The 57147-nt window shown below is 57.3% G+C and carries 54 protein-coding genes and 2 riboswitches (1 of these 56 cut by a window edge); of the genes, 21 read left to right on the plus strand and 33 right to left on the minus strand.

All coding sequences use genetic code 11. The features are described 5' to 3' along the window. Positions 1 to 273 precede the first annotated feature (273 nt). On the plus strand, positions 274 to 975 hold the full coding sequence (locus tag ASF69_RS20655; RefSeq protein WP_062590216.1) for a DUF1013 domain-containing protein: 702 nt from the start codon (positions 274 to 276) through the stop codon (positions 973 to 975). A 79-nt stretch (positions 976 to 1054) separates the two neighbouring features. Here ASF69_RS20655 and ASF69_RS20660 read toward each other — a convergent pair whose 3' ends face one another. After that, the gene (locus ASF69_RS20660; RefSeq protein WP_062590217.1) at positions 1055 to 2830 is read right to left on the minus strand and encodes a glucan ABC transporter ATP-binding protein/ permease; all 1776 of its coding nucleotides are present in this window, start codon (positions 2828 to 2830) and stop codon (positions 1055 to 1057) included. 352 nt (positions 2831 to 3182) lie between these two features. On the opposite strand from ASF69_RS20660, the gene ASF69_RS20665 reads away from it, so the two are divergent. Then, positions 3183 to 3920: a LuxR family transcriptional regulator gene (locus ASF69_RS20665; RefSeq protein ID WP_082469815.1), complete on the plus strand. Its 738-nt coding sequence runs from the start codon at positions 3183 to 3185 to the stop codon at positions 3918 to 3920. A 119-nt stretch (positions 3921 to 4039) separates the two neighbouring features. After that, positions 4040 to 7501 (plus strand): pyruvate carboxylase, encoded by a 3462-nt coding sequence (gene pyc / locus ASF69_RS20670; RefSeq protein WP_062590440.1) that lies wholly within the window; start codon positions 4040 to 4042, stop codon positions 7499 to 7501. 87 nt (positions 7502 to 7588) lie between these two features. Here the strand turns inward: pyc and ASF69_RS20675 are convergent, their stop codons facing one another. The 3 genes from ASF69_RS20675 to ASF69_RS20685 all read right to left on the minus strand — a co-directional run bounded on the left by ASF69_RS20675 (position 7589) and on the right by ASF69_RS20685 (position 9284). After that, positions 7589 to 8254: an OmpA family protein gene (locus tag ASF69_RS20675; protein ID WP_062590221.1), complete on the minus strand. Its 666-nt coding sequence runs from the start codon at positions 8252 to 8254 to the stop codon at positions 7589 to 7591. 102 nt (positions 8255 to 8356) lie between these two features. Continuing rightward, positions 8357 to 8779, minus strand: a complete 423-nt coding sequence (locus tag ASF69_RS20680) for a DoxX family protein (RefSeq protein ID WP_062590223.1) — start codon at positions 8777 to 8779, stop codon at positions 8357 to 8359. 13 nt (positions 8780 to 8792) lie between these two features. Further along, positions 8793 to 9284 (minus strand): cupin domain-containing protein, encoded by a 492-nt coding sequence (locus ASF69_RS20685; RefSeq protein ID WP_062590224.1) that lies wholly within the window; start codon positions 9282 to 9284, stop codon positions 8793 to 8795. Between the two features lie 69 nt (positions 9285 to 9353). Here ASF69_RS20685 and ASF69_RS20690 point away from each other — a divergent pair, with 69 nt between their 5' ends. Beyond that, the gene (locus tag ASF69_RS20690) at positions 9354 to 9968 is read left to right on the plus strand and encodes a TetR/AcrR family transcriptional regulator (protein WP_062590226.1); all 615 of its coding nucleotides are present in this window, start codon (positions 9354 to 9356) and stop codon (positions 9966 to 9968) included. Positions 9969 to 10017: 49 nt separating this feature from the next. On the opposite strand, the gene ispG is transcribed toward ASF69_RS20690, so the two are convergent. The 4 genes from ispG to ASF69_RS20710 form a co-directional block, all read right to left on the minus strand. Continuing rightward, the gene (gene ispG, locus ASF69_RS20695) at positions 10018 to 11268 is read right to left on the minus strand and encodes a flavodoxin-dependent (E)-4-hydroxy-3-methylbut-2-enyl-diphosphate synthase (RefSeq protein WP_062590227.1); all 1251 of its coding nucleotides are present in this window, start codon (positions 11266 to 11268) and stop codon (positions 10018 to 10020) included. Positions 11269 to 11429: 161 nt separating this feature from the next. Further along, positions 11430 to 12614 (minus strand): MFS transporter, encoded by a 1185-nt coding sequence (locus tag ASF69_RS20700; RefSeq protein ID WP_062590229.1) that lies wholly within the window; start codon positions 12612 to 12614, stop codon positions 11430 to 11432. 22 nt (positions 12615 to 12636) lie between these two features. Beyond that, positions 12637 to 13431, minus strand: coding sequence for a DeoR/GlpR family DNA-binding transcription regulator (locus ASF69_RS20705; RefSeq protein WP_244475541.1), 795 nt, complete (start codon positions 13429 to 13431; stop codon positions 12637 to 12639). A 147-nt stretch (positions 13432 to 13578) separates the two neighbouring features. After that, entirely contained in the window at positions 13579 to 14475 is an 897-nt protein-coding gene (locus ASF69_RS20710) for a polyprenyl synthetase family protein (protein ID WP_062590231.1), read from the minus strand. Positions 14476 to 14644: 169 nt separating this feature from the next. On the opposite strand from ASF69_RS20710, the gene mtgA reads away from it, so the two are divergent. Continuing rightward, on the plus strand, positions 14645 to 15391 hold the full coding sequence (gene mtgA, locus ASF69_RS20715; RefSeq protein WP_062590232.1) for a monofunctional biosynthetic peptidoglycan transglycosylase: 747 nt from the start codon (positions 14645 to 14647) through the stop codon (positions 15389 to 15391). Between the two features lie 29 nt (positions 15392 to 15420). Here mtgA and ASF69_RS20720 read toward each other — a convergent pair whose 3' ends face one another. Together ASF69_RS20720 and metA are read right to left on the minus strand one after the other, a co-directional pair. Then, a complete protein-coding gene (locus tag ASF69_RS20720) occupies positions 15421 to 16443 on the minus strand; it encodes an aldose epimerase family protein (RefSeq protein WP_062590234.1) in 1023 nt (340 codons plus the stop codon). 71 nt (positions 16444 to 16514) lie between these two features. Continuing rightward, entirely contained in the window at positions 16515 to 17441 is a 927-nt protein-coding gene (gene metA / locus ASF69_RS20725; protein ID WP_062590236.1) for a homoserine O-succinyltransferase, read from the minus strand. Positions 17442 to 17518: 77 nt separating this feature from the next. Continuing rightward, positions 17519 to 17595, minus strand: a riboswitch (SAM riboswitch). A 91-nt stretch (positions 17596 to 17686) separates the two neighbouring features. Between metA and ASF69_RS20730 the strand changes: the two genes are divergently transcribed. The 7 genes from ASF69_RS20730 (at position 17687) to ASF69_RS20760 (ending at position 26005) form a co-directional block, all read left to right on the plus strand. Next, positions 17687 to 18337, plus strand: coding sequence for a thiamine diphosphokinase (locus tag ASF69_RS20730; RefSeq protein WP_062590238.1), 651 nt, complete (start codon positions 17687 to 17689; stop codon positions 18335 to 18337). A gap of 3 nt (positions 18338 to 18340) precedes the next feature. Next, on the plus strand, positions 18341 to 20167 hold the full coding sequence (locus tag ASF69_RS20735; RefSeq protein ID WP_062590240.1) for an ABC-F family ATP-binding cassette domain-containing protein: 1827 nt from the start codon (positions 18341 to 18343) through the stop codon (positions 20165 to 20167). 86 nt (positions 20168 to 20253) lie between these two features. After that, a complete protein-coding gene (locus tag ASF69_RS20740; protein ID WP_062590242.1) occupies positions 20254 to 20646 on the plus strand; it encodes a VOC family protein in 393 nt (130 codons plus the stop codon). Positions 20647 to 20690: 44 nt separating this feature from the next. Next, a riboswitch (TPP riboswitch) is annotated at positions 20691 to 20800 on the plus strand. Positions 20801 to 20840: 40 nt separating this feature from the next. Next, positions 20841 to 21854 carry a thiamine ABC transporter substrate binding subunit gene (gene thiB / locus ASF69_RS20745; protein WP_062590244.1) on the plus strand — a complete coding sequence of 338 codons (1014 nt, stop codon included), beginning with the start codon at positions 20841 to 20843 and terminating at the stop codon, positions 21852 to 21854. A 14-nt stretch (positions 21855 to 21868) separates the two neighbouring features. Then, entirely contained in the window at positions 21869 to 23488 is a 1620-nt protein-coding gene (gene thiP, locus ASF69_RS20750; RefSeq protein ID WP_062590444.1) for a thiamine/thiamine pyrophosphate ABC transporter permease ThiP, read from the plus strand. Then, positions 23485 to 24204 (plus strand): ATP-binding cassette domain-containing protein, encoded by a 720-nt coding sequence (locus ASF69_RS20755; RefSeq protein WP_062590245.1) that lies wholly within the window; start codon positions 23485 to 23487, stop codon positions 24202 to 24204. The genes thiP and ASF69_RS20755 overlap by 4 nt, the downstream gene beginning before the upstream one ends. Positions 24205 to 24478: 274 nt before the next feature. Then, positions 24479 to 26005, plus strand: a complete 1527-nt coding sequence (locus tag ASF69_RS20760) for a M48 family metalloprotease (protein WP_244475542.1) — start codon at positions 24479 to 24481, stop codon at positions 26003 to 26005. 84 nt (positions 26006 to 26089) lie between these two features. Here the strand turns inward: ASF69_RS20760 and ASF69_RS20765 are convergent, their stop codons facing one another. Further along, positions 26090 to 26662, minus strand: a complete 573-nt coding sequence (locus ASF69_RS20765; protein ID WP_062590247.1) for a CarD family transcriptional regulator — start codon at positions 26660 to 26662, stop codon at positions 26090 to 26092. A gap of 542 nt (positions 26663 to 27204) precedes the next feature. Between ASF69_RS20765 and ASF69_RS20770 the strand changes: the two genes are divergently transcribed. Further along, positions 27205 to 31968 (plus strand): NAD-glutamate dehydrogenase, encoded by a 4764-nt coding sequence (locus tag ASF69_RS20770; protein WP_062590249.1) that lies wholly within the window; start codon positions 27205 to 27207, stop codon positions 31966 to 31968. A 70-nt stretch (positions 31969 to 32038) separates the two neighbouring features. Further along, complete coding sequence (locus tag ASF69_RS20775; RefSeq protein WP_062590251.1) at positions 32039 to 33424, plus strand: MFS transporter; 1386 nt, start codon at positions 32039 to 32041, stop codon at positions 33422 to 33424. On the opposite strand, the gene phaR is transcribed toward ASF69_RS20775, so the two are convergent. Continuing rightward, the gene (gene phaR, locus ASF69_RS20780) at positions 33415 to 33990 is read right to left on the minus strand and encodes a polyhydroxyalkanoate synthesis repressor PhaR (protein WP_062590252.1); all 576 of its coding nucleotides are present in this window, start codon (positions 33988 to 33990) and stop codon (positions 33415 to 33417) included. The two genes, ASF69_RS20775 and phaR, sit on opposite strands and share 10 nt — an antisense overlap. A 239-nt stretch (positions 33991 to 34229) precedes the next feature. Between phaR and ASF69_RS20785 the strand changes: the two genes are divergently transcribed. The 4 genes from ASF69_RS20785 (at position 34230) to bfr (ending at position 37172) form a co-directional block, all read left to right on the plus strand. Next, positions 34230 to 35411, plus strand: coding sequence for an acetyl-CoA C-acetyltransferase (locus tag ASF69_RS20785; RefSeq protein ID WP_062590254.1), 1182 nt, complete (start codon positions 34230 to 34232; stop codon positions 35409 to 35411). A 32-nt stretch (positions 35412 to 35443) separates the two neighbouring features. After that, positions 35444 to 36169 (plus strand): acetoacetyl-CoA reductase, encoded by a 726-nt coding sequence (phbB, locus tag ASF69_RS20790; RefSeq protein WP_062590256.1) that lies wholly within the window; start codon positions 35444 to 35446, stop codon positions 36167 to 36169. Positions 36170 to 36403: 234 nt separating this feature from the next. After that, positions 36404 to 36715: a (2Fe-2S)-binding protein gene (locus tag ASF69_RS22910; protein ID WP_082469816.1), complete on the plus strand. Its 312-nt coding sequence runs from the start codon at positions 36404 to 36406 to the stop codon at positions 36713 to 36715. Next, entirely contained in the window at positions 36681 to 37172 is a 492-nt protein-coding gene (bfr, locus tag ASF69_RS20800; protein WP_062590259.1) for a bacterioferritin, read from the plus strand. Before ASF69_RS22910 ends, bfr begins: the two co-directional genes overlap by 35 nt. 47 nt (positions 37173 to 37219) lie before the next feature. Here the strand turns inward: bfr and ASF69_RS20805 are convergent, their stop codons facing one another. The 14 genes from ASF69_RS20805 to rplU form a co-directional block, all read right to left on the minus strand. Next, entirely contained in the window at positions 37220 to 37732 is a 513-nt protein-coding gene (locus tag ASF69_RS20805; RefSeq protein ID WP_062590261.1) for an RNA pyrophosphohydrolase, read from the minus strand. A 35-nt stretch (positions 37733 to 37767) separates the two neighbouring features. Next, a complete protein-coding gene (locus ASF69_RS20810) occupies positions 37768 to 38967 on the minus strand; it encodes a divergent polysaccharide deacetylase family protein (protein ID WP_062590263.1) in 1200 nt (399 codons plus the stop codon). 63 nt (positions 38968 to 39030) lie between these two features. After that, a complete protein-coding gene (locus ASF69_RS20815; RefSeq protein WP_062590265.1) occupies positions 39031 to 40359 on the minus strand; it encodes a S41 family peptidase in 1329 nt (442 codons plus the stop codon). Continuing rightward, positions 40349 to 41773, minus strand: coding sequence for a murein hydrolase activator EnvC (locus ASF69_RS20820; RefSeq protein ID WP_062590267.1), 1425 nt, complete (start codon positions 41771 to 41773; stop codon positions 40349 to 40351). Before ASF69_RS20820 ends, ASF69_RS20815 begins: the two co-directional genes overlap by 11 nt. Before the next feature lie 126 nt (positions 41774 to 41899). Beyond that, entirely contained in the window at positions 41900 to 42382 is a 483-nt protein-coding gene (gene rlmH, locus ASF69_RS20825) for a 23S rRNA (pseudouridine(1915)-N(3))-methyltransferase RlmH (RefSeq protein ID WP_062590269.1), read from the minus strand. Positions 42383 to 42485: 103 nt separating this feature from the next. Then, positions 42486 to 42971 carry a ribosome silencing factor gene (gene rsfS, locus ASF69_RS20830; RefSeq protein WP_156462138.1) on the minus strand — a complete coding sequence of 162 codons (486 nt, stop codon included), beginning with the start codon at positions 42969 to 42971 and terminating at the stop codon, positions 42486 to 42488. Positions 42972 to 43020: 49 nt separating this feature from the next. After that, entirely contained in the window at positions 43021 to 43671 is a 651-nt protein-coding gene (locus ASF69_RS20835; protein ID WP_062590271.1) for a nicotinate-nucleotide adenylyltransferase, read from the minus strand. Continuing rightward, positions 43646 to 44932, minus strand: a complete 1287-nt coding sequence (locus ASF69_RS20840) for a glutamate-5-semialdehyde dehydrogenase (protein WP_062590273.1) — start codon at positions 44930 to 44932, stop codon at positions 43646 to 43648. Before ASF69_RS20840 ends, ASF69_RS20835 begins: the two co-directional genes overlap by 26 nt. Then, positions 44925 to 46094, minus strand: a complete 1170-nt coding sequence (proB, locus tag ASF69_RS20845) for a glutamate 5-kinase (RefSeq protein ID WP_062590275.1) — start codon at positions 46092 to 46094, stop codon at positions 44925 to 44927. The genes ASF69_RS20840 and proB overlap by 8 nt, the downstream gene beginning before the upstream one ends. Further along, a complete protein-coding gene (obgE, locus tag ASF69_RS20850) occupies positions 46091 to 47158 on the minus strand; it encodes a GTPase ObgE (protein ID WP_062590277.1) in 1068 nt (355 codons plus the stop codon). The genes proB and obgE overlap by 4 nt, the downstream gene beginning before the upstream one ends. A gap of 180 nt (positions 47159 to 47338) precedes the next feature. Continuing rightward, positions 47339 to 47932: a GNAT family N-acetyltransferase gene (locus ASF69_RS20855; RefSeq protein WP_062590279.1), complete on the minus strand. Its 594-nt coding sequence runs from the start codon at positions 47930 to 47932 to the stop codon at positions 47339 to 47341. Further along, the gene (locus ASF69_RS20860) at positions 47929 to 48561 is read right to left on the minus strand and encodes a GNAT family protein (protein WP_062590281.1); all 633 of its coding nucleotides are present in this window, start codon (positions 48559 to 48561) and stop codon (positions 47929 to 47931) included. Before ASF69_RS20860 ends, ASF69_RS20855 begins: the two co-directional genes overlap by 4 nt. Positions 48562 to 48690: 129 nt before the next feature. Then, entirely contained in the window at positions 48691 to 48960 is a 270-nt protein-coding gene (gene rpmA, locus ASF69_RS20865) for a 50S ribosomal protein L27 (RefSeq protein WP_062452938.1), read from the minus strand. A gap of 40 nt (positions 48961 to 49000) precedes the next feature. Beyond that, entirely contained in the window at positions 49001 to 49315 is a 315-nt protein-coding gene (rplU, locus tag ASF69_RS20870; RefSeq protein ID WP_045230876.1) for a 50S ribosomal protein L21, read from the minus strand. A gap of 326 nt (positions 49316 to 49641) precedes the next feature. Between rplU and ASF69_RS20875 the strand changes: the two genes are divergently transcribed. Beyond that, positions 49642 to 50082 (plus strand): metallopeptidase family protein, encoded by a 441-nt coding sequence (locus ASF69_RS20875; RefSeq protein WP_062452937.1) that lies wholly within the window; start codon positions 49642 to 49644, stop codon positions 50080 to 50082. 184 nt (positions 50083 to 50266) lie between these two features. Here the strand turns inward: ASF69_RS20875 and ASF69_RS20880 are convergent, their stop codons facing one another. Together ASF69_RS20880 and ASF69_RS20885 are read right to left on the minus strand one after the other, a co-directional pair. Then, positions 50267 to 50473 (minus strand): DUF1737 domain-containing protein, encoded by a 207-nt coding sequence (locus ASF69_RS20880; protein ID WP_062452936.1) that lies wholly within the window; start codon positions 50471 to 50473, stop codon positions 50267 to 50269. After that, positions 50470 to 51381, minus strand: a complete 912-nt coding sequence (locus ASF69_RS20885) for a CoA ester lyase (RefSeq protein WP_062590283.1) — start codon at positions 51379 to 51381, stop codon at positions 50470 to 50472. The genes ASF69_RS20880 and ASF69_RS20885 overlap by 4 nt, the downstream gene beginning before the upstream one ends. Before the next feature lie 111 nt (positions 51382 to 51492). On the opposite strand from ASF69_RS20885, the gene ASF69_RS20890 reads away from it, so the two are divergent. Together ASF69_RS20890 and ppa are read left to right on the plus strand one after the other, a co-directional pair. Next, positions 51493 to 51729, plus strand: coding sequence for a hypothetical protein (locus tag ASF69_RS20890; RefSeq protein WP_062590284.1), 237 nt, complete (start codon positions 51493 to 51495; stop codon positions 51727 to 51729). Between the two features lie 223 nt (positions 51730 to 51952). Next, complete coding sequence (ppa, locus tag ASF69_RS20895) at positions 51953 to 52486, plus strand: inorganic diphosphatase (RefSeq protein ID WP_062590286.1); 534 nt, start codon at positions 51953 to 51955, stop codon at positions 52484 to 52486. Positions 52487 to 52567: 81 nt separating this feature from the next. On the opposite strand, the gene ASF69_RS20900 is transcribed toward ppa, so the two are convergent. The 5 genes from ASF69_RS20900 to ASF69_RS20920 all read right to left on the minus strand — a co-directional run. Continuing rightward, positions 52568 to 52858, minus strand: a complete 291-nt coding sequence (locus ASF69_RS20900) for a YggT family protein (protein WP_062590288.1) — start codon at positions 52856 to 52858, stop codon at positions 52568 to 52570. 166 nt (positions 52859 to 53024) lie between these two features. Beyond that, the gene (locus ASF69_RS20905; protein WP_062590289.1) at positions 53025 to 53516 is read right to left on the minus strand and encodes a TerB family tellurite resistance protein; all 492 of its coding nucleotides are present in this window, start codon (positions 53514 to 53516) and stop codon (positions 53025 to 53027) included. A 14-nt stretch (positions 53517 to 53530) separates the two neighbouring features. After that, complete coding sequence (locus ASF69_RS20910; protein WP_062590291.1) at positions 53531 to 55147, minus strand: heme biosynthesis protein HemY; 1617 nt, start codon at positions 55145 to 55147, stop codon at positions 53531 to 53533. Between the two features lie 3 nt (positions 55148 to 55150). Then, positions 55151 to 56527 carry a mitofilin family membrane protein gene (locus ASF69_RS20915; protein ID WP_062590293.1) on the minus strand — a complete coding sequence of 459 codons (1377 nt, stop codon included), beginning with the start codon at positions 56525 to 56527 and terminating at the stop codon, positions 55151 to 55153. A 72-nt stretch (positions 56528 to 56599) separates the two neighbouring features. Beyond that, a protein-coding gene (locus ASF69_RS20920) for a uroporphyrinogen-III synthase (protein ID WP_062590294.1) crosses the window boundary here: on the minus strand, positions 56600 to 57147 show its 3' portion. It continues 193 nt past the right edge of the window; only the last 548 of its 741 coding nucleotides appear in the window; the start codon falls outside the window, past its right edge; its stop codon occupies positions 56600 to 56602.

Below are 57147 nucleotides of genomic sequence, written 5' to 3' on the forward strand. Positions count from 1 at the left end.
ATCTTGGCAGATTTCAAAACCGGGTAGATCTTGGCAGACATGATTTCCTCCTCAGGCCGCTTTATTTCACCTTACCGGGAGACTCCTTTTCCCCCAGTCATGTGTCAGATTCATAGCAGTTCGGCGACATCCGGCAATTAGACAATGGTCATTTGTCTTGCAAAGAATTGCAATTATGATGCAATCCGGTTATAGACCGCTCATATCCCGGAAATCAGTGGTTAACATCCACGGCCCGCGCCCCCGGAGCGGACGGACAGAAGGACTGTATCTATGGCTCAAACACTGCTTATGCCGAAAGCGACGGCCGTCTGGCTGGTGGACAACACCGCGCTGTCGTTCGATCAGATTGCTACGTTCTGCAAACTGCACCCGCTTGAAGTCAAGGCAATCGCCGATGGCGAAGCCGCCCAGGGCATCAAGGGCCTCGACCCCATTGCCACAGGTCAGCTCTCGCGTGATGAAATCGCGCGTGCGGAAGCCAATCCTGCTCACAAGATCAAGCTCTCCGAACCGAAGGTTCGCGTGCCTGAATCCAAGCGTCGCGGTCCGCGTTACACGCCGGTTTCCAAGCGTCAGGATCGCCCGAACGCCATTCTCTGGCTGGTGCGCAATCACGCTGAACTCAAGGACGCGCAGATTTCCCGACTCGTCGGCACGACCAAGTCCACGATCGAACAGATCCGCGACCGCACGCACTGGAACTCGGCCAATCTGACGCCGATGGATCCGGTCACGCTCGGCCTGTGCAGCCAGATCGATCTCGACCTTGAAGTAGAGCGCGCATCGCGCGGTCGTCCGCTTCCAACGCAGGAAGAACTGGACGCGACCTTGCAGCCTGCTGCTGCTACCGAAAGCCTCGGCTACAACTATGAGCGTGAGGAAGAAAAAGAAATCGACGCCAACGCCGTATTTGCAAAGCTCAGCTCGCTCAAGTCTTCCCGCAAGGATGAAGACGAAGACGATAATTACTGATCTTTCCCTTCTTTATGCACTGACGAAAAAAGCCCCGTTATGCGGGGCTTTTCTTTGCGTGGGATTTATAGAACGGTGATCAGGCTGTTTTCGCAGGCAGGGAAAGCACCGGCGCACCGGTCTTTTCATCGTCGTTCAACAGACCACTTGCCCTCAGCAGCGACGAGAAGCGACCGCCGCGCATGCTCAGCTCATCAAAGGTGCCCTTCTCGACAATCCGGCCATTGTCCATGAAGAGGACAAGATCGGCGTCACGCACCGTAGACAGCCGGTGGGCGATGATGAATGTCGTACGGTCCTTGCGCAGGGCATCGACAGCGTCCTTGACGCGGGCTTCCGTCTCGACGTCGAGCGCGCTGGTTGCCTCGTCAAGAACAAGGATAGGTGCGTTCTTCAGAACGGCGCGAGCAATGGCGATTCGCTGGCGTTCGCCGCCCGACAGGCGGTTGCCGCGTTCGCCGACTTGCGTCATGTAGCCGTTCAGTCTGCTGTCGATAAAGTCCGTCGCTGCCGCAGCGGCTGCCGCCTGCGCGATTTCGTCGTCCGTGGCGCTGTCACGCCCCAGCCGGATATTGTCGCGGATGGAGCGGTTCAACAGGCCCGCATCCTGGAAGACGGTGGCAATAGAATTGCGCAGCGACTGCCGGGTGACCGTCGAAATATCCGTGCCGTCGACCAGAATCTGGCCGCCATTCGGATCGTAGACGCGCTGAAGCAGGTTGATGAGCGTTGTCTTGCCGGCACCCGTGGGACCAACGATGGCAACGGTTTCGCCTGCATTTGCAGTGAAGGAAACGTCGTGAACACCCTGTTTCGTATTGGCGAAACCGAAGTCGACATTCCGGAACTCGACCTTGCCGGAGACCTGGCCGAGTTCAACGGCGCCACTTGGTTCTTCACGCTCCTGGACGGAATCCTCAAGCTTGAAGAAGTCGATGAGTTTCGCACGTGCCTCGAAAATCTGCGTCGCGAAAGCACGCATCTGGTCGAGACGGCCGATCAGAAGATTGGCAAAACCGATGAAGGCAATGACGTCACCGACCTTCAGCTCGCCGTTCTTGACGAGGATCGTACCAATAATCAGGATCACCATCATGGAGAGTGTGGAAGCCGTGCGGTTGAGCGCGCTGGCAAACGCCCACCAGTCGAGAACAGGATATTGCGCGCTCAGCAACCTTTCGGTGAAAGATTTCAGCGCCTTTGTCTCTGCTTCGATGCGATTGTAGCTATGCAGGACGGACACATTGCTGATCGAGTCGCTCACATGCGCAAACACGGAGTGATAGTGCTCCTCGACAGAGGCCTGGCCTTCCTTGGTGCGCTCCATCACCCATTTGCCGATGAACCAGTAGACGGTGCCCAGCGCCATGAGTACGCAGCTGAGGCGGAAGTCCATCGAGATGGCGGTCGGGATAAGCAGGATCAACGCCACGAATGTGGCCAGATGCGTGCGCATGAACTCCAGCCATAGACCGAACAGGGTCTCGCTGGCTCGCAGCAGCGTATGCAGCGCATTGGAGGTACCGCGCTGGTGATGCCACGAGAGCGGCATCGAGATGATGCGACCAAAGGCTTCCGTCAACAGGGATGCACGGCGCCCGTGGGCAAGGCGGTCGGCCTCTCGCGCTACGGCGACATAGGCAACCGTGTTGAACACACCGAAGGCGGCCCAGAGAATAAGGATGTTTGTCGCGTCCGAACCCGACGATATTGCGTCGATGATACGACCGAACAGAACGGGCTCAGCGATGGTGATTGCTGCCAGAATGATGTTTGCGACAACGACGATGGTGACACGCCACTTGTTGTTGGCGAGATAACGCAGGGCGCGTGTATAAACCTGAAACAGTGTCAATTCCCAAATCCCGTCTTCATGTCCGCAGCGCCGGATCTCCAGCGCCTTTTAACTGCAGTGCTTTCAATGGCGATGCAGATTAAGCAAGTCTTTGTTTTATCGCTTTTTCCACATGAATGCGGGCTTAACGGAGCGGCTGCACGGATCAACTTCTCTAAAAAATATTCATTTCGGGATTGCAGGAGCCGCGCTTGAATGCCATTCAAGATTTCGCGGTATGGTTTTAATCATCGATTACCTTTTAAGGTATAACCTCTAACGGGCGCGTCATAAACGTTGCTCGGCGTCGGGAGAAAATATCATTTTAGAGCGCGTCGACGAATGTCTAGTTTCTTCCAAGGTTTTCGGCTCCATGCACGATGTGTTTCAGTTTTTGACCCTGTGCAAAGAGGCGAGAACGAAGGAAAAATTTCTTTCATCTTTCCATGATGTTACCCGTCGAATGGGGTTCAATTTCTATCGGATCGTTCGACGCGATGAAGAGGATCTGACCTTCACGGGAACAGTCCTTGCGGAATATCTGCCAAATGGTTGGAAAGAGTTTTATCACGCCAAGAAATATTACGAAATAGATCCGGTAAAGCGTACACTCGGCCTGTTGCATCAGCCGTTTCGTTGCCGTGACGTTGTGGGTCTTCTGCCGCACGCAACGCAACGCAAGCGCGCGTCCAAGCTGTTTCAGGATGCTGCCCGCTTTGGCCTGCGCGATGGCTTTGGTTTTCCGATTCATGGTCGAAGCGGTTTGCTCGGAGGCGTTTTCGTGCTCGGTGAGGGGCGCCATTTTTCGAAGCAGGAACTGACTGTTGCTGACATGGCAATGCGTGCGGCTTTCTGGAAAGTGCTGGAATTCTCCGGTCAATCGGAAGAGCTTCTGTCATTTCCCGACCTGACGGTCACACAGCTGACACGGCGCGAACTGGATGTGCTGACGCTTCTGGCCCAGGGCAAGACATCGCCGGAAATCGGTAAAACTCTGTCCATATCCAGCCACACTGTCGATTGGTATATAAACGGCATCCAGCGCAAGTTTGACGCTCGAAACAGGCAGCATGTCGTTGCACTTGCTCTTCGTCACGGCATCATTTCCTGAGCGATCAAAAGCGGCCAGTCGTACGCAGACTGGCAAAAACGCCCTTTCCAAGCGCGAAGTTTACTGCTTAATTTCGCGCTGCAGCATATATGTGTGCTTGTCTGGTTTGGGAGGCCGTCTTGAAAATATCGAAAATCCTTGTCGCCAATCGTTCAGAAATCGCGATCCGCGTGTTTCGTGCTGCCAATGAACTTGGCATAAAAACGGTTGCCATCTGGGCGGAGGAAGACAAGCTTTCGTTACATCGTTTCAAGGCGGATGAGAGCTATCAGGTCGGCCGCGGCCCGCATCTGACCAAGGACATGGGGCCGATCGAAAGCTACCTGTCGGTCGAGGAGATCATCCGGGTTGCCAAGCTTTCGGGCGCCGATGCCATCCATCCCGGCTATGGTCTGTTGTCGGAAAGCCCGGAGTTTGTAGAGGCGTGCAACGCGGCCGGGATCATCTTCATCGGCCCCACGGCAGATACGATGCGCCGTCTTGGTAACAAGGTTGCTGCGCGAAACCTCGCCATCTCCGTCGGCGTGCCCGTTGTTCCCGCCACCGAGCCGCTACCGGACGATATGGCCGAAGTCGAGCGGATGGCCGAAGAGATCGGCTATCCGGTCATGCTCAAAGCGTCATGGGGCGGCGGTGGTCGTGGCATGCGCGCCATCCGCAAGAAGGAGGACCTGGCGCGCGAGGTGACCGAAGCCAAGCGCGAGGCAAAGGCTGCCTTCGGCAAGGACGAGGTCTATCTCGAAAAGCTGGTGGAACGTGCTCGCCACGTGGAAAGCCAGATTCTCGGCGACACCCACGGCAATGTCGTGCATCTGTTCGAACGCGATTGTTCTATCCAGCGCCGGAACCAGAAGGTGGTCGAGCGCGCTCCGGCACCCTACCTGTCCGAAGAGCGTCGGCAGGAACTGGCGAATTACTCGCTCAAAATCGCCGGGGCCACCAATTATGTCGGTGCGGGTACAGTCGAATACCTGATGGATGCCGACACCGGCAAGTTCTACTTCATCGAGGTCAATCCGCGTATTCAGGTCGAGCACACGGTGACCGAGGTTGTGACCGGCATCGACATCGTCAAGGCGCAGATTCACATTCTTGAAGGTGAAACGATCGGGACGCCGCAGTCGGGCGTGCCAGCGCAGAAGGACATCCGCCTCAACGGGCATGCGCTTCAGTGCCGTATCACCACCGAAGACCCTGAACATAACTTCATTCCCGATTATGGCCGCATTACCGCGTATCGCTCGGCATCCGGCTTCGGTATTCGTCTGGATGGCGGCACGTCCTATTCGGGCGCGATCATCACCCGCTACTACGATCCTCTGCTGGTGAAGGTCACGGCCTGGGCGCCGCAGCCGGATGAGGCTATCGCGCGAATGGACCGCGCGCTGCGTGAGTTCCGTATTCGTGGCGTTGCAACGAACCTGACCTTCCTCGAGGCCATCATCGGCCATTCGAGTTTCCGCGACAACACCTACACGACGCGCTTCATCGATTCGACGCCGGAACTGTTTGCGCAGGTCAAGCGCCAGGACCGCGCCACGAAGCTGCTGACCTATCTTGCCGATGTGACCGTCAATGGTCATCCGGAAACGAAGGGTCGCGTGAAGCCTGCAGCCAATGCGCCCGCACCAATCGTGCCCTATATCGACCAGCCGACGCCTGACGGAAGCAAGCAGCTTCTCGACAAGCTCGGACCAAAGGGTTTTGCCGAGTGGATGCGCAATGAAAAGCGCGTGCTGGTCACCGATACGACGATGCGCGACGGCCACCAGTCCCTGCTGGCAACCCGCGTCCGCACCCATGACATAGCCCGCATCTCCAGCGTTTACGCCAAGGCCCTGCCGCAGCTGTTGTCGCTGGAATGCTGGGGTGGTGCCACCTTTGACGTGTCCATGCGCTTTCTGACCGAAGACCCGTGGGAGCGTCTGGCGTTGGTGCGCGAGGGCGCGCCGAACCTGCTGCTGCAAATGCTGCTGCGCGGTGCCAACGGCGTCGGCTACAAGAACTATCCTGATAATGTCGTCAAATATTTCGTCCGTCAGGCGGCGAAGGGCGGGATCGATCTTTTCCGCGTTTTCGACTGCCTGAACTGGGTGGAGAATATGCGGGTGTCGATGGATGCGATTGCAGAAGAGAACAAGCTCTGCGAAGCGACCATCTGCTATACGGGCGATCTGTTGAATTCGGCCCGTCCGAAATACGATCTGAAATACTACACCAACCTCGCCGTCGAGCTCGAGAATGCGGGCGCCCATATCATCGCCGTCAAGGATATGGCGGGATTGCTGAAGCCAGCTGCCGCACGGGTTCTGTTCAAGGCGTTGCGTGAAGCGACCAGCCTGCCGATCCATTTCCACACGCATGATACGTCCGGCATCTCGGCCGCAACCGTGCTTGCGGCGGTGGAAGCCGGTGTGGATGCCGTGGATGCGGCGATGGATGCGCTTTCGGGCAATACATCGCAGCCATGCCTTGGCTCCATCGTTGAGGCGCTGAAAGGCACCGAGCGCGATACGGGTCTCGATACGGAATGGATCCGTCGCATTTCCTTCTACTGGGAAGCGGTGCGTGGCCAGTATGCCGCCTTCGAAAGCGATCTCAAGGGACCGGCATCGGAAGTCTATCTGCATGAAATGCCGGGCGGCCAGTTCACCAATCTCAAGGAACAGGCCCGTTCGCTTGGGCTGGAAAGCCGCTGGCACGAAGTGGCGCAGACCTATGCAGACGTCAATCAGATGTTTGGAGATATCGTCAAGGTGACACCATCGTCCAAGGTGGTGGGCGACATGGCGTTGATGATGGTTTCCCAGGATCTGACGGTAGCCGATGTGGAAAACCCGGATAAGGAAGTCTCCTTCCCGGACTCGGTTGTCTCCATGCTGAAGGGTGATCTCGGCCAGTCGCCGGGCGGTTGGCCTGAGGCCTTACAGAAAAAAGCGCTGAAGGGTGACAAGCCCTATACTGTGCGTCCGGGCTCGCTTCTGGCCGATGCCGACCTCGAAGCAGAGCGCAAAGAGATCGAAACCAAGCTTGAGCGCGCCGTCGATGACTTCGAATTTGCATCCTATCTGATGTATCCGAAGGTATTCACCGACTTTGCACTGGCTTCCGAAACCTATGGTCCGGTCTCGGTGCTGCCGACCCATGCTTACTTCTACGGTATGGAAGATGGCGAGGAACTGTTTGCAGATATTGAGCGCGGCAAGACGCTTGTCGTCGTCAACCAGGCATCATCAGGCACCGATGACAAGGGCATGGTCACCGTCTTCTTCGAGATCAACGGCCAGCCGCGCCGCATCAAGGTGCCGGATCGTGCCCATGGTGCCTCCGGCTCTGCCGTGCGCCGCAAGGCAGAGCCCGGCAATGCCGCCCATGTGGGCGCGCCGATGCCGGGTGTCATCTCCCGAGTCTTCGTCAATCAGGGGCAGGATGTAAAGGCAGGCGATGTGCTGGTTTCCATCGAAGCGATGAAAATGGAAACGGCGCTTCATGCAGAGCGTGATGGCAAGGTGGCCGAAGTGCTGGTCAAGCCCGGCGATCAGATCGATGCCAAGGATTTGCTGGTCAGCTTTGCCGACTGATCCGGACTGCGCAAATGCAAAAGCCCACCGAGAGGTGGGCTTTTTCATGGGCTGCCGATTTGCGGATCGAAGCGGGACGCTTACCGATTAGCCGTTTTGCGTGAGCGGCGAGATCAGCACTTCGACGCGGCGGTTCTGGGCGCGGCCATCGGCAGTCGCGTTGGAGGCAACGGGCTGCGATGGGCCAAAGCCCATGGTCGAGATGCGGCGTTGGTCCACACCGCCACGTTCACCGAGATAGTTGGCAACGGACGCTGCGCGGCGCTCGGACAGGCCCTGATTGTGCGCCAGGCTGCCGGTGGAATCCGTGTGGCCGTTGATGTCGATATAGGTCTTGTTGAACTTGTTCAACACGATCGCAACCGAGTTCAGCGTCGGGTAGAATGGCGGGATGACCTGATCCTGATCCGTGGCGAAGGTCACGTTGGATGGCATGTTGAGAACGATGCTGTCGCCACGGCGTGTCACGGAAACGCCGGTTCCCTGAAGCTGCTGGCGAAGCTCTGCCTCCTGATTGTCCATGTAACCGCCGATGGCGCCACCGGCCAGAGCGCCGATACCCGCGCCGATCAGGGCATTGCGGCCCTTGTTGCCGCCACCAATGGCAAGGCCGCCAACAGCGCCCGCGAGTGCGCCAAGACCAGCGCCTCCAGCCATGTTGGACACCTTCTGCTCACCCGTATATGGGTCAGTGGTGGTGCAGGCGGAAAGATAGGTCGCGCAGATGGCGACAATCGCGATTTTCTTCAGCATGGAATCAGTATCCCCGTCATTTCGCTCGCCGTTCCTTTAGCAAGAAATACGGCAATAACAAGGTGGAGGGCACGGTCCAAGGGTGCCCTCTCAAACAGCTGATCAACCGAGCGATGGCTGGTGTGACGGCACGCTTTTGACAGCTGTGGCTACCGTCGCGACAACCATCAGCCCACCGACGACGGTGATGTGTTCGAACGCAAACATCATTTCCATAAACGCCTTTTCACCGGTCATTTGCCAGAATGCGTGTGCGATCGGGATCGTCATGATGGTAAAGGCAGCAAGGGCTCCGGCACCAAGCCAGACGTGCCTTCCAGAGATAACCAGGGCCGAGCCAGTCAGCTGCACAAAAATGACAGCCATCGCCATCGGTGCCGCAGGCAGGACGCCAAAATGCTCCATTTCAGCGACGGCAGCCTGAAAATCAAAGAGTTTTGCAAGCCCGCTCGACCAGAAAATGAAGGTGAGCAGAATGCGGGAAACCAGTGCGAACACCGGCGAAAGTCGGATCTTCTCTATCATATGGAAGGCTCCTTCACGCGTTTTCAGGAACAGGGATATGGATACCGAATTGCGCGGCAGTCTGAACGATTGCTGCAATGTCGGGTGCCTTCATCTCGGGAAACTGCGTTGTGCCAGATGGAAGCGGGTCTCCAATGGTTTCAAAGAAAGCTTCGTGCAGATCGCCGGGGAAATTGATCAGCAACATGCGTGACGGCGTATCGGCAATATTGCGGAAGCTATGCATGGACCCCGGGGCAACGTGAATGAAGGCGCCGGGGCCACAGTGTCTGACATCGCCGTCCACTGTGATCTCGTAAAGTCCATCGAGAACAAGGAATGCCTCCTGATCCGTCTGGGTGTGCGGAGGCGGCCCCGCGTTTGGTGCCGTCAGCACCTCAATCACCGTAAAGTTCTTCCTCGTGTCGTTGTAGCGCGCGCGGAAAGTGAGAATGTTACCAAGGAAATGAACAGTCAGGGGTGAAGCATTCGCTGCATGAGATAAGCCTGCGGAAACTACGGACATCTCTTGTACCTCTAGATGTTTATGATACAATAACTCGTAATGAGATATATGTCTCATAATGAGGTTTGAATGAGCAGTCAAGATAGAAGTTTCGAGCGGGTCAATCAGAAGCGAAGAACCCGAGCTGAGTTGTTGCGTTCAGCACGTGCGATCATAGAGGGGGGATGCAACCCGTCCGTGCCCGATGCGGCAGATGCGGCAGGCATATCAAGGGCTACAGCGTACCGTTATTTTTCCACAGCGGACGACATGATCAGGGAGGCCGTGCTCGACGGTGTTGCAACTGGCATAGGGGTGGAACGCCCGGCAAACGACGCGGATGACGCGACGGTTGGCCTGTTACTCGACAAGCTTGTGTCAGATGTTTTCGGGATGATCCTTGATAACGAAGCGGTTTTCAGGGCCATGCTCGGCACCTCTGTAAATGGCCAGAACAAAAACCGCCGGGGAGGGCGCCGTATTTCATGGCTGAGGGATACGCTGAGCCCGCTTGAGGATCGCCTGTCCCAAGCCCAGTTTCAGCGGCTCGTCCATTCGCTTTCTCTCGTTCTGGGTATCGAGTCTGTCATCGTTATGCGTGACATTTGTGAACTTGAGCCGAAGGACGCCGAGCAGGTGCTCCGCTTTACGGCGAGGGCCGTCCTCGCTAGCGCCCTGGCTGACCCGGATCGTGAGGTATCATGACCGGCACCATGTGCCGCGTCAGATATTGTCCCCGGTTATGCCCGGGGACTTATTCGGCGGCTGTCTTTCGGCCAAAGCGCTTTTCGATGTATTCCGCAACCAGATTCTCGAAGTCCTTGGCGATCTCCGGGCCCCGCAATGTCATGGCTTTCTCGCCATCGATATAGACGGGTGCTGCCGGATTTTCTCCGGTTCCGGGCAGCGAAATGCCGATGTCTGCATGTTTGCTCTCGCCAGGTCCGTTGACGATGCAGCCCATGACCGCGACGTTGAGAGCCTCGACGCCCGGATACTTGTCGCGCCAGATCGGCATGTTCTTGCGCAGGTCGTTCTGGATGTTCTGCGCCAGTTCCTGAAAGACGGTCGATGTGGTGCGCCCGCAGCCCGGACAGGCGGCAACGACAGGAACGAACTGCCGGAAGCCCATAACCTGAAGCAATTCCTGCGCAACCTGCACTTCTCGCGTCCGATCGCCATTCGGCTCAGGCGTCAAGGAAACGCGGATTGTATCGCCGATGCCATGCTGCAGCACGTAGCCCATGGCGGCGGAAGATGCGACGATGCCCTTTGAGCCCATGCCTGCCTCGGTCAATCCGAGGTGAAGCGCATGGTCGGAGCGGGCGGCCAGCATCGAATAGACGGCGATGAGGTCCTGGACCTGGCTGACCTTGGCAGACAGAATGATACGGTTGCGCGGCAGGCCGATATCTTCAGCCATTTCAGCCGAAATCAGCGCGGACTGGACAATCGCTTCGCGCGTCACCTGACGGGCGGAAAGGGGGAACCCCTCCTCCTTGTTCTTGTCCATCAGGGTCGTCAGCAATTCCTGATCGAGCGAACCCCAGTTCACCCCGATTCTGACCGGCTTGTCATAGCGGATGGCCATTTCGACGATATCGCCGAATTGCTTGTCCTTCTTGTCCTTGAAGCCCACATTGCCAGGATTGATGCGGTATTTCGCCAAGGCTTCCGCGCAGGCCGGATGATCGGCCAGCAATTTGTGGCCGATATAATGGAAGTCGCCCACCAGGGGCACGTCCATGCCCAGCCGCAGAAGACGGTCGCGAATTTTTGGAACCGCAGCTGCGCTTTCGTCTCGGTCGACGGTGATACGCACGATTTCTGAGCCGGCGCGGAAAAGGGCAGCAACCTGCTGCACTGTCGCATCGATATCGGCGGTATCGGTATTGGTCATGGACTGCACGACAACCGGCGCGCCGCCACCGACAATAACGCCGCCGACATCGACAGCAACGGAAGCGCGGCGCGGCGTGGGATCGAAGTCGGCGTGTGACGTCATTTTTTTCTCGGGCGATTGCGGTAAGTCTAGTCTCAGGTGGTACAAGGCAGGCTGCTTGTCAACATCCAAGCGATCAACTCCTACTTTAACCCAATCATGGCAAAATTCGAAATCCTGCCTTTCCTGTCATGATGCACGCCAAAATTTGCTGTCTTTCCGTCTCAGTGACCGCTGGCTCCATCGGCGTGGCGGGCTAGTCTGGAGAGCATGAGAACCACGACATGGAGAAGAGGCAGGCCGATAAAGACGCTGGCAAGGCCGGTATGTTCGGCTATGAAGCCAATGGCCGAGGGGGCGACGAGAATGCCGGAATAGCCCATGGAGGTGACCACCGAAAGTCCGATGCCGGGCGCCAGACCGGGCATGTTGCCAGCAGCGGAAAAGGCAATCGGTACCATGTTCGAGATGCCGATACCGGCAATGGCAAAGCCAATAATCGCAATGAGAGAATTGGGTGCAAAACCTGCGACCAGAAGGCCGAGGATGGAAATGACGCTGCAGAATTGCAAAGTCCGCACCGCCCCGAAACGATCCCGCACGAGATCGCCGGCAAACCGCATGATGGCCATTGTCAGTGAGAAGGCCGCAAAGCCAAAGCCGGAAAGGGTGACCGATGCGCCAAGTTCATTGCGCAGATAGAGAGCGCCCCAATCCAGTATCGCGCCCTCTGGAATCATCGAGAACAGCGCCATCAGGCCGATGATCCATGGCAGGGGCGTGAGAGGCAGTCCACCTTTCGGACGTTCCGCTTCCGGATGTGGACGATCTGCCAGCACGCGTGGCCAGGCGATGGCGAGAAGGGCCGCTGCGATGATGGTCAGCGCGACCGAGTGGCCGTAAATGCCGATCTTGTTGATGAGCACACCGCCGACGCCCGCGCCAATGAGGCCGCCCAGGCTCCAGAAGGCGTGGCAGGAAGACATGATCGCGCGGCGCATATTGCGCTCGACTTCAACGGCGTTGGCATTCATCGCCACGTCCATCGCCCCCGTCAGTCCTCCAAACAGGAAGACGGTGATGATCCCTGCCCAGAGCGTGTTCGAAAGCGTGATCAGCAGCAGGGTTGGCACGAAGACGGCGGCCACGGCCAGCGTTACTGTTCTTGAGCCAAAGCGGGCAATCTGGGAGCCTGCGACCGGCATACAGGCGAGAGAGCCAAGGCCGAACACGAGAATGACAAGACCCAGGGCGCTTTCACTCAGCGAAAGCCGCCTTGCAAATTCCGGGATCATCGGTGCCCATGAGCCCATCATGAAGCCGTTCATGAGAAACAGCAGTGCGACGCCGAGGCGCGCGCGGGTCATATAGGGCAGGCGGGCGGTCGTCTGCGTGGCAGTGCCGTTCATCGGACTGGTCCTTCGATCATGGCTAAGTTTTTCGTGTGGGAGATGGGGGAGGCGCCCGGTGGACGATGGCGCCGCTGTCTTTCAAGGTCTCGACGATCCCATCATCGGCATCGCCTTCGAGAACAAGCGTGAGCGTCGAGGAAAGGGTGCGAACGTGAAATGGCGCGCCTGCACCAAGCTTCTCGGTTGTAATGGCCGCCATCGTCCTTGCGCTCGTATTGCAGGCCAATTGCTTGAAGACGGAGTCTTCGTAGATATCGGCACACAGACCGCGCTCCATGGCCAAGCCACAAACGCCGATGATGCAGAGATCAGGTCTGATCTGCTCCAACTGGCGAATAGCTGTGGTGTCGAACGAAGCTCCAACCGCAGGGTCGATCCGCCCGCCAATCATGATGAGCTCGATACCTTCATGCCCGGTCAGTTCTGCGGCGATTGCCGGCGTGTTGGTGACCACGGTCAGTTTATGGGGCAGCAAATGTCTGGCTATGGCCAAATTGGTGGAGCCCGCATCAAGAAAAACCGTCATGCCGTTTTCCACCAGCGAGGCTGCTGTCTGGCCAAGAGTGGCTTTACGATCCGGCATTTCGGCAAGGCGCGTCTTGAATGGTACGGTGGTGCCGGGCGTCAGCAAGGCGCCACCATAGACGCGCTGGCACTCGCCACGCGCTGCCATTTCGCGCAAATCCCGCCGGATCGTATCTTCCGAGACGCCAAAATCGTGGGCGAGTTCCTGCGCAAGCACGCGACCATTCTGGCGGAGTTGGGCTAGAATTGCGGATTGTCTTTCGCTGACAAAATGATCGATTTTGGTCACCCGGCATCATCAGGAGTAATCGTGCAGAAACATGCATAACCCGGCACTCATATTTTCTCAAGCGAAAATATCGGGTCACTGCCAGGCGCGGGACCCAACCCATGTCTGCATCATCAGGATAGTGCAAAGCCGCTGGACAGGAAGGTCCTAGCTTTTGCGATCTGCAACGAATCTAGCAGTATCGATCAGTATCTCGGCGCGGGTGCCATAGGGGGCCAGCAAATCAGCCGCATCCTGCACCAGTTGCTGCAGGCGGGCATTCGCCCATGCCTCGCCATGAAGGGCGACCAGCGTTCCCTTGCCGCGGGTGGCGTCCTTGCCTGTGGCCTTGCCCATGGTGGCCGCATCAGACGTCAGGTCGAGGAGGTCATCTGCAAGCTGGAAGGCGAGGCCGATCTTTTCGCCGAAACTGCGCAGTCTTTGACGCTCGCTGGCATCGCTGCCAGCGATGATGGCGCCCGCCTCGCAGGCGAAGCGGATCAGCGCACCGGTTTTCATAGCCTGCAATGTAATGATACCCGCTTCATCCGGCGGGTTTTTTTCGGCGGCGAGATCAAGCGCCTGCCCGCCCGCCATGCCGCCGATGCCGGCCGCTCTTGCCAGCGCCAGCACCAGTGCGGCCTTGCGGTCGTCGGCTAGGTCGGTCTTCGAGGCAATGATGTCGAAGGCGAGTGTCAGCAGGCTATCGCCTGCAAGAATGGCCGTGGCCTCGTCATATTTCTTGTGAACGGTGGGCTGACCGCGTCGCAGGTCGTCATTGTCCATCGCGGGAAGATCGTCATGCACCAGCGAATAGCAATGCAGGCATTCGAGTGCCGCGCCGACATGCAATGCCGCTGTCGGGTCGCCGCCAAGCAGGTCTGCCGTCTCGATGACCAGAAACGGGCGAAGACGCTTACCGCCGTTCAGGACGCCGTGGCGCATGGCCTCCAGCAGGTTTTCCGGTCGGGTAATCTCGTCGGAGCGCGCATCGCCGGAAAGGAGTTCGCCCAGCAAGGCTTCGGTTCTTGCCGCATTGTCGCGCAGCCGCGTCTCGAATGTCATCTTGCCAGTTTCCTTACCATGTCAGGTGACGGTGGCTCTTTCGCATGGGGAAAAATGGCTGGCAATCGTTTTTGTGAGGTCGCTGTGGAACTTCGTTATCGCAAGTAGCCTTGATGCGTGATGCGGAATATGAAAGGCTTTATTCCATAGCCAAGTGGGGGCAGGTTTTTTGAGCAGTACGCCGGACAGCGAGACGGATTATGAAACGCTCGCCGAAAGCGGGAGAAAACCGAAGGTGGATGTTCGAAGCCTCATCAGACGCGCCTTGCTCGTCGTCATCGCACTGCTTGTGTTGCCCTATCTGCTAATCCCGGTCTATGCACTGCCTTTCATGCGTCCCGTTTCCACATTGATGCTGGCGGATCTCGTTACATTTCAGGGTTATGATCGCCGCTGGGTGCCGCTTGAGAACATATCGCCCCGCCTCGTCCAGTCGGTCATGATGTCCGAAGACGGTCAGTTCTGTGCCCATGGCGGCGTGGACTGGAACCAGATGCAGACAGTGGTCAACAGCGCGCTGGAAGGCGAAGCCACCCGTGGTGCCAGCACCATTCCAATGCAGACGGCAAAGAACCTGTTTTTATGGAATGGCCGGTCCTTTTTGCGCAAAGGGCTGGAATTGCCGTTGGCCGTGGTTTCCGACTTCGTCTGGTCTAAGAAGCGGATGATGGAAATCTATCTCAACGTCGCCGAATGGGGCCCGGGTATCTATGGTATCGAGGCGGCGGCGCAATATCACTTCAAGATACCCGCATCCAAGCTCAGCTCCCGACAGGCCGCATTGCTAGCGGTTGCGCTTCCCAACCCGATTGACCGCGTTGCCAGCAAGCCGGGACGGGGAATGCAGCGGTTGGCCGGGCTCATCGAAAGACGAGCCCGTGGTTCCGGCGCTTATGTCAGCTGTGTGCTCGACTAAGCTTCTATGTGTCAAGGCAACGCCCTAGTCTAGCGCTTGGTAAAGACGTAGTCCGTTTCCTGCCGAAGCGTTTCGCCGGGGCGCAGGACCGCATCCGGGAAGCCTTCGTGATTGACCGAATCCGGCCAGATCTGGGTTTCCAGGCAAAAGCCTGCCGATGGCCCATAGTGGCGGCCCTCAAGGCCGGGAACGGCGACGTTGAGCTTGAAGGCAGAGTAGAATTGCACACCCGGTTCGGTTGTCAGCACATCCATCGTCACATTTGACGCAGGTGCATAAAGCCGTGCCACCTTGCGCTTTGCGACGCGCTGGGCTGAAAGGCAGAAATTGTGGTCGTAACCGACCTGTGCACCATCGATCTCGCGGCGCATCGGTGTCGAGCTTCGCAGGTCGAAGACAGTACCGTCAACGGCGCGGATTTCACCGGTCGGAATCTGTCGCTCGTCCGTTGGAAGGTAATGATCGGCGGCGATTTCGATTTCATGGCCGAGCGCCGATTCCGCGCCGTCCAGATTGAAATAGGAATGCTGGCAAACATTGGCGAGCGTCGGCTGATCGGTCGTCGTTTCGTAAACGACCGACAAAACGCCTCCCTCGCGAATTGTGTAGGTGGCCGTTACAGCACAATTACCCGGATAGCCGGCGCGGCCATCGGGATCGATGATCTGCAGCACGACATGACTGGGGCCATGTTCCATGATCATCCAGTTGCGCTTGCCGATATTGTCGCTGCCGCCGTGAAGGTGGGTAACGCCTTTTTCGTTCAGCTCCAGCTGATAGGCCTTGCCATCGATGGAAAACTTGCCGCCACCGATGCGATTGGCGTTTCTGCCGGGCGTGGCGCCGAAATAGGAGGAATATTTCGGATAGTCATCGAAATTTTCGAAGCCGAGAAGAAGTGGCGGCTGATGGCCTTCAAGCCGCAGATCCTGGATGACGGCGCCCCATGTCATGACATTGGCACTCAATCCGCCAGCAGCAATGCCCACGCGCTCGACCTTTTCTCCCGTCGGCGTAAATCCGAAGTTTTCACGTGTCCCGGCTTCCAGCATAGCGATACTCTCCCAATCGATCGTTTCGGGCCGGACGTTGCGTTATTTTCCGACCCTTCGCAATCACTGAATTACTTTCTGCCCGTGCCGATCGCTTCCAGTTCGTACGGCGTGGTCTGATAGATCTCGTTGATCCAGTTGCCAAAAAACAGGTGGGCATGGCTGCGCCAACGGTTGAGTGGCTTCAAGGTCGGATCGTTGTGCGGAAAGTAGTCATGCGGAAGCTTGATCGGTACGCCCGCGTTCACATCGCGAAAATACTCGTCTGACAGCGACGTCGAGTCATATTCGACGTGATTGAACATATAGAGGCGCTTGCCCTTGGCCTCATGGGCCAGACACACGCCCATTTCCTCGGATTCCATCAGGATTTCCAGTTCCGGATGTTGCTCGATGTCGGCGCGGCGAACCTCTGTCCAGCGCGATACCGGAACCTGAAAATCGTCGGAGAAACCGCTGAGATAAATTGAGGATGGGCAAAGATTGCGGTGTCTGTAGACGCCGAATGCCTTTTCCTTCAACTCGTGCTTCGGCACGCCGTGGAAGTGATAGATTGCCGCCATTGCACCCCAGCAGACATTGAGCGTCGAGTGGACGTTGGTCTGTGTCCAGTCGAAGATTTTCTGCATTTCGTCCCAATAGGTGACTTCCTCGTAGTTCAGCGTTTCCACCGGTGCGCCGGTGATGATGAAGCCGTCAAACTTGCGGTTCTTCACTTCTTCCCATGTCTCGTAGAAGGAAAGCAGATGTTCTTCCGAGGTGTTCTTGGCGCGGTGTCCGCCGATGCGGACCAGCGAGAGTTCAACCTGCAGCGGTGATGCGCCCACCAGTCGCGCCATCTGGATTTCGGTCTTGATCTTGTTTGGCATGAGGTTGAGCAGCCCGATCTGCAGCGGGCGGATATCCTGACGGATGGCTGCCGTTTCTGTCATGACCCGCACGCCCTCATTCACGAGGGTCTGGAAAGCGGGGAGCGTATCGGGAATCTTGATTGGCATGTCAAACTCACTTCCATGGCGGCGTAGGCCGTGAAAACAAAAAAACCGGTGGCGAAATCGCAACCGGTCCTCGGAAATTGACTTTTTCCTCGACCCTTTAGCGACTTCTTTAAAGTGGCTGCAAGCCGGTCGGCAAATCACCACTGACGGGTGTCATAATCCCGCGCAGCCAGAAAATCAATATCGCAGGCCAATCCGGCGTTTGTGTCTTTCCATCCGTGACCGATCCGGGCTATGGCAGGGGAATGACGCCTACCCATTTCACCATACTTCTCGGCGGCACAATCACCGTCACGGATCGTCTGCGAAAAGCAGTGGCGGACACGCGCGTGATTGCGGCTGACAGCGGAATGCGTCACGCCGAGCCTCTCGGTCTGACGCCGGAATTATGGGTGGGTGACTTCGATTCCTCCGACAGGGACCTCCTGGCACGGTGGCCTGATGTGCCACAAAGGCCGTTTCCCGCGTCCAAAGGTGTGACCGACGGCGAAATTGCCGTGTCTGAGAGCATCGAGCGCGGTGCCACCCGTTTGACCCTGGTGGGTGCACTCTCCGGCGAACGGTCGGACCATGCGCTGTTTCATCTGCTCTATGCCGTTTCACTGGCTGAAAGCAGCATCGATGTCACTCTCACATCCGGGGAGGAGGAGGCCTATCCCTTGCTGGCAGGGGAACGCACGCTCGATCTGCCGGCAGGATCGTTGTTTTCTGTCGCCGGTTTTACGGCGCTGTCGGGTCTCGAAATCAGGAATGCGCGCTATCCCCTGACAGATTTTGCGCTTGCTTTTGGCTCGTCCCGTACTATTTCCAACGTGGCGGAGGGGCCATTGCACCTTCGTCTTGAAAGCGGCAAGGCCATCGTGCTCGCCCGTCCCTATGATTTGACCGGAGCCTGAACCTTGGCACCCCCTATTCTGAAACTCGACGATATCAAGCTGACCTTCGGCGTTACTCCACTGCTCGACGGTGCCAATCTGCAGGTGGAGCCGGGGGATCGTATCTGCCTTGTCGGCCGCAATGGTTCGGGCAAATCGACGCTGATGAAGATCGCGGCGGGTCTCGTAGAGGCGCAGTCCGGTGAGATATTCCGTCACCCTTCGGCTACGATCCGTTATCTAGAGCAAGCACCTGATTTCGCCGACTTCGAGACGGTTCAGGCCTATGCGGAAGCCGGTCTTGGCCCTGGCGACGATGCCTATCGCGTCACCTATCTGCTGGAACATCTCGGTCTGACCGGGCAGGAGCATCCGTCTAGCCTTTCTGGCGGCGAAGCTCGCCGCGCTGCTCTCGTGCGCGTCATGGCACCAGAGCCCGACATTCTGATGCTGGACGAGCCGACCAACCATCTGGATCTGCCGACAATCGAATGGCTGGAAAGCGAATTGCAGCAGACGCGAAGTGCCCTGGTCCTGATCTCGCATGACAGGCGCTTCCTTGAAAAGGTCTCCACAGCGACAGTCTGGCTGGATCGTGGGCAGGCGCGGCGTCTCAGCCGCGGGTTCGCGCATTTCGAGGAATGGCGCGACAAGGTGCTCGAAGAGGAAGAGCTGGAGCAGCACAAGCTCGGCAAGGCCATTGAGCGCGAAGAACACTGGATGCGCTATGGCGTGACTGCGCGGCGCAAGCGCAATATGCGGCGTGTGGGCGAATTGCAGGCCATGCGGGCTGAATATCGCGGGCACAAGGGGCCGCAGGGCTCGGTTCAGGCCACCGTCACGGAAGGGCGCGAGTCCGGAAAGCTGGTGATCGAAGCGGATGCGATCACCAAGTCCTATGGTGATCGGCCTATCGTCACGCCATTCTCGTTGCGTGTTCACCGGGGCGATTGCATCGGCTTCGTCGGTCCCAACGGTGCGGGAAAGACAACGCTTCTCAAGATGCTGACCGGTCAGCTGGAACCGGACAGCGGCTGGGTCAAGCTTGGCACCAATCTGGAGATTGCGACGCTCGACCAGAAGCGTGAGGATCTCAACCCCAACGATACGCTGGCGCATTATCTGACCGATGGCCGTGGTGAAAACCTGCTGGTCAATGGCGAGTTGAAGCATGTGACCGGCTACATGAAGGATTTTCTGTTCCAGCCGGAACAGGCCAGAACTCCGATCCGTAATCTTTCGGGCGGCGAGCGCGCACGTCTCATGTTGGCGCGCATTCTGGCACGGCCGACCAATCTTCTGATCCTCGACGAACCCACCAACGATCTCGATATCGAGACGCTTGATCTCCTGCAGGAGATTGTTGCCGGTTTTGCAGGCACTGTCATCCTCGTCAGCCACGACCGCGACTTCCTCGACCGCACGGTGACTTCCACCATCGCTCCTGCCAATCCGGATGCGCCTGACGGTCGCTGGATTGAATATGCAGGTGGCTATTCGGACATGATGGCGCAGCGCAAGGGCGCCTCGGACGAGAAGCGAAAGGCCGAAAAGCAGGAAAAGGCCAAGGCTTCCGCTTCGTCCAACTCCGCTGCCGAGCCTTTGAAAGCCAAGGGAAAGCTGTCCTTCAAGCAGAAATTCGCGCTGGAAAATCTTCCCAAGGAGATGGAGAAGGCGCAGGAAGAAATCGCCAGGCGCGAGGAACGCATGGCTGATCCCAACCTCTTCACCAAAGATCCGGCGGTCTTCAACACGCTTGCCGATGAGATGTCGAAGCTTCGCCAGAAGCTCGAAACGATGGAGGAAGAGTGGCTGGAACTCGAGATGCTGCGTGAGGAACTCGAAAGCTAGACGGGCCTCATTGCGGCGACGGCGTCACGGCACCATCTATGACAGTAACGCAGATCGCGTTTTCTGTTGCAGCGGAGGAGCCAGACATGCGCATGATTTTCGTCAACCTGCCGGTCAAGGATGTCGCAAGATCCAAGGCGTTTTTCACCGCGCTTGGCTTCAACTTCAATCCCGAATACTCGGATGATCGCACGCTATGTATGATCATAGAGAAGAATATTTTCGTCATGCTGCTGCAGGAGGAGCGGTTCCGCGATTTCATCAATGGCGATATTGCCGATGCGATGCGCACCAAGGAAGTGCTCACCTGTGTTTCTGCCTCCAGCCGTGAAGAGATCGACCAGATGATCGCCACCGCGCTGGCCAATGGCGGGGCGGAGTGGAAGCCCGTGCAGGATCATGGCTTCATGTATGCGGGTAGCTTTCAGGATCCCGATGGCCATGTCTGGGAACTGGTCCATATGAGCGCCCCGGCCTAGACGTTGCCGTCTTGCTAATTCTCTCCTGAGGCACTACATCTTCGGCAGATCTAACGGGGTGCTTTGTTCTGACACGAACGAGGCTGAGAGGCTCTGCCAACCCGAAGAACCTGATCCGGTTAACACCGGCGGAGGGATTAGACGGCTTCCATCAAGACGCCCTTTTCCCCTTGTCGCTTGAGGAGGTGCTTTTGATGTTCCGTCGTATTTTCCTTCATGGCCTTATGCTGGCATCGGTGATGGTTCCTGGTCTTGCCGCCGCGCAGGATAAGAAGACGCTCACCGTCTACACTTATGAAAGCTTTGTTTCAGAATGGGGCCCCGGTCCTAAGGTCAAGGCCGCATTCGAGAAAGCGTGTGACTGCACCCTCAACTTCGTTGGCGTAGCCGATGGTGTGGCGCTTCTCAACAGGCTGAAGCTGGAAGGTCCATCGTCAAAAGCGGATGTCGTTCTAGGTCTCGACACAAACCTGATTGCGGAAGCCAAGCAAACCGGGCTCTTCGAAAAATCCGGGGTCGATGCGTCTGCGGCAAAGGTGCCGGGTGGCTTTCAGGACGATGTCTTCGTTCCCTATGATTACGGCCATTTCGCCGTTGTCTATGATACGCAGGTGATGAAAACGCCGCCCAGAAGCATGAAGGAACTGGTCGAGGGCGATCCGGCCCAGAAAATCGTCATTCAGGATCCGCGCACCTCAACACCGGGTCTCGGCCTGCTGCTATGGGTCAAGTCGGTCTATGGCGATCAGGCGCCGCAGGCCTGGTCGAAGCTCAAGGACCGCATCTTGACGGTTACACCCGGATGGTCGGAATCCTATGGCCTCTTTACCAAAGGCGAAGCGCCGATGGTATTGTCCTATACGACGTCGCCTGCCTATCACATGGTGGCGGAAAATAGCGAAAGATATCAGGCTGCCGCCTTTGATGAGGGGCACTACATCCAGATCGAAGTTGCCGGGGTCTTGAAGAATGCCCCGCAACATGCGCTGGCGCAGCAGTTTCTGGCATTCGTTCTCACCTCCGGCTTCCAGGACACCATTCCTGAAAACAACTGGATGATGCCGGTGGCACCGACCTCCGCGCCCCTGCCTGCTGCGTTCTCCAAGCTGGTGCAGCCATCAAAGACCTTTCTGATGTCGCCGGAGGATGTGGCGCGCAACCGCAAGGCCTGGATCGATGAGTGGCTCGCGGCGATGAGCGTCAAGTAGGATCGAAGCAGGTCATGGTAGGACGCCGGGAAGGGCGATGGTTCATCTTTGGCGGAGCCGCGACGGTTACCGCTGTCGTCCTTTTCATCGGGCTTGCAATTTATGCGCTTCTGTCCTTCGACGTCAGCGCCGCGTCTGTTGGCCTGATCGATGCCTATACATGGCGGATACTGCGCTTCACGCTCTGGCAGGCGACGCTCTCGACAGTGCTGTCCGTCGCGCTTGGATTGCTGGTGGCCTTGGCACTTGCCCGGCAGCGTAACTTCCCCGGTCGCATATGGATCATCCGCCTGATGGCGGTTCCCATGGGCTTGCCGGTCATTGTCGGCGCGCTTGGACTGATATCGATCTGGGGCAGGCAGGGTGTCCTCAATATGCTTCTGCAGACTGCGGGTCTGGACGCGCCCGTTAGTATTTACGGTCTGTCCGGCATTCTTGTTGCCCATGTTTTCTTCAATCTTCCGCTGGCAACCCGCTTCTTTCTGGCCGGACTTGAGGTGGTGCCGGGAGAATATTGGCGCATGGGCTCGGCGCTGGGCTTTGGACCTTTTGCTACATTTCGCTTCGTGGAATGGCCTGCCGTCGCACGACTTTTGCCAGGGGTCGCAGGACTTATCTTCATGCTCTGCGCAACAAGCTTCACCCTCGTCTTGCTGTTGGGCGGGGGACCTGCGGCCACGACAATCGAGGTGGCGATCTATCAGGCGCTGCGGTTTGATTTCGATCCACCGCGCGCAATCGCGCTTTCGGTGATGCAGATCGCCATGACAGGGGCGTTGCTGGCCTTGCTCGCGCTGCTACCCTCGGCCGAGCCCGACAGACAAAGCCAGGGTCGGCCCGTGCTGCGCATGGATGGCAGAAAAGCGGGGCCTCGCTTGTGGGACAGCGCTGTCATTCTTTCCGTACTGTTTCTGGTCGGGGCTCCCTTGTGCGCGGTCGCATCTGCTGGCGTTTCAGCGGATCTGTGGCGGTTACTTTCTGCCCCCACTTTCCGGCAGGCAGCGGCGACAAGCTTTCAGATCGCGCTTTTTTCCGGGCTGCTGGCCGTCTTCGCTTCATATGCGCTTGTGCGCGCGCGCCATGCCATTGCTTTGCGCAGAGAGGCCGGTTTCAGCCTGAAGGCGTTTCTTGTTCTGATGGGCGCAGGCTCATCTCTCGTCCTGCTTGTACCGCCCGTCGTTTTGGGAAGTGGCTGGTTTCTGCTGTTGCGGCCCTTCGGCGATGTGGCGGCGTTTGCACCTGTTATCGTCGCCATCATCAATATGTTGATGTCGTTGCCCTTTACCATGCGCGTTATCGAGCCGGCATTCCTGAGCCATGATGCGCGCACCGGCAGGCTTTCTGCCGCGCTGGGTCTTCGTGGACTATCGCGATTCCGGTTTGTTGATTGGCCGGTCCTGTGGCGTCCCACTGCGACGGCGTTCTTCTTTGCGATGGCGCTTTCGCTCGGCGACCTGGGTGCTGTTGCGCTTTTCGGATCAGAGAACTTTGTCACCCTGCCTTGGCTGGTCTACAGCAATATGGGAAGTTACAGAACACAGGATGCTGCCGGTTACGCCTTCATTCTCGGTGTCATCTGCCTTGTCCTTGCCGCAGGCGGCGTTTCCCGTCGTTCAATGAAAGCAATTGCATGAAGAATCCTGCGGATTGGGGAGCCTGCCTCGACAATGTCTCACTGAAGCTTGGACAACAGCAATTTTTGCTGGATTGCGGGTTTGAGCGCGGAAAAATCACAGCCGTGGTAGGGCCGTCGGGATCTGGAAAGTCGACACTGCTCAATCTCGTTGCCGGTTTTGAGAACCCCGACGAAGGGCGCGTTCTTATCGAGGGGCGCGAGATGGCGGGGCTCGATCCGGCAGAGCGGCCCGTCTCCATCATATTTCAGGACAATAATCTGTTTTCTCACCTCGATATCGTGACCAATGTCGGCCTCGGCGTCAGCCCGTCGCTGTCTTTGTCGAACGCGGATAAAGCCGCAATCAAAGGTGCGCTTGAGAAGGTTGGACTTTCAGGCTTTGAAAAGCGCTTGCCCTCGACATTGTCGGGCGGAGAGCGACAAAGGGCCGCTCTTGCCCGAGCTCTGGTAAGGCAGCGTCCGTTGATGTTGCTGGATGAGCCCTTTGCGGCTCTCGATCCGGGTTTGCGGTCGGGCATGGCCAATTTGCTGAAGGCCCTTCATCACGACATGGACAACAGCATTCTGCTAGTAACACATCATCCCGATGACATACGTCGCCTGGCAGACGCCGTTGTTTTCCTCTCCAATGGACGCGTTGTCTTTCAAGGCAGCGCCCAGAATTTTTTCGATGCGACCGATATCGACGAGATCAGCATGTTTCTCCATGTCTGATTGTTGCCTTAACGCTCGCATCTCTTCGACGCCGCGTCACAATTTCGACGCGACGCACTGTCAAGCCTTGAAAAACAGAGAGGCGATGCACCATTTTTGCACTTGCGAATTTTGAATAACTGCTTGAAGTATTATGCGAACAATCTTCCCCTCGAAACGTCTTTGCATGATGGATCATTTTCGTTGTTCGCGCATTCAAGTGCCCTTGGGGGCGTTATGGTATTCTGGTCTGCAATTAACGGATGATCAGGAACGTTAGGAGCAGACGAGCAGAATGATGACGTGTGTGAAGGCTCAGCAGAGCCACACCTCCGGTCACAATGTATGGCGCAGGGGCAAGGCATTAAGAAGAGGGCTGGCGCTGGTGACAGCGAGCTTCGTCCTGTCGTCTTGCCAATCTCTGCTTAGCCCGTCCTATCAATCGACGCTGAAGCCCTCGGACAATCCGCAGACCGTGGAGCAGGTTCAGAAGAACGATCCGCGCGCGCAGATGGGCGCCCGTGAGCATCCGCGTATCGTTGCCAGCTATGGTGGTGAATATCACGACGACAAGACGGAACGCCTTGTCGCGCGTATCGCCGGTGCGCTGACCGCCGTTTCTGAGAATCCACAACAGTCCTATCGCATCACCATTCTCAACTCTCCTGCCATCAACGCCTTTGCATTGCCGGGCGGCTATCTCTATGTGACCCGCGGTCTTCTGGCTCTTGCCAATGATGCTTCCGAAGTCGCAGCCGTCCTGTCGCATGAAATGGGTCACGTCACGGCCAACCACGGCATTGAGCGCCAACGTCGCGAAGAGGCGGAAGTCATTGCCAGCAGGGTCGTGGCAGAAGTGCTTTCAAGCGACCTCGCCGGCAAGCAGGCGCTCGCCCGTGGCAAGCTGCGTCTTGCGGCCTTCTCGCGCCAGCAGGAATTGCAGGCGGACGTCATCGGTGTGCGTATGTTGGGAGAAGCGGGATACGATCCCTTTGCATCGCCGCGTTTCCTCGATTCGATGGCGGCCTACGCCCGCTTCACCTCGGCTGATCCAGACAGCGATCAAAGCCTCGACTTCCTTTCCAGCCACCCAAACACGCCGCAGCGCATCGAGCTGGCGCGCAGGCACGCCCGCGCCTTCGGTCAGGAAGGCCAGGTCGGCGACAAGGGGCGGGACTGGTTCCTCAATGGCATAGATGGACTTCTCTATGGCGACAGCCCGCAGGAGGGCTATGTCCGTGGCAACACCTTCCTGCATGGAACGCTCGGCATTCGCTTCGATGTGCCGGAAGGCTTCCAGATCGACAACAAGGTGGAGGCGGTTCTAGCGACGGGCCCCGGCGAGATGGCCATTCGCTTCGATGGCGTTGCCGATCCTAAGCAGACCACGCTCGCCAACTATCTCACAAGCGGCTGGGTGGCCGGGCTGGTTCCAGACACCGTGCGGGAAACCGAGATCAACGGCCTGCCTGCCGCGACAGCACGCGCGACTGCGGATAAATGGGATTTCGACGTGACCGTGATCCGCGTTGGTCAGCAGATTTTCCGGTTCCTGACGGCGGTGCCGAAGGGCAGTCCGCAGCTGGATGGCGTCGCAAACATTCTGCGCACAAGCTTCCGCAAGATGACACCCAGCGAAATTGCCGCGCTAAAGCCGCTTCGGGTCAGGGTGGTCACGACGAAGCCAGGGGACACGGTCGCTTCATTGTCTGCCCGTATGATGGGCACAGATCGCAAGGTGGAACTGTTCCGCGTCCTCAATGCCATGAGCGCAACATCGACCGTGCAAGCCGGTGATCGCGTGAAGATCATCTCTGAATAACAAAAACCCGGTCTTCAACGCGGCCATGTTCTTGGAACATGTGCCGATTGAAAGCCGGGTTTTTTGATTTGAAAATGACGCTGATTAAGCGGCTTCTTCTTCCTGCGTGTCTTCTTCTTCAACGGTCTTGCCGCGCTTCGGTCCCTTGTTGAGGTTCACTTCAACAAGACGAACGGCTTCTGTTTCAGACATCTTGTTGACGGCCGCAATTTCGCGAGCCATGCGATCAAGAGCAGCTTCGTAGAGCTGGCGCTCCGAGTAGGACTGTTCCGGCTGGTTCTCGGCACGATAAAGGTCGCGAACCACTTCTGCGATTGCAATAAGGTCACCGGAATTGATCTTGGCATCATATTCCTGCGCGCGGCGCGACCACATGGTGCGCTTTACACGAGCCTTACCCTGAACAACCTTCAGTGCGCGCTCGACGAAATCCCCTTCAGAAAGCTTGCGCATACCAATGCTGACAGCCTTGGCCACAGGAACTTTCAAGCGCATTTTGTCTTTTTCGAAATCAATGACGAACAGTTCGAGCTTCATGCCCGCAACTTCCTGTTCTTCAATTGCCGAAATGGTACCGACGCCATGAGCGGGATAAACGATCGCTTCACCGGTCTTGAAACCGTGACGCGCTGGAGATTTCTTCTGCTGGGTCGTCATTCGTTCTTAAAACTCCCTGTTACATACACCCGGTATTTCCGGGGTCGGGTCGGTCAGGCCCGGATGAGACGGGGGAAACCGTCAGGTGACTTCGTACTGGTACAGTCGTGCACTCAAAAATAATTCATCTCGCAACCCGGAGGCTGACAACACAAACAATCGATATGTCACGGAGACCGCGTGCAAGTGATGATTTGCTTTCGTGGTGTTTCTGGGCACGCAAATGCCACGCTGTGGATCAGTTTTTCTGGTCTATCACAAAAATACGTGGAAATCAATAATTTGCTTCTACCGTGACTATGCCGTCACAATAGGCGTGGCGGCCGTCAGCAGAACCGAGTCGTTTGATACTTGCGCGGGAAGGCCGACGATAAAATGTCGCGAATTCAATCGAATAAATTTACCGCTCGTCGTTCAAAGCATTGATGCACACTTAAACTATTCATAATTCCGCGCCAATATCCGATTCGAAATCGGCGTAAATGACGATATTTTTCGATTTTTCTTCATAAACCCTCATCCTTCGGGAGGAAAAAGACAAAATGGGCTACCGGAACAATCCAAAACGCGACAAACAACTCGAAAAATCCAGAAAACTGGCCGAAGCATCCGGAAAGCCCTTCATAGACCCTATGATCGTCTATGGCCGAGCAAGCGCCGATGATATCCAGTATTATTCTCCAGAAATGCTTTCCATTGCTTCACAGCACACGGCAGAAGAGCTTCTTCGCTGGAAAAAGGATGCACCATATATTGGCGTGTCCCAAGTAGATGGCATTTCTCCCCGCGATGTTCCGGTTTCTGTTCTGACGATTATCGGGCGCAACATGCCCTTCCTCTATGATTCCGTGATGGGGGAGGTGACCAGCAGCTATCGCAGCCTTTACCTCGCCGTGCATCCGATCATGGCGGTCGATGGAAGTGTTGGCGGAGGATATCGCCTTGCTGATCCTGAAAAGGACGCTCCGCAAGACAATGTCAGCTTGATCCAGCTTCATATCGCGCCGGTAAGCCCGCAAGCGGCCGAGATTCTTGTGGAGCGAATACGCTTCGTTTTGTCGCAGGTGCAGTCTGCATTCACCGACTGGAAGCCGATGCTCGCCAAGGTCGACGAGGCGATGAGGGAGCTCAAGGAAAGGGGCTCGAACCGTCGGAAAACGGAACGGGCCGAGGCACTGGCCTTTCTGGAATGGTTGCGCAACGACAATTTCACGTTCCTTGGGATGCGCGACTACAGCTATTCAGGAGCAGGCAAGAACGCCAAGGTGGAGCGCGGAGAAGGTAGCGGGCTTGGTACGCTGACAGATCCGAACGTCCGTGTGCTGCGTCTGGGCAAGGACGCGGTCACCACCACGCCGGAAATCCTGGCGTTCCTCGATGGTCCCGATTTCCTCATCGTCACCAAGGCGAATGTGAAATCCATCGTCCACCGGCGCGCCTATATGGACTATATCGGCATCAAGCGCTTCGATGAAGACGGCAATGTCATCGGGGAACTGCGCATCGTCGGTCTGTTCACCGCAACGGCCTATACCCATTCCGTGCGGCACATTCCCCTGCTGCGGGCAAAGGTTGCGGAGGTCGAGCATCATTTCGGCTTCGATCCCAACAGCCACTCCGGACGCACCCTCTACAATACGCTCGAGGCCTATCCTCGTGACGATCTCTTCCAGATCGATACGGATCTCCTCATTCGCTTCATCGAGCAGATCATGGAACTTAGTGATCGACCACGCGTGCGTGTTCTGCCGCGCATCGATCGCTTCGACAGGTTCGTTTCTGTCATCATCTTCGTGCCGCGCGAGGAATATAATTCCTACGTCCGCGAGAAGATCGGCGACTACCTGGCGCAGGTCTATGACGGGCACATTTCCGCCTACTACCCTGCCTTCCCGGAAGGCGCAGTTGCCCGTGTGCATTTCATCGTCGGGCGTACGAATGACAAGACGCCCAGAGTGGCGCAGGACAAGCTCGAACAGGCCGTGGGCGATATTGCTGCGCGCTGGATCGACCATTTCGTAATGCTCTCGCCGGTCGGGGCACCGGTCCTGGATGTGGATCAGGCGTATCAGGAGGCGTTCACGCCCGACGAAGCATTTGCCGACATGGCTGACATCGTTGCCACCGCAGAGGGTGAGCCGGTGCGTATCGAATTCTATCGTCGTGACGATCAGAGCGAGGACCAGCTGTCTCTCAAGATTTTCCACCGCGATGGACATCTGCCGCTGTCGCGTCGTGTGCCTTTGCTCGAAAACTTGGGATTTGGCGTTACCAGCGAACGGACCTTTGATATTGGCGTGGTGTCTGGCGAGACGACCCGAACCATTGTTCTGCACGACATGGAATTGAACGTGCCGAAGGACGTCAAGCTTGACCTGGCTGTCTACGGGCCACGGCTGGAAGAGGCCTTTCTGGCGGTATTCCACGGTTCGGTCGACAATGACAACTTCAACCGCCTTATCCTGGCGGCTGGCCTGAATGTGCGTGATGTCTCGGTTCTGCGGGCCTATGCGCGCTATCTGCGTCAGAGTGGTATCGTCTATTCTCAGGAGCACATTTCCGAGACACTCTTTAAATATCCGGCAATTGCCGCAAAGATATTCGACCTGTTTGCCAGCGGGTTCGACCCCAAACTTGGCGAGAAGTCACGCCTTCGCAAACTGTCCGATCTTCACAAGGAAATTGAAACGGCGCTCGGCGGCGTTCCGAACCTGGATGAGGACCGTACCCTGCGGCGTTACGTCAATGCGGTGGATTCGACCTTGCGCACCAACTATTTCCAGCGCGATGAAAACGGATTGCCAAAGGCCATGCTTGCCTTCAAGTTCGATCCCAAGCTGCTGGATGGCCTGCCCGATCCCCGCCCGTTCCGGGAAATCTTCGTTTACGGCACCGAAGTCGAAGGTGTTCACCTGCGGTTCGGCAAGGTGGCGCGCGGCGGGCTGCGTTGGTCTGATCGGGGCCAGGACTATCGGACGGAAGTGCTGGGACTTGTGAAGGCGCAGCAGGTCAAGAACGCCGTTATCGTACCCGTTGGCGCCAAGGGCGGGTTCTTCCCGAAGAACCTTCCGGCTGGCGGCAATCGCGACGAAATCTTCAATGCCGGCAAGGAAGCTTACAAGACATATATTCGCACGCTGCTTTCGATCACGGATAACATCGTTGGCGATGATATCATCGCGCCGCCCGATACCTTGCGGCTCGATGGCGACGATCCCTATTTTGTCGTGGCGGCGGACAAGGGCACGGCGACATTTTCCGATACCGCCAATGGTCTGGCGCGCGAGGCCGGTTTCTGGCTGGACGACGCCTTTGCGTCTGGCGGGTCTGCCGGTTACGACCACAAGAAGATGGGCATCACGGCGCGCGGCGCATGGGAAACGGTCAAGCGCCACTTCCGCGAAATGGATACCGATATTCAGACGACGCCGTTCAAGGTTGTCGGTGTCGGCGACATGTCCGGTGACGTATTCGGTAACGGCATGTTGCTATCGCAGAAAATCGAGCTGATCGCAGCCTTCGACCACCGCGACATCATCATCGACCCGGCTCCGGATACGGACAAGTCGTTTGCCGAGCGCAAGCGGCTTTTCGAACTACCGCGGTCCAGCTGGCAGGATTATGATCGCTCGGCCCTTTCCAACGGTGCCATGATCATTTCCCGCGCCGAGAAATCCGTGACACTGACACCCGAAGCCGTTGCCGCCATCGGTATCGACAAATCAGTGGCCACGCCATTCGAAATCATGACGGCGATCCTCAAGGCGCCGGTCGATCTTCTGTGGTTCGGCGGTATCGGCACCTATGTGAAGGCAGCGGTGGAGACCAATGCCGAGGTGGGTGACCGGGCCAATGACCCGATCCGTATCAACGCAACCGAAATCCGTGCCAAGGTGATCGGTGAGGGTGCCAATCTCGGCATCACGCAGAAGGCTCGCATCGCCTATGCTCTGGCAGGCGGACGATGCAACTCTGACGCCATCGACAACTCGGCGGGCGTCAATTCCTCCGACGTCGAGGTCAACATCAAGATTGCGCTGACATCGCCGGTCAATGACGGTCGCCTGACGCTGCCCAAGCGCAATCAATTGCTGGCCTCCATGACATCGGAGGTGGCGCAGCTCGTGTTGCGCAACAACTATCTCCAGTCTCTGGCAATTTCTCTTACAGAACGCCGGGGTACCGAAAACCGTGAGGAGCTTGGCCGCCTCATGAATGCGCTCGAAAGCGCGGGGCAGCTGAACCGCAAGGTCGAAACCCTGCCAGGCGATGTCGAGTTCAACGAACGCTATGCTGCGGGCAAGCCGTTGACACGACCTGAAATCGGCGTTCTGCTCTCCTATGCCAAACTGACACTTTTCGATACGCTGGTGGCAAGCCCCTTGCCGGACGAGCCCTATCTCCAGCATCTTCTGACGGATTACTTCCCGAGCAAGATGCAAAAGACCTATGCCGCCGACATTACGAGCCACAGGCTGCACCGGGAAATCGTGGCGACATCGCTCGCAAACCAGGTCGTCAATCGCGGTGGCCCGGGCTTCGTGCAGAAGCTTGTCGATGCCAGCGGTTCATTGGCGCCTGCCGTCGTCAAGGCAGCAATGATCGTGGAAGACGGCTTTGGCCTCAAGCGTCTCTGGAGTGAGATCGACAAGCTTGATGGCCAGATTTCCGGAGAGGTCCAGAACGCGCTCTACGCCAACGTGGCGCGCATCTTCACCGATGCAACACGGATTTTCCTCCAGACCACGTCGGCCTCCTCTGGCTCAATGTCCGAAGAGATCGATCGTCTGAAGACGGCGATCAAGGCATTGTTGCCGGGTGCGGTGAGATACAGGGAGGAGATCGGCTTCAGCGAGATCGAAGGCGTGGCTCCGGCTCTGGTTCGCGAGTTGGAAACGTTGTCGCTGCTGGTCTATGTTCCCGAAATCATGCTGATTGCTGAGCAGGCGGGCACCACCCTCGCTCGCGCCGCAGAAAGCTATGCTGCGGTGTCTGCCACGTTCCGCGTTGCGAGACTGCTCGAGGCAGGCCAGCGCGTGACACCTGCCGACCATTATGAAAGTCTTGCTCTGCTGCGCAGCCAGGACCAGATCGCTTCGTCACGCCGACGGATCGTGATTTCTGCCTTGACCGAGCATTCCAAGGAGAAGAACCCGGTACAGGCCTGGTATGCTGCAGACCGCGTGCGGGTCAACCGCATCGTGTCTGAGCTAGGCGCGCTGAGTGACAGTGGCGAAACCAACCTTGCCCGCCTGACGGTGGCTGCCGGCTTGCTTTCCGATATAGTGCAGGCACGAAACGTCTGATAACAGATACTCCTGCCCGGTGTCGCAGCCGGGCAGGTTTTCAAGTCCTGAACGGTCGAAAAGGTGACGAATGGCTTCCTCCTCCCTTGAGACTGGACATCCGGTAACGAAGCGCGGCATCTGGGGATGGATGCTGTTTGACTGGGCCGCCCAACCCTTCTTTACCGTGGTCACCACCTTCATCTTCGGCCCCTATTTCGTCGCGCGGCTGACTGCGGACCCGATTTCTGCCCAGACCATCTGGAGCAATATGGCGACGATTTCCTCCGTGATTATCGCGATATTCTCGCCGATCCTCGGCTCCATCGCCGATCAATCGGGTTCTCGCAAACCATGGATCGCATTTTTTGCGTGCCTGAAGATCGCAAGCCTGTCGATGCTGTGGTTTGCGGCGCCCGGTTCGCCGATCTTCTGGCCTGTGACCTTCATGATCATCGCCTCGATTGCTGCGGAATTTTCGATTGTCTTCAACGATTCCATGATGCCGCGGCTGACCACTCCGGAGAATGTCGGTCGTATCTCCAACACGGCATGGGGGCTGGGTTATCTGGGGGGCATCATCGTCCTGATCTTCGTCGTCCTGTTTCTCGCGGCCTCGCCGGACAAGGGCGTAACCATTCTCGGCATACCGCCGCTGTTTGGGCTGGATGCCGCATCCGGCGAGGACGCCCGTATCACCGGGCCCATAGCCGCGCTCTGGTATTTCATTTTTATCCTGCCAATGTTTCTCTACACACCGGATGTCACGAAAGGCCTGCCTTTGGCCCAGTCCGTCCGTTCGGGCCTGTCGGAATTGAAGACGACGCTGCATGAGTTGAAAGGCCGCCCCTTTCTCACACGCTTTCTCATCGCGCGGATGCTCTATCAGGATGGCGTCAATGGCGTCCTCATTCTCGGAGGCGCGTTCGCGGCTGGCCTGTTTGGCTGGGGTACGATGGAAATCGGGATTTACGGCATTATTCTCAATATCGTGGCGATTGGCAGCTGCGTCGCAGCGGGTCTCGTGGACCAGCGGCTGGGATCACGCAACACGGTGCTGCTCAGCCTCGCCCTGCTGATCATTGCGACCATCGGCATCTTTTCCACCCAGGCCGACTCGACGCTCTTCGGATTGCTTGCGCTTCCCGTCTCCGATGCGACGGGACTGTTCTCTTCCGGGGCGGAAAAAGCCTACCTTGTATACGGCATTCTCATCGGCATCGCCTTTGGTCCCGTTCAGGCATCGTCACGTTCCTATCTGGCGCGAAACATCACCATTGCGGAATCCGGTCGCTATTTCGGGATCTATGCACTGTCCGGTCGCGCGACCAGTTTCATGGCGACGCTCGGCTTTTCGCTTGTCACCTATGCGACCGGTTCAGCGCATCTGGGCATGGCGACGCTGACCTTGTTTCTAGGTGCGGGCTTCATCCTTCTTCTGCGCGTTCCCGAAAGGGTTGCGCCTGCTCAGAGTTGATCGAGCTTGGTCTGCAGAGTGCGCAATTGAGCCTTGAGCTCATCGATTTCGGATGCATCCGGCTTCTTGCTCTCCTTGGGAGCCGGGGGCACCGGAAAGGGTGTGAAGACCTGCATGGCCTGCCGGAACAGTTCAGTGTTACGCTTGACCTGCTCTTCCATGAACCCGAAAGGGGTGGAGAAATTCTTCGACGCAGCCGTATCGCCAAATGCCTTGGACATATGTTCCTGCATCTGGCTCTGCTGCTCGGAAAAGGTCTTCATCGAATGTTCGAGAAAGGTCGGCACCACCATCTGCATGTGGTCGCCATAATAGGAAATAAGCTGACGGAGAAAAGCAGTTGGCAAAAGCGTATTGCCTGTTTTTGCCTCCTGCTCGACAATGATCTGGGTCAGAACCGCGTGGGTAATGTCCTCTGACGTCTTTGCGTCCTGGACTTTGAACTCATCGCCTCGCTTGACCATCTTGGCGAGATCTTCCAGCGTGACATAGGTGCTGGTCCCCGTGTTGTAGAGACGTCGGTTCGCGTATTTCTTGATGATTGTTTCGCCGTGGTGTTTCGCCATGCTCGCCTCCTCGCGATGATGGTATTTTCTTTTTATGTGGTGTTTTTGCTCTTCCCGTCTTTAAGATTATGCTCAAATCGCCCTAGGTGACAAACGTTTTGTGCGATGCAACAGCGAAAATTTTGCGCAATATATGCCGGGCGGGGAAAGCCTAAGCGAAGCAACCGGCGTTGCGCCAAGATGGTTTGACTTGGCCGGAAAGCTTTGACACTCTCGCGCCGCAAAATGGGAGATTCATAATGACTTCGTCTTCAATCGTCATCGTCAGTGCAGCACGAACCGCCGTCGGCTCGTTCAACGGCAGTTTTGCCAATGTGCCTGCTCATGAGCTGGGCTCAACCGTGATCAAAGCTGTTCTGGAGCGCGGGGGCGTGTCGCCTCAGGAAGTCGACGAAGTCATTCTGGGACAGGTATTGGCGGCGGGTGAGGGCCAGAACCCGGCGCGGCAGGCTGCGATGAAGGCAGGCATTCCGCAGGAAGCAACATCTTTCGGCGTCAATCAACTTTGCGGATCCGGCCTTCGCGCCGTTGCGCTCGGGATGCAACAGATCGCCACCGGCGACGCGTCGATTGTCATCGCTGGAGGCCAGGAGTCGATGTCGATGGCGCCTCACTGCGCGCATCTGCGCGGCGGCGTGAAGATGGGTGATTTCAAGATGGTCGATACCATGTTGAAGGATGGCCTGACGGACGCCTTCTATGGCTATCACATGGGCATCACCGCTGAGAACATTGCTCGCCGGTGGCAGCTCTCCCGCGACGAACAGGACCAGTTCGCAGTGTCCTCCCAAAACCGCGCCGAAGCGGCGCAAAAAGAGGGTCGGTTTGTTGACGAGATTGCCCCGGTCACCATCGCGGGCCGCAAGGGTGACATCATCGTCGATGCGGACGAGTATATTCGCGCAGGCGCCTCGCTGGAAACGATGGCAAAGCTTCGTCCGGCATTTGACAAGGAAGGCACCGTTACCGCAGGCAATGCTTCTGGACTGAACGACGGTGCGGCCGCTGTTCTCCTCATGACAGAGGCGGAAGCCGCTAGACGGGGTCTGGCACCCCTTGCCCGAATAGCGTCCTGGGCAACTGCGGGTGTCGATCCGCAGATCATGGGCACGGGGCCAATTCCCGCATCACGCAAGGCGCTGGCAAAGGCCGGTTGGACTGTTGGAGAACTCGATCTTGTGGAGGCCAACGAGGCCTTTGCTGCGCAATCCTGCGCCGTGGTTCGCGATCTCGGGCTTGATCCATCCATGGTCAATGTCAACGGTGGAGCCATCGCCATTGGTCATCCGATCGGCGCCTCTGGTGCACGCGTGCTCAATACACTGCTTTTCGAAATGAAGCGACGCAGCGCACGAAAAGGTCTTGTGACATTGTGCATTGGCGGCGGCATGGGTATCGCCATGTGCGTTGAAGGTCTGTAACAGGCTTTCTTCACTGCCAATAGGAGGGCGTCATGAGCCGGGTTGCATTGATAACGGGTGGCACAAGCGGCATTGGTGCCGCCATTGCAAAGGCGTTTCACGCTGCAGGCTACAGGGTTGCTGTCAACTACGCCTTCACGGAAGCGCGCGCTGCCCAGTTTCGCGAGGAAACGGGCATTCCGGCCTATTGCTGGGACATTCGCGACTATCAGGCTTGTGTCGAGGGAATTGCCGAGGTCGAGCGCGACCTTGGTCCCGTCGAAATCCTTGTCAATAATGCTGGCATTACCCGCGATGCGATGTTCCACAAGATGACGCCGCAACAGTGGCGTGATGTCGTTGACACCAACCTGACCGGCGCTTTCAACTTGACACATCCCATCTGGCCTGGGATGCGGGAACGTGGCTTTGGACGGATCGTCAATATCTCCTCCATCAACGGGCAGAAGGGTCAGGCGGGTCAGGCGAACTACTCTGCCGCAAAAGCGGGCGATCTAGGGCTGACCAAGGCCCTGGCACAGGAAGGCGCATCTCGGAATATCACCGTCAACGCCATCTGCCCGGGCTATATCGGCACGGAAATGGTGCGGGCTATACCGGAAAACGTTCTCAATGAGCGTATCCTGCCGCACATTCCCGTTGGACGGCTGGGTGAACCCGAAGAAATAGCGCGCTGCGTTCTTTTCCTTGCGTCGGACGATGCCGGTTTCATCACTGGCTCCACGCTGACTGCAAATGGTGGCCAGTATTTCACGTGATCCACAAAAAATTTACTCTTTTTCTGTCCTGACAATTGGCAAGTTACAAAAACTTGATCGGTTCAGATCTGCGAGGACATCACCCTAACCAGATGAAAATACGATATTTTTGGTATAGTTTAGAATCGATCTAACATTTCAGAGGAAGGGACATTAGAGGTTTTTCTTGACAGGCAATTTCCTGTTTTGGTTTAAGAATGAAAACAACGTGTTGCGTCATACAGGCAAGAAACCATGCTCGTTTGCAGCTGCAATTACATCACCGATAATGATATTCGCGATGTCATCAATGAGATGCTCGACGAGGACTGTTGGCAGCTCATCGTGCCTGCGAAAGTCTATCATGCGATGGAAAAACGCGGACGATGCTGCGGATGTTTTCCGACAGTTGTCGATCTTATAATCAGCACAACCGAACAATATCACGCTCGTCGGCACTCGACGGAAGCCGATGTTTTTGATTTTATGTCACGCCTCAGGCAATTGCATGAAGAAAACAGGAGAGCGGACATTGAAAGGCGACAAAAGAGTCATCGAGCAGCTTAACGAGGCATTGTTCCTCGAACTCGGTGCGGTCAATCAATACTGGTTGCATTATCGACTGCTGAACGACTGGGGATACACGAAGCTCGCCAAGAAAGAGCGTGCCGAGTCCATCGAAGAAATGCAGCACGCCGACAAGATCATCGATCGGATCATATTCCTCGAAGGTCACCCAAATCTGCAGACGGTTGCGCCTCTGCGTATCGGCCAGAACGTCAAGGAAGTCCTTGAAGCTGATCTTGCCGGTGAATATGACGCACGCACAGCCTACAAGAAGTCGCGCGATATTTGTCATGACGCGGGCGATTACGTTTCCATGAAGCTATTTGAAACATTGCTAATAGATGAGGAAGGCCATATTGATTTCCTCGAAACCCAGCTCGATTTGCTCAACAAGATCGGTGAAGCGAAGTACGGCCAGCTGAATGCTGACTCTGCCGACGCTGCTGAAGCCGAGTAAAAGAGCACACATGTAAAAAAGGCGGCCTTGGGCCGCCTTTTTTGTTTTCATGCGCCAGCCAAGTGCCGGAACTCGGAGACGACCTTCTCGTAGACACCGCGCTTGAACGGCACGATCAAATCCGGCAGGGTTTCCATAGGCTTCCAGGCCCAGGCGTCGAACTCCGGTTCATGACCCGTTGGGGGTGGATTGATCTGAATCTCGCTTTCGTCGCCCTCGAAGCGGAATGCGAACCAGCGCTGGGCCTGCCCGCGATATTTGCCACGCAATCCGATGCCGACCAGTTGCGGTGGCAGGTCGTAATGGATCCAGTCACGGGCCTCAGCCAGCAGAGACACGGTTTTCATGCCCGTCTCTTCGTAAAGCTCCCTCAGTGCCGCCACCAAAGGCTTTTCACCCTCATCGATGCCGCCTTGTGGCATTTGCCATAGCTGCGGTGAGCCGTCGAATTCGGAGTTGCCCTCGGCGATTCTGCGCCCTGCCCAGACCAGCCCCTGGGCATTGAGAACCATGATGCCCGCACAGGGACGGTAAGGAAGATCGTCTGCTTTGATTGTCATTCTGGATCCTTGAAGGAATGAGGATGCGAGAAGGATTACTGACCGGCCTTGTCAGAAACAAGTGCGGAAACACCGACTATTTCAATGCCGCGCCCGGACGCTTCGATCGCCCATTTGGAAATGGCGGAAATGCTCTCGTCAAAAGCGGACGCTACGCCAATAGCCGATCCGTTGCGACGCGCGATTCTCTCGAGATCGTCGAGCTTGCGCAAAACAGCGTTTTCATTCACCTGGTCATCGAGTTGCATATCCGCAAAGCCTGCTGCTGCGTTCAGCGTCTTGGCGACGGCAGATGTGCGTGACTGTGCCGAAGAGCCGTCGTCCAGAAAGAACAGGCCCCTTGCGCTCATGTCGCGCAGGATGGGGCTCAGCGCCGCCTCGTCCGACATGAACTTTCCGCCAAGATAGTTCATGACGCCGGTGTAGTTGGTGATCTTCGCCATGGAGCGATGCATCTTTTCCAGGTTTATCTTTGCAGGACTGGAAACGAGCAGCGTATCGGGTCCCGGATCTGTGCCCGGATAGCCGAAAGGTTCGAAGGGAAGCTGAAGCAATATCTCATGCCCTCCGCGACGGCCCTCCTGCATCCAGCGTTGGAGGCTGTTGCCGCTTGCAGCAAAGCCGAGCGTGACCTCCGGTGGCAGGTCGCGGATGGCTTTTTGCGTCCCTGTCTGGCTAAGCCCCAGTCCGCCAACGACAATGGCGATACGGGTCCCTCTGGCACCGGACCATGGCCGGGCATATTGCTCCATGGGTCGCAATCCGTCCGGACCGATTTTGGGCAACCTGCCAAAGGGTGAATCTTCCAGCAACTCCTCATTGGGCTGCGCAGCCATGCGCGGATCCTGGCCGTATCTTTGCCCCGTCATCAAAACGGGATCCTTTGTCTCTCTTTCGCGCGGCGAATATACGGAAACGACGTTGCCATCCGGCATCGTGTCTCGTCTGACGTTTGCGCCGGAATGCCCGCTCTGCGGCGCCATGGAACCATCAGCCGGCCTGTTGGGAGTTTGCTGTGCAATCTCTTGCTTATCGGCAACGGCCGATGCCGGAACATCCTCAGCGGTCGAGCTGCCCTTCAGATTGCCGGGTGAAAGGGCGGCATACAAGGACAATGCGCCGATGCCCCCCACCGTCACGACGACCAGAGCCGCAAGCGCAGAAAAGCGCCGGAATGATCCGGCGCTTTTCTTTTTCTGTCGACCCATGAGCGGTTTGCGCAGGTCTGAAGACAATGATCTATCCGTAAATAACTGCGAGCCGGGCGAAAGCGCAGGTCTGCCCTGCGCTCCCAGACCTTACTGCTTGTTGACGACGGCCTTTTCCGGATTTGGCGGGAACGAGGCATCGGTCTTCGTTCCGTGGAACAGATCCAGCGCGTAGTTCAGCTGAATATCGTCCTTGGCCTCTGGCGGGACATAGGCTGCCGAACCCGAACCTTCTTCGGTTTCGCTTTGGCCCTGAATGTGTCCGCGCAGGCTGGATTCGCCCTCGGCACGCACGCGCCCCTGAAGCTCTTCCGGCAGCGGCTGGTCCACCTTGATATCAGGCGTGATGCCCGTGCCCTGAATGGATTTGCCCGATGGCGTGTAGTAGAGCGCCGTCGTCAGGCGAAGCGCGCCCGTGTCGCCAAGCGGAATGATCGTCTGGACAGAGCCCTTGCCGAAGGAACGGGTTCCGAGAACCGTTGCACGGCGAAGATCCTGCAGCGCACCGGCCACGATTTCAGATGCCGACGCAGAGCCGCCGTTGACGAGAACGATAACCGGCTTGCCATCGGTCAGATCGCCAGCCGTTGCGTTAAAGCGACGGGTTTCCTCAGGGTTACGGCCACGGGTCGAAACGACTTCGCCGCGCTCGAGGAAGGCGTCGGAGACGTTGATCGCCTGATCCAGAAGGCCGCCCGGGTTGAGACGCAGGTCCAGAACGTAGCCTTTCAGCTTGTCGGCGGGAACATCGGTCTTGATTTTCTTGATCGCCTTTTCGAGGTCGTCATAGGTCTTTTCCGTGAAGGAAATCACGCGGAGATATCCGACATCACCGCCTTCAACACGAGACTTGACCGCGCGCACGGCAATGATTTCACGCATGACGCTGATTTCGAGCGGCTTGTCAGCGCCCTGGCGAATGATCGTCAGCTTGATCGGCGTCTTGACGGCGCCGCGCATCTTCTCGACGGCTTCTTCCAGCTTCAGACCACGAACCGGCTGTCCGTCGATCTCGGAGATGAAGTCGCCCGCCAGAATGCCTGCCTTGGAGGCTGGCGTATCGTCCATCGGCGAGATGACCTTGACCAGCTCGTTTTCCATCGTGACTTCGATGCCAAGACCGCCGAACTCACCCTTGGTCTGGGTGCGCATGTCGTTTGCGTCCTGGGCATTGAGGAAGCTTGAATGCGGATCAAGCGAGCTCAGCATTCCGTTGATGGCGTTTTCAACCAGCTTCTTGTCATCCGGGGGCGTCACATACTGGGCGCGAACGCGCTCGAAGACGTCACCAAAAATCGACAGTTCCTTGTAGGTGGAAGGGCCAGCGGCTTGCGCGGGCATACTTGCCGAGTAGATGACGCTCATCGCTGTGGCACCCATAAGTCCACCGATGAGGAGAAGTGAAGCCTTACGAATCATTGCGCGCCCTTCCGGTATTTTTCGCGGTCCACCACGGTTGAGAATCAACCGGTACACCGTCTTTCCTGAATTCAATGTAAAGTGTCGGCTTGTCAGTTTCCAGCGCCAATGCAGCGGCACTGGCCACTCTTTTCGCGCCCATGGAAGCGATGGGTTCACCAGAGAACACAAACATGCCCTGCCTCGTCCTCACATTGTCCATGCCTGTCAGCACCAGATGATAACCGTCGCCGGCATTAAGAATGATCATGCGGCCGTAACTGCGAAATTCCCCGGCGAATACGACGAAGCCGTCCGCGGGCGCCGTCACCAGTGCTTCGGGGCCGGTTGCAACGACAATGCCCTTGGAGAAATGGCCTGTACCGTCCGCATCACCGAACCGTCGCAAGACCTCTCCGGACACCGGCATCGCCAGTTTACCCTTCAGACTCGAGAAGGCATATGCGGGCGCAATGCGGTTTTTATCGGGCATTCCCGCGTCGGTCTGGGCCTCCACCTTGTCGCGTTCGGACTGGGACAAAGCGGCGAGGCGCTCCTGCTCCAGACGCTCTTTTTCTTTCGCTTCACGTACAGAAGAAATCTCGTTTTCGAGCGAAGAAACCAGTCCTTCAAGGCTGGTCGCCTTGGCTGCAAGTTCTTCAGAACGTTTGCGTTCTGCTTCCAGCGCGCTTGCAGTCTGGGTATTGCGTTTTTCGTTTTCGAGCCGCAACAGGTCCAGCCGCTTTTCTTCCTCAAGGCTGGCGGTCATGGTGCCCGTCAGCTGCTCCTTCTCAACCGCAATAGCCTGCCGCAGGTCGGTCAACTCTTTGAGAGCGGAGACAAGCTTGTCCGTTTCGGAGCGGATGCCTGGAACCACGGCGCCCAGAAGGATGGCGCTTCGAACCGATGCCAGCGCATCTTCAGGCGAAACCAGCAATGCCGGTGGCGGATTGCGGCCCATGCGTTGCAGCGCAGCCAAAACCTCGGCCAGAACATCGCGGCGCTCCCGCAACGATGCCTTGACCGCATCTTCGCGAATACCAAGCTTGGCGAGGCGGTCTTCGCCGTCGCTGATCTTGGCTTCCAGATCCTTGCGGCGCGCAGCCGAAGCGATCAGCTCGTCCTTGATCCGAGCCGTATCCTGATTGAGCGCGGCAATGCTGTCCTGTAATTGCCGGGATTTGTCTTCGGAAAGGCCGATACTATCGACGAGTTCCTGCAGATCCTGCCGGTTCTGGTCGCGACGCCTTTCAAGCGCATCGACATCATCCGCCGGCTGCGCCGAATCCTGCGTAGCATCCTGTGTAGAAGCAGGTGGTGCGACATCTTTTTCCTGCGCAAAGGCGTGAAGAGATGGGAAGGACACGACCAAGCAGGCAGCAAGCATCGCGCCCGAAAGGGCCGTCCACCTGTTGCTGCGGGGTGCATCTGCCATAAACTCTGTCTAACCGTCGAAAAGATTGGCGACCATACGCTGCTTCGGCGCTTCACGCCAAGAGGGTCGGCACCGGACTAGGGAATATGATGGCCGGATTTGTGGCGAGATGCGATGCGCAGGCTTTTAAACGCGATGATAGGGATGGCCGGACAGGATCGTCACTGCACGATAAAGCTGTTCCGCGATCAGAATTCGCACGAGCTGGTGCGGCCATGTGAGTTTTCCGAGACACAGCGTAGCGGAGGCTTTCTCGTAAAGCGAGGGATCAAGTCCGTCTGCCCCGCCGATCGCGATGATCACATCACGCTTGCCGCTGTCGCGCATATTACCGAACAAGTCCGCAAAAGCAGGGCTGTCGAGCGCCTTGCCGCGCTCGTCGAGCAGAATGAGGGCTGCGCCGTCGGCCAGATGCTTTTCGAGTATGGCGGCTTCTTCGCGCTTGCGTGTCTCGGCGTTGGAGGCGCGGCTTTCCGCCACCTCGATCATGCGGACAAACTCAAGCCCGATGGCCGGTCCGGTCTTGGCAAACCGGTCCAGATAGCGCGACGCCAGATCTTTCTCGGGGCCGGATTTGAGCCGTCCCACCGCAAAAATTGAAATCCGCATTCACACATCCATCCATATCGCAAACTTAGTCGTTTGCGTCTCTAGCAGGATGGTCTGCGGATTTCCATGCGGCCGACGCTCTGGCATCGGCCATGAAACCGCATCAGTGCAGTGTTTCTTCCTCGATATCAGGCGCGGCCCACATTTTTTCGATGTTGTAGAACGCTCTGACTTCGGGACGGAACACATGGATGATGACATCGCCTGCATCGATCACCACCCAATCTCCGGCCTCAAGGCCTTCGACGCGAGAGTGACCGAACCCCTCATCCTTCATATCCGAAATGAGGTGTTCGCAAATCGCAGACACGTGCCTGTTCGAACGCCCGGAAACCACAACCATGTAGTCCGCAAGCGCCGATTTTCCGGCAATGTTGAGATAGACGATATCTTCTGCTTTGGAATCCTCGACGCTGGCGAGGACGGTTCCGAGGGCACGACGGGCAGCATCAACGCCACTCTCCATGCTCTTTGGGATAGCGCTGAAAGCTCTTCCCTTGGTGTGTACTGTTGTCAGTGGTTTCCCTTTCCAAAATGACAAACCAGATACTGCGCAGCGATTCTTCACGCCACCCAGTAAAGTTGGCATCAAAGTGTTAAAGTTTCAAGATGTGGGGACGCAATCCAGTCGCTATACCTTATATATGACCGTTGCGGAGCGCCGTGGAACTCAGCGTAGAGCGTGGTCCATGGATGAAGACCCAGGCCGGAGCCGTCTTGGTCCACAAAATGCCCGCATCATCCTCATCCACGCGGGACTGGCTGTAAGCCTGCGCCATGGTGGAGGAAAGATAGGCAAGCGTTGCACCGGGCCGGTCGATGACGGCGATCGGGAAGGTCTCGGCAATCTTTCGCCATTTCTGCCAGCGATGGAAGGTGCGCAGATTATCCGCGCCCATGATCCAGATAAAACGGACATGCGGATTTCGCGCTTTGATTCTGGCCAGCGTGTTTGCCGTATAGCTGATGCCCAGCGACTGTTCGAAAGCCGTCACCTTGATGCGCGGATCGCTGATCAGCTTTTCGCAAGCCTCGATCCGGGTCTTCAGCGGCGCAAGCTCCGCCTTGTTTTTCAAGGGATTGCCGGGCGTGACCATCCACCAGAGTTGGTCCAGCCCAAGCCGCCGCAGGGCGATCTCGGCAACCAGCGCATGGCCCGCATGGGGCGGATTGAAGGAACCGCCAAACAGGCCAATGACCATGCCGCGCTCCGTATGCGGCATGGTGAGATAGCGCTTGTCCAGACCGGGCTTGTCAGTCACATCAGGTCCGTGTCTGGCCGGTGCCATGCACCCGGTATTTGAAGGAGGTCAACTGTTCCACCCCAACCGGGCCTCGCGCGTGCATCTTGCCGGTGGCGATGCCGATTTCCGCACCCATACCGAATTCGCCACCATCCGCAAATTGCGTGGAGGCATTGTGCAGGAGGATGGCCGAATCGATTTCGTTGAAGAAGCGTTCGACCACCTGCGCATCTTCTGCAATCACAGCTTCGGTGTGATTGGATGAATATGTGCCCATATGTTCGATGGCGCCGGAAATACCGTCCACCACAGTCACCGAGATGATGGCATCGAGATATTCCGTGCGCCAGTCTTCCTCGGTCGCGGCCTTCACGCCCTCGACCGTCTCTTGCACGGTCCTGGAGCCACGGACCTCGCAACCGGCGTCGAGCAGGATCCTGACCAGCGGCTCCAGATGTGTGGAAACGGCGCTAGCATCGACCAGCAGCGTTTCCGCTGAGCCGCAAATACCGGTGCGGCGCATCTTGGCGTTGAGAACGATATTCTTGGCCATGTCGAGGTCGGCGGATTTGTCGACATAGACGTGGCAGATGCCTTCCAGATGCGCAAAGACAGGAACGCGGGCTTCAGACTGTACGCGTGCCACAAGGCTTTTGCCGCCGCGTGGAACGATCACATCCACCGTGCCGCCAAGGCCGCCAAGCAGGCTGCCTACGGCTGCGCGATCCGTGACTGGCACGAGCTGGATCGCATGCTCTGGAAGTCCTGCGATCTTCAAGCCTTCCACGAGGCAGGCATGAATAGCACGCGATGAATATTGCGAGTCCGAGCCGCCGCGCAGGATCACCGCATTGCCTGCCTTGAGGCAGAGCGCGCCAGCGTCAGCCGTGACATTGGGGCGGCTTTCATAGATCACGCCGATGACGCCGAGCGGTGTGCGGACGCGCTCAATCTTCAGGCCATTGGGACGATCCCACGCCGCGATGACCTCGCCAACGGGATCGGCCAGCGCAGCAATAGAGCGAATGCCCTCGGAAATGCTTGATATCCTTGCGTCGTCCAGTTTCAGCCGGTCGATGAAGGATGCGGCAACGCCTGAACTTTCGGCCGCAGCGAGATCTTTTGCATTGGCCTCGAGAATTCTGTCTTTCGATGCTTCGATGGCAGAAGCCATTGCCAGAAGCGCGCGGTTTTTCTGGTCGGTGCTGGCGATGGACAACGGTCGCGAAGCAGCTTTTGCCTGAGCGCCGATGGACATCATCAGCGTTTCAATATCATGGCTCTGCTTCACGGCCTGTTCAGGCATCGACCTCATCCTTCTTCGTTTCGTTTATTTTGACGGAGACACCCGTCATGACAAGATCGTCGCGATGGATCATCGCGGCACGACCGACATAACCGAGGATCGCCTCAATCTCATTCGATTTGTGGCCGTTGATCTGGCGCGCTTCTTCGGCATCGTAACCTGCAAGACCCCGGGCAATCTCGCGGCCCTGCGCGCCCATGATGGCAACGGCATCGCCACGCCCGAAGTTACCCTTCACTGCGGTAACACCGGCGGGCAAAAGGCTTTTTCCGGCATAAAGCGCCTTTTCAGCTCCCGCATCCACATGCAGTTCACCGGCAGGCTGAAGCTGTCCGGCAATCCAGGTCTTGCGGGCGGTAACGGGCGTGCCGGATGGCGCAAACCACGAGGAGCGCACACCGTTTTCGATGGCTTTCAGTGGATTGAGCATCTTGCCCGATGCGATGATCATGCCACAACCGGCAGCGGTTGCGATCTTTCCGGCATCAATCTTCGTGCGCATTCCGCCACGCGACAGTTCCGATGCAGCACCACCCGCCATGGCCTCGATCTCAGGCGTGATTTCGGCAATGGTTTCCAGAAACTGCGCTTCGGGATCAAGATGCGGCGGGGCGGTGTAGAGCCCGTCAATGTCAGACAGCAGCACCAGAAGGTCTGCACCTGTCATGGTCGCGACGCGTGCCGCCAGACGGTCATTGTCGCCATAGCGGATTTCGGTGGTCGCAACCGTATCGTTTTCATTGATGATCGGGATCGCACCGATCTTCAATAGCTGGTTGATCGTCGCACGCGCGTTGAGATAACGGCGGCGCTCTTCCGTGTCAGAGAGCGTCAGCAGGATTTGGCCTGCGACGATATCGTGCCGTGAAAGGCTTTCAGACCATGCCCGTGCCAGCGCAATCTGCCCGACGGCGGCCGCGGCCTGGCTTTCTTCCAGCTTTAGTGCACCAGAGGGCAGGCCAAGCACCGTGCGTCCCAGCGCAATGGCGCCTGAGGAAACGACCTGCACATCCGCGCCGTTCTTCTTCAGCGCCGCGATATCCTCGCAGATCGCATCCAGCCAGTCTGTCCTGAGGCCGCTTTTGCGGTCAACCAGCAGGGCAGAGCCGATCTTGATGACGATGCGGTGGTGTTTGCCGAGAGGTTTTCGCGCCAATGTCATAGGCGGTCGTCCCCGTCCTCGATCTCGTCTTCGACAGGCATGGAACGATCCGGCATGGCGGTGCTGCCGCCACGGCTGTCGGAAACGATGATGTCACGAAGCTCACGCAGCGCCTCCAGCATGCCGATATGGGCTGCGGCAGACAGAAGCAGCGGCGGGCGGCCACAAGCCTTTTCCAATTCCTTTGCCTTCTTCTTCAGCTCTTTTTCGTCCAGAACGTCGATCTGGGAGAGCGCCACGATTTCGGGCTTTTCGGTCAGTCCGCCGCCATAGGCATCAAGCTCTTTCTTGACCGTCTTATAGGCCTTGCCGACATTCTCTTCCTGCGCGGAAACGAGATGCAGCAGAACGCGGGTGCGCTCCACGTGACCAAGGAAACGGTCGCCAATGCCAACGCCCTCATGCGCGCCTTCGATCAGGCCGGGAATATCGGCCAGAATGAATTCGCGTCCGTCGATGGTGGCGACGCCGAGGTTCGGATGAAGTGTCGTGAAGGGATAGTTGGCGATCTTCGGACGTGCGCGCGTGACCGTCGCCAGGAAGGTGGACTTGCCCGCATTGGGAAGACCCACCAGACCGGCATCGGCAATCAGCTTGAGGCGAAGCCAGATAGTCTTTTCTTCACCGGCCAGACCGGGATTGGCGTGCGTCGGTGCCTGATTGGTGGAGGACTTGAAATAGGCATTGCCGAAGCCGCCATTGCCACCGGCGGCCAGGCGAAAACGCTGGCCTTCCTTGGTCAGGTCGATGATGAGCGTTTCATTGTCTTCTTCGAAGATTTGCGTTCCCACCGGCACGCGCAGGACGACATCGGCCCCCTTTGCGCCGGTGCGGGTCTTGCCCATGCCGTGCTGGCCGATCGTGGCCTTGAAATGCTGCTGGAAGCGGAAGTCGATCAGCGTGTTGAGGCCATTGACGACCTCGACCCACACGTCGCCGCCGCGTCCGCCGTCACCGCCATCGGGGCCGCCGAATTCGATGAATTTTTCACGCCGGAAGGATACGGCACCTGCGCCGCCATCGCCGGAGCGAATATAGACTTTTGCTTCATCGAGAAATTTCATCGTCTTGGCCGTTCTGTCAGCTTAGTGGCAATTCCTGCAATGGTTTGCGGTCTTGCTTTTTTAAAAAAGGATCTGCCGATCCAAATATAGGCGCAGGCCCTCTAGGTCAAAGATTATCGTGACGTGAGAGTGCCCAGGGCAAGGCCGGTTTACCTAAAAACCGGCCTCGCTTGGTATTCTTTACGGTCGAGCCGCGCGAAAGGCCGCCTCGGTCAAGGCCGTATCGAGATGCGTGACCATCGATGCCCGTGCAACAGCATAGGCTTCATGGCAGCCGGTGATCTGAAAACCGAGTTTGTCCTGGACCCGCATGGATGCAGGATTGTCGGCAAAGACGCCGGAATAGAGCACTTCGCCAGGCATCTGCTCGAAGAAACGCTTGACGACGGCCTCTACCGCTTCGGTCATGTAGCCCTTTCCCCAATGATTGCGATCAAGCCAGTAACCGAGATGCCATTCACCGTGCCGCTTTTCGATCGACACGACTCCGATCAGCGTGTCATCACCGCAGGTGATCGCAAAATCCCAATCCGGCAGGGTACCTGATGTCCGCAGGATCAACCATTCCAGCGCATCCTGCTTGTAATAGGGAGCCGGGACACGCGCGAGCATGCGCGTGACCTGAAAATCGCTGAGCGACTCTGCAATGCTGCCAGCATCCGAAAGGCGCTGCGGGCGCAGCACCAGGCGGTTGGTTTGTAATGTCGGGCAGGGGCTCTGCCTGGAAGCATTTTCAACGGCCGGAGCACGTGGTGATAACCGCGCGACGCTCATCGTGTATCTCCCCAACTTCTCAGCGATACCCATGTCTTGCGATCCAGCCTGTACCATTCGACCGGAACCATGCCGCCAAGCGCCAGCGAACCGACCATGCCGGAACCCTGAAGCTGAAAACCGCACTTTTGTATGACGCGGCGTGATGCGATGTTGGTTACGCGGCAACGGGCATCGATCTGGTCGATGTCACGTGTGCGGAATGCCATGTCGATCAGGGCATGGGCCGCTTCCGTGGTATAGCCGTTGTTCCAGTAGGGCTCGCCCAGCCAGTAGCCCATTTCGAGCGTCTTGCCGTCTTCCTGCGGTTCCAGCCCGCAGCAGCCCATGAATTCGCCGTTCTCCATGCGGGTAATCGCATAGACGCACTTGCCAATCTCGCCCGCTTTCGCACGTCGCACGAAATCCGCGGCATCCTTGGCCGTGTATGGGTGCGGCATACGCGACACCATGGTCGCGATGTTGGCGTTGTTGGCAAGATTGGCAAGGGCGTCAATGTCTTCGTCGTGTGGCTTACGCAAAACCAGCCTTTGCGACAATAAGACGGGGCAATCGCTCCTCGACCGATCAGGTCTCGGCCGTTCTTCGGGTGACCGTGATTGGTCTTCCCTTAACAATTCAGCTTGCATGGTTCAGTCCTCCATAGGGTTAAGAAAAAAGGGGAGTTGGGTGGTGCCCCAACTCCCCTTTTTCTATGACTGAACCTGTTACGTCTCAGCCGGGTCATTGGGACACCGGCTGCATATGACGCTACCGGCTTATTCTGCTGCTTCGGCTTTCGGTGCCACAGACACGTATACGCGGCCATTGCCCTTCGTGCGGAAGGATACATTGCCGGCGGTCAGCGCGAAAATCGTGTGGTCCTTGCCGAGGCCGACATTGGCGCCCGGATGCCACTGCGTGCCGCGCTGGCGCAGAATAATGTTGCCTGGAATGACGGCTTCGCCGCCGAACTTCTTTACGCCAAGGCGCTTGGAGTTGGAATCGCGACCGTTACGCGAAGAACCACCAGCTTTTTTATGTGCCATTGGATTGCTCCTTTAAACCTAGTTTCCCGTGTCGCGCCGATCAGGCAGCAACGATGTCCGTGATGCGGACGACAGTGTGGTGCTGACGATGACCGCGTGTGCGCTTGGAGTTCTGACGACGACGCTTCTTGAAGGCGATGACCTTCTTGCCGCGGTTGTGCTCGACAACTTCAGCCTTGACCGTTGCGCCAGCAACGAAAGGAGCGCCGAACTGTGCGTCAGCGCCAACGCCGATCACGAGAACTTCGGTGAATTCTACAGTTGCGCCAGCGTCTGCTTCCAGCTTTTCGATGGTCAGCACGTCGTTGGCTGCTACGCGGTACTGTTTACCGCCGGTCTTGATGACTGCGAACATTTTTTATCCTTTCATGTTCGTTCCGGCTCTGCCCGCAAATGCGTGCTGGCCGTCTTTTTATCAGTCGAATAGCAAAGATTTGAGAGGTTTATGCCTCTTGAAACCCAGCCGGTGAAACCGCTTTTGACAAAGCGATGCAAACAGAAGGCGCAATACGCCCTCGATTTTCGTGTGGGATATGCGAGGTGGCGGTTTCTGTCAAGATCATTCACACCCGAAAAATAACCCAAAACGTCGAGAATCTCAGGTGATTTTGCCGCTTGTGGCAAAGAGGTCTCGAAATTTCGTCGGCAAGGGTTTATATGGGCGGCACACAAGGAGCAGAAATGGCCCGCATAGACAAAACCGACGACTGGCGCGACCGCCATGCGCCGACGATTTCAGCGTTTGAATCGCTTGCCATAGAGGCATATGGCCACCTGCCGGAAGAGTTTCGCGCGCTGACCAAGGATCTCATCATCGAGATCGCGGATTTTCCGACCGATGAAGTGTTCGAGGACATGGCGCTTGAGACGCCTTTCGATCTTCTGGGTCTTTTCGAAGGCCGCGGCATTTCCGAGCGCTTTACGATGGAAACGGGAGAGATGGTCAACCGCATCACTCTCTACCGTCGCCCGATCCTGGATTACTGGGCCGAAAACGAGGAAACGCTGGGCGATATCATTACCCATGTGCTCATCCACGAAATCGGTCACCATTTCGGCCTGTCGGATGATGACATGGAGCGTATCGAGGAAAGTGCCGACGAGGCAGCGACCGATCGTTGATCGTCAACGCCATTCCTCTCCCATCATTCCGGCTGTAGGCCTGAAATCCAGTCAGCTCAAGTTGTTGGGCTGAAAAGTGTCTTTCGATCGGACGGACGTCGGATCACTGGACCCCGCAGCAAGTGCGGGGTGACGTGGGAAGGGGCTTACATCTTCCTCCCGCGGCCAGCGGCGCAACCCTATACTACTGTTCGCCGAGCTTCATGTCCGGATGGTACTCTTTGCCTTCGACAGTTTTGATCACAGGCTGGCCGCAATGCATTACGCCTGTCGCTGCATTAAAGGCATAGGTCGGTGATCCCGCCAGTTCCCAGCCCTTGTTGAGAGCTTCGGTGACACGGTGACAAAACTTCGCGTCGTCCGGACCGGTTATGAAGCGATAGACTTTCATGGTTTTTCTGCCTTTCTCTGGGCGATGATCTCAGCCATTGCCACCAGCCTTTCGGCCTGGCCGACATGCACCCTCTCGATCATGCGTCCGTTGGAGTTGATGACGTTCAATCCCACAGATTCCGGCTTTGCGAAAGCCGCAATGATCTCGCGGGCCTCGGCCAGTGCCTCTTCCGTGGGAGCAAAGGCCTGGTTTGCGGCGTCGATCTGGGCTGGATGGATCAACATCTTGCCATCGAAACCCATGGCGCGGCCCTGATCGCATTCCGCCGCAAAAGCATCGAGATCGTAAAAGTCGTTCGATACGCTGTCAAAGACATCCAGCCCATAGGCGCGCGCCGCCAAAACGGTCTGCATCAGCCACGGCACGAGATAGGCTCGGCCCGGCTGTGCGGGAACATGGGTTGCCTTGCGCAGATCATTGAGGCCGACGACGAAGGCGCCAAGCCTGGCAGCCTCGGTGTGCGAGGATTCGGCAATGGATGCTGCATTCAGGATGCCTTTTGGCGTTTCGATCATGGCCCAGATTTTGATATCATCGGGCGCATCTGCTTCGGCCAGGAGGTCCGCGACGTCCTGAATTTGGGACGGCTGCTCAACTTTCGGCAAAAGGATCGCGTTTGGCCCGCATTCCAGTGCAGCCTTCAAATCGCGTTGCCCGACATTTACGGAAACCGGATTGATGCGGATAATGGTTTCGCGACCCGCCAGCGGCGTGTCCTTAAAGAAGGTCAGGAGATTGTCTCGCGCCTCATCCTTGAGGTCGGGTGCAACGGAATCTTCAAGGTCGAAGATGACGCCGTCGCAATCCAGCGTCATCAGTTTCGCTAAAGCGCGCTTGTTGATTGCAGGCACTGAAAGCAGTGAGCGGCGGGGGCGGACAGTATTGTTGAAATAAAAATCGACCATGCCGCACTTGTGTCAACCTTTTGTGACATTCGCAAGCACATAGGCGGTGTGCATCCTCTTGCAAGCAACGCAAAGAAGGCCCACATTCGTTTGGACAGAAAGGTTTGAACCATGCAGGGCATTCGTACATTCTTTATCGCGGCTTCCAGCATCGCAGTTCTGGCACTTGCCGCTCTCTTTACCGCTTCATTGACGGTCGCACTGGTCGGTACCCTGGCCGTGCTGAGCCTGGCGCGCGTGTTTTCAGCCCGCCTCAAACCTGCTCCAATACCCGTCAATCCTAAACACCGCGAACCACAGAACATGCGCGTGTGGAACGACGGTCGCGGAACGATCATCGATCTCTGATCTCAAATGTCTCGGCTGATTTTCACGGCAGTGTCGGGGGCTTGTTAGCCCCGACAGGCGTTGAAACGGCTCGACCCGATGAGCGTCATTGCCACATATGGTAGACCGAACCTGCCCGCATATTAGAGCGGGACTTTCATCGCATTGGGCTAAGTTATGTTGCAATGCCTCTCCTTTCAAAGTATCGACATGCGAGTTCAACCCACCTAATCGAGGGAAGCGAATGCGTATCGATGCAATTTCTGTCGGCAAGAACCCGCCGAATGACGTCAATGTGATCGTTGAGGTGCCGGTTGGCGGTCACCCGATCAAGTACGAGATGGACAAGGAAGCGGGCGCCCTGATCGTCGACCGCTTTCTCTACACTCCGATGACCTATCCGGGTAACTACGGCTTCGTGCCGCATACGCTTTCAGAAGATGGCGACCCTATCGATGTTCTCATCTGTAACACGCGCCCACTCGTGCCCGGTTGCGTCATCAACGTTCGTCCGATCGGCGTGATGATCATGGAAGACGATGGCGGCAAGGATGAAAAGATCCTGGCTGTGCCTGCTCCAAAGCTGACCCAGCGTTACGACAAGGTTCAGAACTACACGGACCTGCCAGAAATCACGCTGAAGCAGATCGAGCACTTCTTCGAGCACTACAAGGATCTGGAGCCCGGCAAATGGGTGAAGATGGGCGGCTGGCAGAATGTTGACGTTGCCCGCAAGCTGATCATCGAAGCGATCGAGCGCTACAAGGCTCAGGCCTGATCAACAGCTTCCAAATAGCTGAATAACGAAAACCTCCGGATCGAGATCGGTCCGGAGGTTTTTCTTTGGACTTGCCGAGGCTCAGGCAACCAGCGGATAAATCGTGTTCCACATCAGCGAGCGAATGAAGAAGATCAGCAGCAGAAGGATGATCGGCGAGATATCAATGCCTCCGAGATTGGGAAGCACGCGACGGATCGGGCGCAGCGCAGGCTCGGTGACGTTATAAAGAAAGCTCCCGATGGCGCTGACGAATTGGTTGGAGGAGTTTATGACATTGAAGGCGTAGAGCCAGGAGAAGATTGCACTGGCAATCAATATCCAGGTATAAAGGTTCAAAGCCAGATCTATCGTCTGAAACAGGGCAAGCATCAATGTCTCCATTTGTTGTTGGATGACATTTAGACATTGGCGGAGCAACCGACAAGTGCCGCTCGCTCATCAAGCTTTATGCAGTATTGCCAAAATACATGTGATCCGCGTCTCGTGAGCATGAGGGCCATGACCAGCTCGGCTGGCAGGCCACTCCGCGCACCAATCAGACGGGATCTTTGTGATCCTCGATGTCCTGTTGTGCATCGACATGGCTGGACGCCTGCTGGCGTTGAAGGACCCGGTCGCGTACGGAGACGCCCAGGAGATCAGCGACGCGCCAGATGACGTGATCCTCCATCTCATTGCGCTCACCATCCGCATAGACGATGTCCCAGAGGATGCCGATCAGTTCGACGCGCTTTTCCTCATCGAGATGGCGGCGGATGTCTGAGGTGAAGCGGTAATAATCGACCGCTTCCCGGCCAGCTTCCCGGCCGGCTTCCATCAGGGCATCGAGTTTGCCTGAACTCAGCTGGTAGTGTTCCTGAAGCAATTGCCGCAGGCGCTGACGCTCGACCTTTGAGACGGTACCATCCGCTTCCATCACCTGAAAACAGAGGGCTGCGATAGCCACACGCAGGTCATCCGGCGGAAAATCACGCGATGCGCTGGATTGCGTCAAATTCTGGAAAAACGATTGGATATTTTCAAACATGGCATCCTATCCAATCAAAACAACTTCAATCGTGTTTTCTCGTCCGGTTCAGCATTCGCCTTTTTGACACCGGGATCATCCGGCAGCCCGCCAAAGAACGGCACCGGCTCAGGCGTCTTCTGGGCTGCTCTCTGTTGGTCCTTTACGGTTGACGCAGGTTCAACAATCGCCTTCTTGGCACCCATAGAGGGGTCATCTTTCACGGGCGACTGAACAGGCGCAACAGGGGTCTCCCGCACCGCGACGGGAACCTCTATGATTTTCTCGCGGATTTCGGGTTTGGCCAGATCGGGCAGCGACGAGAGTGCTTGGTCGACGCTCATTTCCTCAATCGGCCCTTCCACATGTCCGAACGGCATCTTCCACTCGAATGCGTCAAGCCTGCCCGTGACGGGAGATGCTGGCAACCATTTCTCCGAGACAATGCCATCGGCAACCCAGGCATGATCGCGAGGCGCTCGCAGCGCCTGTGCCATCCAGTGGCGTATCCGGCCCTGATCTCCGGTTTCGGCCTCCTCGATGTCAGCCATCAGCAGAAAGATGCTTTCTCTGGGCTCCATGCGCGCAGCAGCTTCCGCTTTTGCACGGGCCCGGCCGAATTCCTTGGCGTCGAGTGCTGCCTGAGCGACCGCGATCAGGGACTCGACATTATTGGGTTTAAGGCTTTCCAGCCGCTCGGCACGTTTCAGCCGATCCGTTGCCGTATCTCCACTGCGTGCGCGGACATAGAGCTGCGCGACCTGCGGGTGCGGTGCGTTCTTCCATACCGGTTCGAGAACGGAGGCTGCCTTGCGAAGATTGTCTTCGCGAAGATAAGACCGAGCCGCGACAAGCGCCGCAGGGACGAGGTCCTTCGACAATTTCAAAGCCTGCTTTGCATCCTCGCGCGCGGCTTTCGGATCGCTTTCAAACTTTTCCTCGGCTTTCGCAGTCAACAGCACGGCTTTCAGGCGTTCTGCTTCACCACGGTCTATGACACCTGCAGCCTTTTGCTGATCGAGCAGCCGGATCGCATCGTCCCACTCGCCATTGCGGGATTTGCTTTCCAGGGTCGCTTGCGCCGCCCAGGGAAGGTATGGCGCGTTTCTCGCGGCATCTTCGGCATATTCGAGCGCTGCTTCATTGGCACCCTGGCGCCGCGCTTCCATATAGAGGCCACGCAGACCGAGTTCGCGGGTCTCCGGGTCCTGCGCCATCGCCTCAAATTTCCGCCGGGCCGCATCATATTTGCCTTCGATCAGATCAGCCTGCGCTTCCAGCAGATGAATGAGCGGCTCCTGATCTGCGCTGAGAAGGCCCTGCGTGCGCGCTGTCATCTTGCGTGCAAGGATGGCGTTTCCGGCGCCCGCAGCGATCAAGCCGGTGGACAGCGCCTGATATCCGCGGTCGCGTTTGCGTGCCCGGAAATAACGTTTTGCGGCCCGTGGGGAATTCCAGACCGTGTTGAACAGCCACCAGACGATCATGATCGTGGCAATCAATCCGCCCAAAATGGATGCGGCGACCATCAGGCTCATTTCGATGAGCTGACCTTGCCAGACGATGGAAAGAACGCCCGGCCTGTCTGCGAGCCAGGAAAAGCCGAAGCCAACAAGAAGTACGATGACGGCGTAACTGATAATTTTTGTCATGTCTTATCCCTGTTGCCCCGTGCTGTTGATGGCACGCGTCAGCGTGGCATTGACGAGGTCCTCAACCTGGATGCGTGCATCGAGCGACTTCTTGTAGTCTCCGGACACAGCCTTGGCCGCATCGGGCACCCCGTCCCATTCAAGGGCGGCACCCTTTAGATCGCCATTGCGCAACTTGTCTTCCATCCGGGCGATCTTGGCTTCCGCGCCTTCACCCTCGATGTTTCCAACAGGTCTAACCTTGACCAAGGACAGAGCGCTGTCGGTCAGGCGCGCGAAAATTCCCTGGTTGGGGTCTGCCTGGTTAAGCGAATCCAGCATGGCATTGGCGACATCAGGGAAATTGCGGGTCAATTCAGACCGCGATGGCACGCCCGTATTCGCAAAAGGCCGTAAAGACTGGATTGCCGGATCGTCGGGCGTTACGCGCGACAGCGTGTCGAGCTCGGCCAGAAACGGGCCTCCCCTATCGATTGCTGCTTTCAGCCCAGCGGAGGCGATGGCACGCGCAACCTCGATATCGTCACGCGGCTCGTTAAGCTTGGCCTCCGCTTCGCTCAGACGCCTCGTCAGATCCGAGTTAGCCGTATCCTGCGCCGCCTTTTCGGATTGAAGTGTCGCGACCGTCGTTTCCAGCGCCTCGATCTTGCCAGCGAGATCGCCGCCGGTCGAAGCATTCTCCAAAGCAGCCAGACGGCTTTCCAGTTGAGAGGTGTCACCTGCTGCCTGAGGGGCCTGGGCAATCTGAGCGCGCAGGTTTGCGATCTGCGTCTTCATGGCCGTCAGCTCGTCCGACGAGGTCGACGTACCCGCAAATGGCGGGAGGTAACCGGCATATTGCATACTGCCGGCAGCCAAGAGGGCGATCAGGCCACCGACGATACCGGCTGCGAGCAATCCTGAGTTTCCGCTGAGGTTGTCAGCCGTACTCTTTGGGCTCGACGTCGCAGAGCTCGCGCTCTTTGCTTGTGCTGAGGCCGTCGTTTCCACCTTCGGGGCGGATGGTTTTGGTTCGTTGACTTTGATGGATTCAGCCTTCGTGGGAGGGACAGATGACGCCTTGGGGCTCTCTTGCGTTTTCGAGCTGTCGGCCTTCAATTCTTCCGTCTTCTGTATATTCGGCTCCGGCTCGATAGGCTTTTTGACCGGCTGGTCCCAGACGGGTTTTGGGCTGTCTTTAGATGTGTCTGAGGGCGCAATCGGCGCTGTTGCTGCAGCCTTTTCAGGTTCAGACGTGTGCTCAGGTTCAGACTTGCCCTTTACGTCCGCTGCTGCGGCGTCCTTTTCCTTGCCAATTTCCTTCACGTCCTTGGCGTCCAGGTCAATTGTGACTGGCTCGGTGCTGGATTTGGAGTGGCGTGGCGGCTTTCCCGATACCATGACAACCTCATTCTGCCTGCATTTCCCTAAACCTAGTCAGTGATAACGGCAAAGGAAAGGGGAAAGAGGGAATTAGGTTCCCGCTTTTTGTTCAAGCAGATCGAACATCTGGTCTTCGACAGGGTCGGTGCTGGCCCATGCAACATGTCGAAAGGGTTCCGGCACCTGAGAACGCACCTTTTCGCTGATGCAGACAAAATGCGCTCTGGCGAGCCAGGTTGAAAGCTGAAGCTGATCACAGAGCGCGAAAAATCTGCGCGCAGCGTCTGCAGAATAGAGCAGCACCCCATCAACGGCTTCGCTGCCAAGCAGGTGTTCGAGTTCGTGTCTGCTCCAGTCAACGGCGCTCATCCCGTAGACCTCTACCGTTTCGAAGGGAATGTCGAGCGAGGACAATCTTCGCTCGAAACCATCTTCGCGAAGAGTTCCGGCGAGATAGGTTATGCCGCCGCTAATTCTCCCAGCCGTGCAGTCGTTCGCAATGAGTTCTGCCAAGGCGGAGCCATCGCTTTGACCGGCGGAGACGGTTTTGAAACCGGCCTCTTGCGCTGCCTTGGCAGATGCTGCGCCGACCGCGTAAAGCGGCACGTCCGGGATCGCCGGATGCCGGGGCAGGTGCT

The organism is Rhizobium sp. Leaf311 (genome assembly GCF_001423445.1).
GTDB lineage: Bacteria > Pseudomonadota > Alphaproteobacteria > Rhizobiales > Rhizobiaceae > Agrobacterium.

Excerpts from the sequence above, each read along its gene's own strand:
- ASF69_RS20655 (WP_062590216.1), top strand. The coding sequence starts at position 274 with ATGGCTCAAACACTGCTTATGCCGAAAGCGACGGCCGTCTGGCTGGTG.
- ASF69_RS20665 (WP_082469815.1), top strand. The coding sequence starts at position 3,183 with ATGCACGATGTGTTTCAGTTTTTGACCCTGTGCAAAGAGGCGAGAACG.
- ASF69_RS20675 (WP_062590221.1), bottom strand. The coding sequence starts at position 8,254 with ATGCTGAAGAAAATCGCGATTGTCGCCATCTGCGCGACCTATCTTTCC.
- ASF69_RS20680 (WP_062590223.1), bottom strand. The coding sequence starts at position 8,779 with ATGATAGAGAAGATCCGACTTTCGCCGGTGTTCGCACTGGTTTCCCGC.
- ASF69_RS20685 (WP_062590224.1), bottom strand. The coding sequence starts at position 9,284 with ATGTCCGTAGTTTCCGCAGGCTTATCTCATGCAGCGAATGCTTCACCC.
- ASF69_RS20690 (WP_062590226.1), top strand. The coding sequence starts at position 9,354 with ATGAGCAGTCAAGATAGAAGTTTCGAGCGGGTCAATCAGAAGCGAAGA.
- ispG (WP_062590227.1), bottom strand. The coding sequence starts at position 11,268 with ATGACGTCACACGCCGACTTCGATCCCACGCCGCGCCGCGCTTCCGTT.
- ASF69_RS20700 (WP_062590229.1), bottom strand. The coding sequence starts at position 12,614 with ATGAACGGCACTGCCACGCAGACGACCGCCCGCCTGCCCTATATGACC.
- ASF69_RS20710 (WP_062590231.1), bottom strand. The coding sequence starts at position 14,475 with ATGACATTCGAGACGCGGCTGCGCGACAATGCGGCAAGAACCGAAGCC.
- ASF69_RS20720 (WP_062590234.1), bottom strand. The coding sequence starts at position 16,443 with ATGCTGGAAGCCGGGACACGTGAAAACTTCGGATTTACGCCGACGGGA.
- metA (WP_062590236.1), bottom strand. The coding sequence starts at position 17,441 with ATGCCAATCAAGATTCCCGATACGCTCCCCGCTTTCCAGACCCTCGTG.
- ASF69_RS20730 (WP_062590238.1), top strand. The coding sequence starts at position 17,687 with ATGACGCCTACCCATTTCACCATACTTCTCGGCGGCACAATCACCGTC.
- ASF69_RS20740 (WP_062590242.1), top strand. The coding sequence starts at position 20,254 with ATGCGCATGATTTTCGTCAACCTGCCGGTCAAGGATGTCGCAAGATCC.
- thiB (WP_062590244.1), top strand. The coding sequence starts at position 20,841 with ATGTTCCGTCGTATTTTCCTTCATGGCCTTATGCTGGCATCGGTGATG.
- thiP (WP_062590444.1), top strand. The coding sequence starts at position 21,869 with ATGGTAGGACGCCGGGAAGGGCGATGGTTCATCTTTGGCGGAGCCGCG.
- ASF69_RS20755 (WP_062590245.1), top strand. The coding sequence starts at position 23,485 with ATGAAGAATCCTGCGGATTGGGGAGCCTGCCTCGACAATGTCTCACTG.
- ASF69_RS20760 (WP_244475542.1), top strand. The coding sequence starts at position 24,479 with ATGATGACGTGTGTGAAGGCTCAGCAGAGCCACACCTCCGGTCACAAT.
- ASF69_RS20765 (WP_062590247.1), bottom strand. The coding sequence starts at position 26,662 with ATGACGACCCAGCAGAAGAAATCTCCAGCGCGTCACGGTTTCAAGACC.
- ASF69_RS20770 (WP_062590249.1), top strand. The coding sequence starts at position 27,205 with ATGGGCTACCGGAACAATCCAAAACGCGACAAACAACTCGAAAAATCC.
- ASF69_RS20775 (WP_062590251.1), top strand. The coding sequence starts at position 32,039 with ATGGCTTCCTCCTCCCTTGAGACTGGACATCCGGTAACGAAGCGCGGC.
- phaR (WP_062590252.1), bottom strand. The coding sequence starts at position 33,990 with ATGGCGAAACACCACGGCGAAACAATCATCAAGAAATACGCGAACCGA.
- ASF69_RS20785 (WP_062590254.1), top strand. The coding sequence starts at position 34,230 with ATGACTTCGTCTTCAATCGTCATCGTCAGTGCAGCACGAACCGCCGTC.
- phbB (WP_062590256.1), top strand. The coding sequence starts at position 35,444 with ATGAGCCGGGTTGCATTGATAACGGGTGGCACAAGCGGCATTGGTGCC.
- ASF69_RS22910 (WP_082469816.1), top strand. The coding sequence starts at position 36,404 with ATGCTCGTTTGCAGCTGCAATTACATCACCGATAATGATATTCGCGAT.
- ASF69_RS20805 (WP_062590261.1), bottom strand. The coding sequence starts at position 37,732 with ATGACAATCAAAGCAGACGATCTTCCTTACCGTCCCTGTGCGGGCATC.
- ASF69_RS20815 (WP_062590265.1), bottom strand. The coding sequence starts at position 40,359 with ATGATTCGTAAGGCTTCACTTCTCCTCATCGGTGGACTTATGGGTGCC.
- ASF69_RS20820 (WP_062590267.1), bottom strand. The coding sequence starts at position 41,773 with ATGGCAGATGCACCCCGCAGCAACAGGTGGACGGCCCTTTCGGGCGCG.
- rlmH (WP_062590269.1), bottom strand. The coding sequence starts at position 42,382 with ATGCGGATTTCAATTTTTGCGGTGGGACGGCTCAAATCCGGCCCCGAG.
- rsfS (WP_156462138.1), bottom strand. The coding sequence starts at position 42,971 with ATGCCAACTTTACTGGGTGGCGTGAAGAATCGCTGCGCAGTATCTGGT.
- ASF69_RS20835 (WP_062590271.1), bottom strand. The coding sequence starts at position 43,671 with ATGGCACCGGCCAGACACGGACCTGATGTGACTGACAAGCCCGGTCTG.
- ASF69_RS20840 (WP_062590273.1), bottom strand. The coding sequence starts at position 44,932 with ATGCCTGAACAGGCCGTGAAGCAGAGCCATGATATTGAAACGCTGATG.
- proB (WP_062590275.1), bottom strand. The coding sequence starts at position 46,094 with ATGACATTGGCGCGAAAACCTCTCGGCAAACACCACCGCATCGTCATC.
- obgE (WP_062590277.1), bottom strand. The coding sequence starts at position 47,158 with ATGAAATTTCTCGATGAAGCAAAAGTCTATATTCGCTCCGGCGATGGC.
- ASF69_RS20855 (WP_062590279.1), bottom strand. The coding sequence starts at position 47,932 with ATGAGCGTCGCGCGGTTATCACCACGTGCTCCGGCCGTTGAAAATGCT.
- ASF69_RS20860 (WP_062590281.1), bottom strand. The coding sequence starts at position 48,561 with ATGCAAGCTGAATTGTTAAGGGAAGACCAATCACGGTCACCCGAAGAA.
- rpmA (WP_062452938.1), bottom strand. The coding sequence starts at position 48,960 with ATGGCACATAAAAAAGCTGGTGGTTCTTCGCGTAACGGTCGCGATTCC.
- rplU (WP_045230876.1), bottom strand. The coding sequence starts at position 49,315 with ATGTTCGCAGTCATCAAGACCGGCGGTAAACAGTACCGCGTAGCAGCC.
- ASF69_RS20875 (WP_062452937.1), top strand. The coding sequence starts at position 49,642 with ATGGCCCGCATAGACAAAACCGACGACTGGCGCGACCGCCATGCGCCG.
- ASF69_RS20880 (WP_062452936.1), bottom strand. The coding sequence starts at position 50,473 with ATGAAAGTCTATCGCTTCATAACCGGTCCGGACGACGCGAAGTTTTGT.
- ASF69_RS20885 (WP_062590283.1), bottom strand. The coding sequence starts at position 51,381 with ATGGTCGATTTTTATTTCAACAATACTGTCCGCCCCCGCCGCTCACTG.
- ASF69_RS20890 (WP_062590284.1), top strand. The coding sequence starts at position 51,493 with ATGCAGGGCATTCGTACATTCTTTATCGCGGCTTCCAGCATCGCAGTT.
- ppa (WP_062590286.1), top strand. The coding sequence starts at position 51,953 with ATGCGTATCGATGCAATTTCTGTCGGCAAGAACCCGCCGAATGACGTC.
- ASF69_RS20900 (WP_062590288.1), bottom strand. The coding sequence starts at position 52,858 with ATGCTTGCCCTGTTTCAGACGATAGATCTGGCTTTGAACCTTTATACC.
- ASF69_RS20905 (WP_062590289.1), bottom strand. The coding sequence starts at position 53,516 with ATGTTTGAAAATATCCAATCGTTTTTCCAGAATTTGACGCAATCCAGC.
- ASF69_RS20910 (WP_062590291.1), bottom strand. The coding sequence starts at position 55,147 with ATGACAAAAATTATCAGTTACGCCGTCATCGTACTTCTTGTTGGCTTC.
- ASF69_RS20915 (WP_062590293.1), bottom strand. The coding sequence starts at position 56,527 with ATGGTATCGGGAAAGCCGCCACGCCACTCCAAATCCAGCACCGAGCCA.